General features: G+C 61.6%; 52 protein-coding genes and 1 pseudogene (2 of these 53 running past the window's edge). 28 read left to right on the plus strand and 25 right to left on the minus strand.

Annotated elements, in window-relative coordinates; all coding sequences use genetic code 11:
• Both C6558_RS17410 and C6558_RS17415 read right to left on the minus strand, forming a co-directional pair.
• Nucleotides 1-288, minus strand: partial view of a hypothetical protein gene (locus C6558_RS17410; RefSeq protein ID WP_025426488.1) — the 5' portion only. 159 nt of this gene lie to the left of the window's left edge; the window shows 288 of its 447 coding nt (coding positions 1-288); its start codon is at nt 286-288; its stop codon lies off the left edge, out of view.
• Nucleotides 289-335: 47 nt separating this feature from the next.
• Nucleotides 336-1208, minus strand: coding sequence for a 23S rRNA (adenine(2030)-N(6))-methyltransferase RlmJ (locus C6558_RS17415; protein WP_025426489.1), 873 nt, complete (start codon nt 1206-1208; stop codon nt 336-338).
• A gap of 69 nt (nt 1209-1277) precedes the next feature.
• Here C6558_RS17415 and C6558_RS17420 point away from each other — a divergent pair, with 69 nt between their 5' ends.
• The 5 genes from C6558_RS17420 to C6558_RS17440 all read left to right on the plus strand — a co-directional run bounded on the left by C6558_RS17420 (nt 1278) and on the right by C6558_RS17440 (nt 9068).
• Nucleotides 1278-3413, plus strand: a complete 2136-nt coding sequence (locus C6558_RS17420; RefSeq protein ID WP_107027579.1) for a molybdopterin-dependent oxidoreductase — start codon at nt 1278-1280, stop codon at nt 3411-3413.
• A 21-nt stretch (nt 3414-3434) separates the two neighbouring features.
• Nucleotides 3435-4328, plus strand: coding sequence for a cation diffusion facilitator family transporter (locus tag C6558_RS17425; protein WP_025426491.1), 894 nt, complete (start codon nt 3435-3437; stop codon nt 4326-4328).
• A gap of 48 nt (nt 4329-4376) precedes the next feature.
• A complete protein-coding gene (locus C6558_RS17430; RefSeq protein ID WP_084814303.1) occupies nt 4377-4973 on the plus strand; it encodes an NUDIX domain-containing protein in 597 nt (198 codons plus the stop codon).
• Nucleotides 4974-5076: 103 nt separating this feature from the next.
• Complete coding sequence (mprF, locus tag C6558_RS17435; protein WP_057211446.1) at nt 5077-7686, plus strand: bifunctional lysylphosphatidylglycerol flippase/synthetase MprF; 2610 nt, start codon at nt 5077-5079, stop codon at nt 7684-7686.
• On the plus strand, nt 7683-9068 hold the full coding sequence (locus C6558_RS17440; RefSeq protein WP_084814302.1) for a virulence factor family protein: 1386 nt from the start codon (nt 7683-7685) through the stop codon (nt 9066-9068). Before mprF ends, C6558_RS17440 begins: the two co-directional genes overlap by 4 nt.
• Nucleotides 9069-9075: 7 nt before the next feature.
• Here C6558_RS17440 and purN read toward each other — a convergent pair whose 3' ends face one another.
• Together purN and purM are read right to left on the minus strand one after the other, a co-directional pair.
• A complete protein-coding gene (purN, locus tag C6558_RS17445) occupies nt 9076-9747 on the minus strand; it encodes a phosphoribosylglycinamide formyltransferase (protein WP_025426495.1) in 672 nt (223 codons plus the stop codon).
• The gene (gene purM, locus C6558_RS17450; RefSeq protein WP_025426496.1) at nt 9747-10817 is read right to left on the minus strand and encodes a phosphoribosylformylglycinamidine cyclo-ligase; all 1071 of its coding nucleotides are present in this window, start codon (nt 10815-10817) and stop codon (nt 9747-9749) included. Before purM ends, purN begins: the two co-directional genes overlap by 1 nt.
• Nucleotides 10818-11077: 260 nt before the next feature.
• Between purM and C6558_RS17455 the strand changes: the two genes are divergently transcribed.
• The 4 genes from C6558_RS17455 to ppx all read left to right on the plus strand — a co-directional run bounded on the left by C6558_RS17455 (nt 11078) and on the right by ppx (nt 16703).
• The gene (locus C6558_RS17455; protein WP_038575993.1) at nt 11078-12199 is read left to right on the plus strand and encodes an AI-2E family transporter; all 1122 of its coding nucleotides are present in this window, start codon (nt 11078-11080) and stop codon (nt 12197-12199) included.
• Between the two features lie 27 nt (nt 12200-12226).
• Nucleotides 12227-12916: a DnaA regulatory inactivator HdaA gene (gene hdaA / locus C6558_RS17460; protein ID WP_025426497.1), complete on the plus strand. Its 690-nt coding sequence runs from the start codon at nt 12227-12229 to the stop codon at nt 12914-12916.
• A 65-nt stretch (nt 12917-12981) separates the two neighbouring features.
• The gene (locus C6558_RS17465) at nt 12982-15168 is read left to right on the plus strand and encodes an RNA degradosome polyphosphate kinase (RefSeq protein WP_025426498.1); all 2187 of its coding nucleotides are present in this window, start codon (nt 12982-12984) and stop codon (nt 15166-15168) included.
• Nucleotides 15169-15179: 11 nt separating this feature from the next.
• On the plus strand, nt 15180-16703 hold the full coding sequence (ppx, locus tag C6558_RS17470; protein ID WP_025426499.1) for an exopolyphosphatase: 1524 nt from the start codon (nt 15180-15182) through the stop codon (nt 16701-16703).
• A 59-nt stretch (nt 16704-16762) separates the two neighbouring features.
• Here ppx and C6558_RS17475 read toward each other — a convergent pair whose 3' ends face one another.
• From C6558_RS17475 to C6558_RS40840, 3 genes and pseudogenes are all read right to left on the minus strand, one after another.
• Nucleotides 16763-18121 carry an esterase-like activity of phytase family protein gene (locus C6558_RS17475; RefSeq protein ID WP_025426500.1) on the minus strand — a complete coding sequence of 453 codons (1359 nt, stop codon included), beginning with the start codon at nt 18119-18121 and terminating at the stop codon, nt 16763-16765.
• A gap of 206 nt (nt 18122-18327) precedes the next feature.
• Nucleotides 18328-18693, minus strand: a complete 366-nt coding sequence (locus tag C6558_RS40835; protein ID WP_244497544.1) for a helix-turn-helix domain-containing protein — start codon at nt 18691-18693, stop codon at nt 18328-18330.
• Nucleotides 18694-18767: 74 nt separating this feature from the next.
• Nucleotides 18768-19310 (minus strand): annotated as a pseudogene (locus C6558_RS40840) (AraC family ligand binding domain-containing protein); the annotation flags it as partial.
• On the opposite strand from C6558_RS40840, the gene C6558_RS17485 reads away from it, so the two are divergent.
• Nucleotides 19222-19629, plus strand: a complete 408-nt coding sequence (locus C6558_RS17485; protein ID WP_057211443.1) for a DUF2000 family protein — start codon at nt 19222-19224, stop codon at nt 19627-19629. The pseudogene C6558_RS40840 and the gene C6558_RS17485 sit on opposite strands and share 89 nt — an antisense overlap.
• Nucleotides 19630-19632: 3 nt before the next feature.
• Here the strand turns inward: C6558_RS17485 and C6558_RS17490 are convergent, their stop codons facing one another.
• From C6558_RS17490 to C6558_RS17505, 4 genes are all read right to left on the minus strand, one after another.
• Complete coding sequence (locus C6558_RS17490; RefSeq protein WP_025426502.1) at nt 19633-20679, minus strand: adenylate/guanylate cyclase domain-containing protein; 1047 nt, start codon at nt 20677-20679, stop codon at nt 19633-19635.
• A gap of 172 nt (nt 20680-20851) precedes the next feature.
• Nucleotides 20852-22003, minus strand: a complete 1152-nt coding sequence (rnd, locus tag C6558_RS17495; protein ID WP_038575996.1) for a ribonuclease D — start codon at nt 22001-22003, stop codon at nt 20852-20854.
• A 78-nt stretch (nt 22004-22081) separates the two neighbouring features.
• The gene (locus C6558_RS17500) at nt 22082-23482 is read right to left on the minus strand and encodes a multicopper oxidase family protein (RefSeq protein WP_025426503.1); all 1401 of its coding nucleotides are present in this window, start codon (nt 23480-23482) and stop codon (nt 22082-22084) included.
• Nucleotides 23483-23585: 103 nt separating this feature from the next.
• The gene (locus C6558_RS17505; protein WP_057226524.1) at nt 23586-24824 is read right to left on the minus strand and encodes an MFS transporter; all 1239 of its coding nucleotides are present in this window, start codon (nt 24822-24824) and stop codon (nt 23586-23588) included.
• A 316-nt stretch (nt 24825-25140) separates the two neighbouring features.
• Here C6558_RS17505 and aspS point away from each other — a divergent pair, with 316 nt between their 5' ends.
• Nucleotides 25141-26928 (plus strand): aspartate--tRNA ligase, encoded by a 1788-nt coding sequence (gene aspS, locus C6558_RS17510; RefSeq protein ID WP_057212547.1) that lies wholly within the window; start codon nt 25141-25143, stop codon nt 26926-26928.
• A gap of 186 nt (nt 26929-27114) precedes the next feature.
• On the opposite strand, the gene groL is transcribed toward aspS, so the two are convergent.
• The 5 genes from groL to C6558_RS17535 all read right to left on the minus strand — a co-directional run bounded on the left by groL (nt 27115) and on the right by C6558_RS17535 (nt 33396).
• Nucleotides 27115-28743 (minus strand): chaperonin GroEL, encoded by a 1629-nt coding sequence (gene groL / locus C6558_RS17515; RefSeq protein ID WP_057211442.1) that lies wholly within the window; start codon nt 28741-28743, stop codon nt 27115-27117.
• 115 nt (nt 28744-28858) lie between these two features.
• Entirely contained in the window at nt 28859-29077 is a 219-nt protein-coding gene (locus tag C6558_RS17520; protein ID WP_025426507.1) for a hypothetical protein, read from the minus strand.
• Between the two features lie 171 nt (nt 29078-29248).
• A complete protein-coding gene (locus tag C6558_RS17525; RefSeq protein WP_025426508.1) occupies nt 29249-30256 on the minus strand; it encodes a lysophospholipid acyltransferase family protein in 1008 nt (335 codons plus the stop codon).
• Entirely contained in the window at nt 30246-31676 is a 1431-nt protein-coding gene (locus tag C6558_RS17530; RefSeq protein ID WP_025426509.1) for a cytochrome P450, read from the minus strand. The genes C6558_RS17525 and C6558_RS17530 overlap by 11 nt, the downstream gene beginning before the upstream one ends.
• Before the next feature lie 526 nt (nt 31677-32202).
• Nucleotides 32203-33396, minus strand: coding sequence for a hypothetical protein (locus tag C6558_RS17535; protein ID WP_057211441.1), 1194 nt, complete (start codon nt 33394-33396; stop codon nt 32203-32205).
• A gap of 451 nt (nt 33397-33847) precedes the next feature.
• Between C6558_RS17535 and parC the strand changes: the two genes are divergently transcribed.
• Together parC and C6558_RS17545 are read left to right on the plus strand one after the other, a co-directional pair.
• Nucleotides 33848-36124: a DNA topoisomerase IV subunit A gene (gene parC / locus C6558_RS17540; RefSeq protein WP_025426511.1), complete on the plus strand. Its 2277-nt coding sequence runs from the start codon at nt 33848-33850 to the stop codon at nt 36122-36124.
• A gap of 145 nt (nt 36125-36269) precedes the next feature.
• Nucleotides 36270-36599, plus strand: coding sequence for a helix-turn-helix domain-containing protein (locus C6558_RS17545; RefSeq protein ID WP_371412276.1), 330 nt, complete (start codon nt 36270-36272; stop codon nt 36597-36599).
• A gap of 50 nt (nt 36600-36649) precedes the next feature.
• On the opposite strand, the gene C6558_RS17550 is transcribed toward C6558_RS17545, so the two are convergent.
• From C6558_RS17550 to hemB, 4 genes are all read right to left on the minus strand, one after another.
• On the minus strand, nt 36650-37546 hold the full coding sequence (locus C6558_RS17550; RefSeq protein WP_025426513.1) for a DMT family transporter: 897 nt from the start codon (nt 37544-37546) through the stop codon (nt 36650-36652).
• A 3-nt stretch (nt 37547-37549) separates the two neighbouring features.
• Nucleotides 37550-38338: an arginyltransferase gene (locus tag C6558_RS17555; protein ID WP_025426514.1), complete on the minus strand. Its 789-nt coding sequence runs from the start codon at nt 38336-38338 to the stop codon at nt 37550-37552.
• A 134-nt stretch (nt 38339-38472) separates the two neighbouring features.
• Nucleotides 38473-38937: an RDD family protein gene (locus C6558_RS17560; RefSeq protein ID WP_025426515.1), complete on the minus strand. Its 465-nt coding sequence runs from the start codon at nt 38935-38937 to the stop codon at nt 38473-38475.
• Nucleotides 38938-39040: 103 nt separating this feature from the next.
• Nucleotides 39041-40057, minus strand: coding sequence for a porphobilinogen synthase (gene hemB / locus C6558_RS17565; RefSeq protein WP_025426516.1), 1017 nt, complete (start codon nt 40055-40057; stop codon nt 39041-39043).
• Between the two features lie 62 nt (nt 40058-40119).
• Between hemB and C6558_RS41420 the strand changes: the two genes are divergently transcribed.
• The 8 genes from C6558_RS41420 to C6558_RS17600 all read left to right on the plus strand — a co-directional run bounded on the left by C6558_RS41420 (nt 40120) and on the right by C6558_RS17600 (nt 46747).
• A complete protein-coding gene (locus tag C6558_RS41420) occupies nt 40120-40251 on the plus strand; it encodes a hypothetical protein (RefSeq protein ID WP_256371976.1) in 132 nt (43 codons plus the stop codon).
• Nucleotides 40241-40678: a DUF6163 family protein gene (locus tag C6558_RS17570; protein WP_025426517.1), complete on the plus strand. Its 438-nt coding sequence runs from the start codon at nt 40241-40243 to the stop codon at nt 40676-40678. The genes C6558_RS41420 and C6558_RS17570 overlap by 11 nt, the downstream gene beginning before the upstream one ends.
• A gap of 130 nt (nt 40679-40808) precedes the next feature.
• Nucleotides 40809-41321, plus strand: coding sequence for a transcriptional regulator LdtR (gene ldtR, locus C6558_RS17575; protein ID WP_025426518.1), 513 nt, complete (start codon nt 40809-40811; stop codon nt 41319-41321).
• 389 nt (nt 41322-41710) lie between these two features.
• Entirely contained in the window at nt 41711-43036 is a 1326-nt protein-coding gene (locus C6558_RS17580) for a murein L,D-transpeptidase (protein WP_084814300.1), read from the plus strand.
• Nucleotides 43037-43219: 183 nt separating this feature from the next.
• Nucleotides 43220-44515 (plus strand): serine hydroxymethyltransferase, encoded by a 1296-nt coding sequence (gene glyA, locus C6558_RS17585; protein ID WP_025426520.1) that lies wholly within the window; start codon nt 43220-43222, stop codon nt 44513-44515.
• Between the two features lie 10 nt (nt 44516-44525).
• Complete coding sequence (gene nrdR / locus C6558_RS17590; protein ID WP_003529310.1) at nt 44526-44999, plus strand: transcriptional regulator NrdR; 474 nt, start codon at nt 44526-44528, stop codon at nt 44997-44999.
• Between the two features lie 18 nt (nt 45000-45017).
• Nucleotides 45018-46127 carry a bifunctional diaminohydroxyphosphoribosylaminopyrimidine deaminase/5-amino-6-(5-phosphoribosylamino)uracil reductase RibD gene (ribD, locus tag C6558_RS17595; RefSeq protein ID WP_025426521.1) on the plus strand — a complete coding sequence of 370 codons (1110 nt, stop codon included), beginning with the start codon at nt 45018-45020 and terminating at the stop codon, nt 46125-46127.
• Nucleotides 46127-46747 carry a riboflavin synthase gene (locus C6558_RS17600; protein ID WP_025426522.1) on the plus strand — a complete coding sequence of 207 codons (621 nt, stop codon included), beginning with the start codon at nt 46127-46129 and terminating at the stop codon, nt 46745-46747. Before ribD ends, C6558_RS17600 begins: the two co-directional genes overlap by 1 nt.
• Before the next feature lie 83 nt (nt 46748-46830).
• On the opposite strand, the gene C6558_RS17605 is transcribed toward C6558_RS17600, so the two are convergent.
• The 4 genes from C6558_RS17605 to C6558_RS17620 all read right to left on the minus strand — a co-directional run bounded on the left by C6558_RS17605 (nt 46831) and on the right by C6558_RS17620 (nt 49435).
• Entirely contained in the window at nt 46831-47181 is a 351-nt protein-coding gene (locus C6558_RS17605) for a hypothetical protein (protein WP_025426523.1), read from the minus strand.
• A gap of 256 nt (nt 47182-47437) precedes the next feature.
• Nucleotides 47438-48016, minus strand: a complete 579-nt coding sequence (locus C6558_RS17610; protein ID WP_025426524.1) for a GNAT family N-acetyltransferase — start codon at nt 48014-48016, stop codon at nt 47438-47440.
• A gap of 33 nt (nt 48017-48049) precedes the next feature.
• The gene (locus C6558_RS17615) at nt 48050-48550 is read right to left on the minus strand and encodes a cupin domain-containing protein (protein ID WP_025426525.1); all 501 of its coding nucleotides are present in this window, start codon (nt 48548-48550) and stop codon (nt 48050-48052) included.
• Between the two features lie 171 nt (nt 48551-48721).
• On the minus strand, nt 48722-49435 hold the full coding sequence (locus tag C6558_RS17620; protein WP_057211439.1) for an HAD family phosphatase: 714 nt from the start codon (nt 49433-49435) through the stop codon (nt 48722-48724).
• 278 nt (nt 49436-49713) lie between these two features.
• On the opposite strand from C6558_RS17620, the gene ribH reads away from it, so the two are divergent.
• The 4 genes from ribH (at nt 49714) to C6558_RS17640 (ending at nt 54226) form a co-directional block, all read left to right on the plus strand.
• Nucleotides 49714-50175 (plus strand): 6,7-dimethyl-8-ribityllumazine synthase, encoded by a 462-nt coding sequence (ribH, locus tag C6558_RS17625; protein WP_025426527.1) that lies wholly within the window; start codon nt 49714-49716, stop codon nt 50173-50175.
• Entirely contained in the window at nt 50172-50654 is a 483-nt protein-coding gene (gene nusB, locus C6558_RS17630) for a transcription antitermination factor NusB (protein WP_025426528.1), read from the plus strand. The genes ribH and nusB overlap by 4 nt, the downstream gene beginning before the upstream one ends.
• A 31-nt stretch (nt 50655-50685) precedes the next feature.
• Entirely contained in the window at nt 50686-51891 is a 1206-nt protein-coding gene (locus C6558_RS17635; protein ID WP_038576864.1) for an MFS transporter, read from the plus strand.
• Nucleotides 51892-52090: 199 nt separating this feature from the next.
• Nucleotides 52091-54226, plus strand: coding sequence for a sodium-translocating pyrophosphatase (locus C6558_RS17640; protein WP_107027580.1), 2136 nt, complete (start codon nt 52091-52093; stop codon nt 54224-54226).
• Nucleotides 54227-54296: 70 nt separating this feature from the next.
• Here C6558_RS17640 and C6558_RS17645 read toward each other — a convergent pair whose 3' ends face one another.
• On the minus strand, nt 54297-54803 hold the full coding sequence (locus C6558_RS17645) for an outer membrane protein assembly factor BamE (protein ID WP_025426531.1): 507 nt from the start codon (nt 54801-54803) through the stop codon (nt 54297-54299).
• 138 nt (nt 54804-54941) lie between these two features.
• Between C6558_RS17645 and C6558_RS17650 the strand changes: the two genes are divergently transcribed.
• The 3 genes from C6558_RS17650 to plsX form a co-directional block, all read left to right on the plus strand.
• Nucleotides 54942-55481, plus strand: coding sequence for a ubiquinol-cytochrome C chaperone family protein (locus tag C6558_RS17650; protein ID WP_025426532.1), 540 nt, complete (start codon nt 54942-54944; stop codon nt 55479-55481).
• Nucleotides 55482-55579: 98 nt separating this feature from the next.
• Complete coding sequence (locus C6558_RS17655) at nt 55580-56131, plus strand: DUF177 domain-containing protein (RefSeq protein ID WP_084814311.1); 552 nt, start codon at nt 55580-55582, stop codon at nt 56129-56131.
• 201 nt (nt 56132-56332) lie between these two features.
• Nucleotides 56333-57039, plus strand: partial view of a phosphate acyltransferase PlsX gene (gene plsX, locus C6558_RS17660; RefSeq protein ID WP_025426534.1) — the 5' portion only. It continues 352 nt past the right edge of the window; the window shows 707 of its 1059 coding nt (coding positions 1-707); it begins with the start codon at nt 56333-56335; its stop codon lies beyond the right edge, outside the window.

A 57039-nucleotide genomic window follows, 5' to 3' on the forward strand; every position in this document is an offset into this window, starting at 1 on the left:
GCAATACTCGCGCTCGACGCGGTGCGTGTAGTCGCGTAGTTCCAGCCGGTTCTGGCCCATGTTGCGGATCTCGGCGATCGAGAGATTGGCGTGCAGATAGTTCGCCGCCTTGTATTCGAACCGCGAGGTGATGAAGCCGAGAACCGAGGCGTCGCCACAGACGCCCGCGCTATAGGACGTCGGCTGGTCGCGGTAGGTCCCGAGATAGTCGGCCGCCGAAGCGGCGGGCGCTGTCGTGGCGGCGAAGGAAAGCGAGGCCAGAAGCGTTGCGGCGAGCTTGCGAGTCATGGGCGTCTCCCTGGATCGTCTCGCAAGATTGCGGCTTTAAGAGCCTTTCAGTCAAGGCCCCGAGTTGCTGCTTCTTCCCCACGCAGCCAGAAGCAGCGTGCCGAAGCGAAACGGTCTTGTCCGAGCCGGGTTTTCAAGAAGGGCAACAGCACGTCGAGTTCACTCTTGAGCGTGAAGGGTGGGTTGACGATGATCAGGCCCGAACCCGACAATCCCGTGGTGTCGCGGTCGCTGCGCACGGCAAGCTCGGCGCAGAGCATTTTCGGGATGTTGAGCGCCTTGAGTGCCTCATGGAAGGCCTTGATCGGCGCATTCTTCTTCAGGGGGTACCACAGGCAGAAGGTGCCGCCGGCAAAGCGTCGATAACCCCTGGCGAGGCCGTCGGCGAGCCGTTCGTATTCTCCCTCGATCTCGAAGGGCGGGTCGACCAGGATGAGGCCGCGCTTTTCCTTGGGCGGCAGGTGAGCGCCAAGCGCCAGCCAGCCGTCAAGCTCGGTGATCCGGCTCTGGAAGTCGCCGTCGAAGAGCCGGTGCAGCGTCTCGTAGTCATCAGGGTGCAATTCCATCGCCGACAGACGGTCCTGCGGGCGAAAAAGCATGCGAACCAGCTTCGGAGAGCCGGGATAACGCGTCAGCTCCGAACCGGTGTTGAGCTCGCGAACGGTCGCCAGATAGGGTTCGAGAATAGCTGCGACCGGCGCTGGCAGATCACCCTCGAGCAGCCGGCCGATGCCGTCGCGCCACTCGCCGGTCTTCTGCGCTTCTTCGCTCGACAGATCGTAGAGACCGATGCCGGCATGGGTGTCGAGAACCCGGAACGCCTTCTCCTTTTGCTGGAGATAGGTGACGAGCCGTGCCAGCACCGCATGCTTGAGAACATCGGCGAAATTGCCCGCGTGATAGATATGCCGATAGTTCATGAGGGCCGCCGATGGCTGTGATCAATTGTTTCGATGGATGCGCGTTTGGCTCTTTGAGCCCGATTGTCGATGCCATATAGAAAAGCCATGAACGTTGCGACCCCCATCAAAGCAGAAAAGTCGATCGGCCACTCCGTCTGTCCGCACGACTGTCCCTCGGCTTGCGCGCTGGAAGTGGACCTGACGGCCGAAGGCCGCATCGGCCGCGTGCGCGGTGCCGCCGCCAACACATACACCGCTGGCGTCATCTGCGCCAAGGTCGCGCGCTATTCCGAGCGCATCTATCATCCTGACCGGCTGATGGTGCCACAGCGGCGCGCCGGAGCGAAGGGCAGCGGCAACTGGCAGGAGATTTCCTGGGAGGCGGCACTCGACGAGATCGCCGACCAGTTCGTCAGGGCCGAGCAGAAGCATGGGGCCGAAGCCATCTGGCCCTATTTCTACGCCGGTACCATGGGGCAAGTGCAACGCGATTCCATCGACAGGTTGCGCCACGTCAAGCGCTATTCCGGCTTCTTCGGCTCGATCTGCACCAATATGGCCTGGACCGGTTTCTCGATGGCAACCGGCTCGCTGCGCGGCCCCGACCCGCGCGAGATGGCGAAGTCCGACTGCGTGGTGATCTGGGGGACAAACGCGGTCGCCACCCAGGTCAACGTCATGACCCACGCGGTGAAGGCCCGCAAGGATCGCGGCGCCAAGATCGTCGTCATCGACATCTACGACAATCCCACGGTCAAGCAGGCCGATATGGGCCTGGTGCTGAGACCGGGCACGGATGCGGCGCTCGCCTGCGCGGTGATGCATGTCGCCTTCCGCGACGGTTATGCCGACCGCGCCTACATGGCCGAATTCGCCGATGACCCGACCGGGCTCGAAACGCATCTGAAGTCGCGCAGCCCCGAATGGGCGTCGGCGATCACCGGTCTGTCCGTCCAGGAGATCGAGGCGTTCGCGAAACTCGTCGGCACGACGCCGAAGAGCTTTTTCCGCCTCGGTTACGGCTTTACCCGCCAGCGCAACGGATCGGTGGCGATCCATGCAGCCGCCTCCGTTGCCACGGTTCTTGGATCGTGGAAGCACGAAGGCGGCGGGGCGTTTCATTCCAACAACGACATCTTCAAGCTCGACAAGCGTGAGCTTGTCGGCACCGCATTCCACGATCCTGATGTGCGCATGCTCGACCAGTCGCAGATCGGGCGGGTGCTGACCGGCGATGCCGAGGCGCTGCGCCATGGCGGCCCGGTGACGGCGATGTTGATCCAGAACACCAATCCGGTGAACGTCGCCCCGGAACAAAGGCTGGTGAAACGCGGGTTCCTGCGGGACGACCTGTTTGTCGCGGTGCACGAACAGTTCATGACCGACACGGCGCAGCTTGCGGATGTCGTGCTGCCGGCGACGATGTTCCTGGAACATGACGACCTTTATCGCGGCGGCGGCCATCAACACATCCTGATTGGGCCGAAGGTGGTGGAGCCGCCATCGACCGTGCGCACCAATCTCTTCGTCATTGAGGAACTGGCGAGGCGCCTCGGCGTCGCCGATCATGCCGGCTTTGGGTTGAGCGAGCGCCAGCATATCGACCGGCTGCTTGCCAACTACGGCATCGGCTATGACGAGATGAAGCGCGAGAAGTGGCTCGACTGTCAGCCGGCGTTCGAGGACGCGCATTATCTCAAGGGCTTCGGTCATCCCGACGGCAAATTCCGCTTCAAGGCGGACTGGACCGGCACGCCGGCGCCGAACCGTCCCCCGAAGTCGATGGGTCTGCAGGGGCCGCATGCGGCACTGCCTGAGTTCCCTGATCATGTCGACCTGATCGAGGTCACGGATGCGAAACACCCCTTCCGTCTCGCTACCTCGCCGGCGCGCTCTTTCCTCAATTCGACCTTCGCCGAGACCCCGTCGTCGATCCAGAAGGAAGTCCGCCCGATGGTAATGATGCATGCGGATGACGCCGCCTCACTTGGCGTCGGCGACGGTGATATCGTCAAGCTCGGCAACCAACGCGGCGAAGTGCGCCTGCATGTGGTGGTCGGCGGCGGCGCGCGGCGCGGCGTGGTGATCGCTGAAGGCCTGTGGCCGAACGGCGCCCATCTCGACGGGGAGGGCATCAATGTGCTTACTGGCGCCGATGCAGTTGCGCCCTATGGCGGCGCGGCTTTCCATGACAACAGGGTCTGGGTGAAACCGGCACCCTGACTCTAGCCACCGGATGCCTTCATGAGCGGCGACCATCAACATGCGGATGTCAGCAACACGCCAGTCTCGCGTCTCTGGGGTGCGCTCGGGCTGACGGGCGGCTTCATGCTGGCCGAGGTCGTCGGCGGCATTCTGACCGGCAGCCTGGCGCTGATCTCGGATGCGATGCATATGCTGACCGACGCGGCGGCATTGGCCATCGCGCTGGTCGCCATCCATGTCGGCCGCCGGCCGTCGGATCTGCTGCGCACCTACGGCTATGCCCGCTTCGAGATTCTCGCGGCGGCCTTCAACGCCCTGCTGCTGCTCGCCGTCGCCTTTTACATTCTCTACGAGGCCTGGCAGCGCCTGTCGCTGCCGCAGGAAATCCAGTCGGGCGGCATGCTGCTGATTGCCGTCATCGGTCTTGTCGTCAACCTGATCTCCATGCGGCTTCTGACCAGCCACAAGGACGAGAGCCTCAACGTCAAGGGCGCCTATCTCGAGGTCTGGTCGGACATGCTCGGGTCGCTGGCGGTGATAACAGGCGCGGCGATCATCTGGTTTACCGGCTGGCAATGGGTCGATTCGTTGCTCGCCGTTGGTATCGGCTTCATGGTTTTTCCGCGCACCTGGGTGCTGCTGAAGGACTGCGTCAACATTCTGCTGGAAGGCGTGCCGCCTGGCATGCGCCTGGCCGATATCCATGCGGCAATCACGACCGTGCCCGACGTTGCCTCGGTGCATGATCTGCATCTCTGGGCGATCACCCAGAGCCAGCCGTCGCTGACGGCGCATGTCGTTCTGGCGGAAGAGGCCGACGGCGAGACGGTGCGGCGTGCGATCGAACAACGGTTGCGCGACGAGTTCGACCTGCACCACACGACCTTGCAGATGGAACGCGAAAGCTGCGCCCCTTCGGAACACATTCACTGACGGTCGACTGCGACCACATCCTTTCCTCTCCCGACCAAGGACCCCGCCATGACGAACCACCACGATCCCCGTGTCAGGATCATCGAGCGGCGCACGCTCTCGGACGGTTTCATTCATCTGGAAGAAATCACCCTTGAGCAGGACATGTCAGGCGGCGGCACGGCGACGCTCACGCGTGAAGTGCATGATCACGGCAGCGCCGCGACCATCCTGCTGTTCGATCCGAGGCGTGAGAGCGTCGTGCTCGTCCGCCAGCTGCGCGTGCCGGTGCTGCTGCAGGGCGATCCCGCCTATATGATCGAAGCGCCGGCCGGCCTGCTCGACGACGATACGCCTGAAGTCGCGATCTGCCGTGAGGTGCTGGAGGAGACCGGCCACCATGTCGACAAGGCCACTCACCTCTTCGATGCCTATATGAGCCCCGGCGCGCTCACCGAGCGCACCAGCTTCTTCGTTGGGCTTGTTGATGTCACAGAAAAGGCCGGTGATGGCGGCGGCCTGGCGCATGAGGGCGAGGATATCGAGGTTCTCGAAATTCCCTTTGATGAAGCGGTCGCCATGATCGCGACCGGCGAGATCTGCGATGCCAAAACCATCATGCTGCTGCAGTGGGCCCAGCTGAACCGCGGCAAGCTCACGGCATAAGACCTTGTTTTATAAGAGAACAATACATTACGGATATTTCACTTTTTGATCGTTCTCGGGTAGGCTACAGCGCTGATGTCTTCATCAATGACATGGGCAACCCATGACGTCCTCCCTTACGGAACGTGCAGCCAACGACGATCAGCAGATCGAGGTAGGATGGAGACCCTTTCTGCGCCGTAACCGGCGCTATCTGCAGGCACTTGCGACATTGCTGGTGATCGCCCTCTTCGGGTTGGCGATCTTTCATCTGACCTCCGAAGTGCAGTACGGCGACGTGGTCCAGGCGCTTGCAGATACCAGCTGGACCTCTGTCGCCGCGGCGGTGTTCTTCACCGCCTTGAGCTTTTTCGCGCTCACCTTCTACGATGTCGGCGCGCTTGATTACGTCAGGCGCAAGCTGCCCTATGCCGATGTCGCGTTGACGGCGGCCTGCGCCTATGCGGTCGGCAACACGGCCGGCTTTGGCGCCTTGAGTGGCGGCGCCATCCGCTACCGGTCCTATTCGCGGCTGGGCATCGAGCCGGAAAACATCGCCCGGATCATCGCCTTCGTGACGCTCGCCTTCGGCCTTGGGCTTTTGACGGTCACGTGCCTGAGCCTGCTCGCCGTCGGCGAATATGTGGCGCCCTTGACGGGTCTTAACCCCTTCTGGCTGCGGATGATCGCGGTTGCCATTCTCGGCGTCGTGCTCGCTGTCTTCGTCAAGGCGCGTGACGGTCATGAGGTCAGCCTCGGGCGCTTCACACTGCGCCTGCCGGATTCGCGCACCTCCTCGCGCCAGTTCCTCGTCACGGCGCTGGATCTGGCGGCATCGGCGACGGTGCTCTACGTGCTGCTTCCGGCGGGCACAATCGGTTGGCCCGCCTTCCTGGCGATCTATTCGCTTGCCGTCGGTATCGGCGTTCTCAGCCATGTTCCGGCCGGGCTCGGCGTCTTCGAGACGATCATCATCGCCACGCTCGGTCACAGCGCCGATGTCGACACGATCCTCGGTGCGCTGGTTCTCTACCGTGTCATTTATCACGTGCTGCCGCTGCTGATCGCGATCGCGGTTGTCATCGGCACCGAGCTTCGTCAGCTTTCCGGCCATCCCGTCGCCTCCAGCGTGCGCCGTATCGGCGGCCGTATCACGCCGCTTCTCCTGGCAACACTCGGCATCGTGCTGGCGATCATGCTGGTGCTGTCGAGCGTCACGCCGACGCCGGATGAGAATCTCGCCTTCCTCGAGGGTCTGCTGCCGCTGCCGATCGTCGAGGGCGCGCACTTTCTGGCAAGCTTGCTCGGCCTTGCGCTCGTCATCGTCTCGCGCGGGCTCGCACAGCGGCTCGATGGCGCCTGGTGGGCGTCGGTCGCAATCGCCGTTGCCGCACTGCTGCTTTCGCTGATCAAGGCGATCGCGCTGGTCGAGGCCGGCATGCTTGCCTTCTTTCTCGTCGGTCTCCTCGCCAGCCGCCGTCTGTTTGTTCGGCCGGCTTCGCTCTTCGGCCAGGCGCTGACGCTGCCGTGGTTGACGGCACTCGGGGTGATCTGCCTGGGTGGGCTGGTCGTCCTGCTGTTCGTCTATCGCGACGTCGAATACAGCCATGAACTCTGGTGGCAGTTCGAATTCTCTGCCGAGGCGCCGCGCGGCCTGCGTGCGCTTCTGGGTGTGACGATCGGCGCCAGCGCTGTTGCCATCTGGAGCCTGATGCGCCCGGCGGCCTCAGGCGCGGAGCCGGCAACCGACGATGCCATGGAGCGGGCATTGGCGATCGTCGAGGCGCAGGACATGTCCGATGCCAATCTGGTGCGCATGGGAGACAAGAGCCTGATGTTTTCCGCCGATGGTCGCGCCTTCATCATGTATGGCCAGCGCGCCCGCTCGTGGATCGCGCTGTTCGACCCGGTGGGGCCGGTCGATGCCTGGCCGGAACTGATCTGGCAGTTCTTCGAGAGGGCCCGCGCCAGCGGCTGCCGCGCGGTGTTCTATCAGGTTTCGCCACTTGGGCTCGCCTACTATGCCGATGCGGGACTTCGCGCCTTCAGGCTCGGCGAGCTCGCCCATGTCGATCTCGCCCGTTTCGAGATGAAGGGCGGCAAGTGGGCCAATCTGCGCCAGCAGGTCAGCCGCGCCCAGCGCGACGGGCTGGAGTTCAAAATGGTGGCTCCAGCAGACGTTCCGGCGATCATGGGCGAATTGACGGCGATTTCCGATGCATGGCTTGCCCATCACAATGCCAAGGAAAAGGGTTTTTCGCTTGGGGCTTTCGATCCTGAGTATCTGGCCGAACAGCCGGTCGCGATCCTCACCTACGAGGGACGGATCGTCGCCTTCGCCAATATCCTGGTGACGGCAACCAAGCAGGAAGGCACCGTCGATCTCATGCGCTTCTCGCCGGATGCCCCCAAGGGATCGATGGATTTCCTGTTCGCGAAGGTGATGGAATATCTGAAGGCCGAGGGGTACCGGACCTTCAATCTTGGCATGGCGCCGCTGTCTGGTATGTCCTCGCGCCAGATCGCGCCGGTCTGGGATCGGGCAGGGCGAACCTTCTTCGAGCACGGCGAACGCTTCTACAATTTCAAGGGACTTCGCGCCTTCAAGTCGAAGTTCCACCCCCATTGGCAGCCGCGCTATCTCGTGGCGAGCGGCGGCATCAATCCGATCCTTGCCTTGATGGATGTAACATTCCTGATCGGCGGCGGCCTCAAGGGAGTGATGAAGAAATGATGCGGATCCCGATGATCTGGAAGCCTCTGGCAGGTGCCGCCCTTCTCGCCATCGCGACGGTTGCACCGGCTTTAGGGCAGGAGACGGCGGCGACCTACGACACCGGCATGATCCCGGCACCCCATATCCTCGTCCCGAAGGACAAGGCATCCGCCCTTGTTGTTCTGCTGTCCAATGCGGATGGCTGGAGCGACAAGGAAGATGCGGTCGCTCGCGCCCTTGTCGACGACAAGGCGGTCGTCATCGGTATCGACCTCAAGGCCTATCTTGCCTCGCTCGCCAAGGACGACGGCGACTGCATCTACACGGTGTCGGATATCGAAGCGTTGAGCCAGCAGGTCCAGCGCGTCCTCAAGAGCGATGCCTACCTCCCGCCGATTGTGGCCGGGGTCGGAGCGGGCGGGGCCATGGCGCTGGCCATCGCCGCACAGACGCCGGCTGCGACCATCGGCCAGACGCTTGCGGTCGATCCGGAGGAAGGCGTTGCGCTGACGAAGCAGCTCTGCACGCCGGCGGAGAAGACCTTGAAGGCCGATCGCATGGTGTACGGCCTGACGGACGGTGCCCTGCCGGACCCGATCTCCGTCGTCTTTACGCCGACGGCATCCGACGACGGCCGAAGCCATGTGGCTAAACTCATCGAAAAACACCCTGATATCACGCAGGAAGACAGCGACGACGAAGCCTATGCGGCGCTATCAGGTCATCTGACGGATCTGATCGACAGCGAGAGCGCGGCAGACAATCCATTCGGCTTGCCCCTGACGGTGCTCGATACCAAGCCGACACGCGACACCATGGCGGTGATCTATTCCGGCGATGGCGGCTGGCGCGATATCGACAAGCAGGTCGGAGACGTCCTGCAGCAGCAAGGTGTCCCTGTCGTCGGCATCGATTCTCTGCGTTATTTCTGGTCCGAGCGCGAACCGCAGGCGACGGCCGACGATCTCGCCAAGGTGATGAGCTACTATCGCAAGCGCTGGAACGTCCGCAATGTTCTCTTGATCGGTTACTCCTTCGGTGCCGATATCCTGCCACGCACTTTCAATCTGCTCCCGCCCGCAGAGCGCGCCCATGTGCGGCAGGTCACGCTGATGGCGCTATCGCATCAGGTCGACTACAAGATTTCGGTGCTTGGCTGGCTCGGCGCGGCCGGGCAGGGCGATGGCGGCGATCCGCTCGACGATATCAAGCACATCGACCCCTCTTTGGTGCAGTGCATTCACGGCACCGAGGAAGAAGACGACGCCTGCCCTGACCTGAAGGGCGCGGGCGTCGATGTCGTCGCGATCGAAGGCGGTCACCATTTCGACGAGGACTATCCCGCCGTGACCCGGCGTGTGCTCGACGCGCTCGACCGGCGGTTGGCTTCGGCAAAGTAGTGGTGGTTTATACGGCCGGCGAAATCAGAGTTGAAGACGCGGGCACGGGACTGATGCCCTGCGTGACGACCCGTCCGTCTTCCATCCAGGCTTTGCCTTCCGCCAGCAGCCTGAGCGCCATCGGATAGGTGCGGTGCTCGACCGTCAGCACGCGAGCGGCAAGGGTGTCGGCCGTGTCGCCGTCGACAACCGGTACGACCGCCTGCGCGACGATCGGACCCTCATCCATGCCCTCGGTGACGAAATGCACCGTACATCCCGCCACTTTCACGCCGGCGTCAATGGCGCGCTGATGGGTGTGGAGACCCGGAAAGAGCGGCAGAAGCGACGGATGAATGTTGATGATCCGGCCTTCGTGGCGCTGGATGAAGTTCGCCGACAACAGCCGCATATAGCCGGCAAGGCAGATAATATCGGGAGACAGCCGCTCGAGTTCGGCAAGGACCGCCGCCTCGTGCGCATCCTTGCTGTCGAAATCCTTGCGAAGGAACGCATAGGTTGGGATGCCGAGCGCTGCAGCCTTGGCAAGGCCTCCGGCATCGGCCTTGTCGGCAATCACTGCGACGATCTCGGCCGGAAAACCAGGCTCGGCGGCAGCTTTGGCCAGCGAAAGCATGTTGGAGCCGCCGCCCGAGATCAAGACGACGACTTTTTTCCTGCCTGCCGTCACGTCGTTCATCATAGGGCGAGGCTGCCCTTGTAGATCGTGCCATGCGCGCCTTCGGCGCGGGCAACCATGCGGCCGAGCGTGAAGACGGTTTCGCCCTCGGCTTCCAGCACGGCTGCAACGTCCTGCGCCTTTTCCGCCGGAACGACGGCGATCATGCCGACGCCGCAGTTGAACGTGCGCAGCATTTCGTTGGCCGCGACGCCGCCGGTCTGGGCAAGCCAGGAGAAGACCTTCGGCGCCTTGATGGCGTCGAGATCGATCTCGGCTGCAAGATGCTTCGGCAGCACGCGCGGAATGTTCTCGGGGAACCCGCCGCCGGTGATATGCGCCAGCGCCTTGATCGAGCCGGTTTCGCGGATCGCCTTCAGGAGCGGCTTCACATAGATGCGCGTCGGCGTCATCAGGAGATCGGCAAGCGTGCCTTCACCAAACGGGGCAGGTGCATCCCAGGCAAGACCCGACAGCGCGACGATCTTGCGAACGAGAGAGTAACCGTTGGAGTGAACGCCTGACGATGCAAGGCCGAGGATGACGTCGCCTTCACCAATGTCACCCGCTGGAAGCAGCTGGCCGCGTTCGGCCGCACCGACAGCGAAGCCGGCAAGGTCATAGTCGCCTCCGGAATACATGCCCGGCATTTCCGCGGTCTCGCCACCGATCAATGCGCAACCGGATTGGCGGCACCCGGCGGCAATGCCGGCAACGATTGCGGCACCCTGATCGGGATCGAGCTTGCCCGTGGCGAAATAGTCGAGGAAGAACAGCGGCTCGGCACCCTGGACCACCAGGTCGTTGACGCACATGGCAACGAGGTCGATGCCAACGGTGTCGTGCTTGTTGGCGTCGATGGCAATCTTGAGCTTGGTGCCGACACCGTCATTGGCGGCAACGAGCACCGGGTCGGTGAAACCGGCGGCCTTCAGGTCGAACAGGCCGCCGAAGCCGCCGATCTCGCCGTCGGCACCCGGGCGCCGGGTCGAGCGCACATGCGGCTTGATTTTCTCCACCATCAGATTGCCGGCATCGATATCCACGCCTGCGTCACTGTAGGTGAGGCCGTTCTTTCCCGACTGGCTCATGCTGGTTCTCCAAGGCTGGTCGCGCGACAGGTATTTTGCGGATGCGATTGGCACGATGGGCAAGGGAGTGCAAGCCGACAGCCTGCCTTCTCGGCCTTTTTTCAACATTTTGCCCATATCCCACCGGCAAGAACGGTATGGAGGGTTCAATTTACCGGGCTGAGAAGCACGCGGACTTGACCGGTGCGCGCCACGCCACCTATCTCCTCATACAGAATATGATGCGGTAAAGGCATGCTTGGCGTGTTACGGGGAACACCATGGACATAAAAGTCAGCGGTTCGGGACTACAGCGCCAGGTTATCTTCTGGCTGCTGGTGCTCGCCGCCTTCATCGCCTTCCTGATGGTTTTCAGCTCGATCCTGCTGCCGTTCCTCGCGGGCATGGCACTGGCCTATTTCCTCGACCCGGTCGCCGACCGCCTTGAGCGCCTCGGCCTCAGTCGGCTGATGGCGACGGTGGTGATCCTCATCGGCTTCGTGGTGATCTTCGCCCTGTCGCTGATGATCATCATCCCGGTGATCTTCACCCAGGCCGCCGACTTCATTCAGAAGATGCCCGGTTACATCTCCAAGCTGCAGGCGCTGTTGACCGACAGCCAGTCGACGCTGCTGCCACAATGGCTGGCGGACCAGATGACGGCGATCAAGCAGAATTCAGCCAAGCTTTTGGAGCAGGGCGCGAGCTTCCTCGGCACGTTGTTCCAGCAGCTCTGGAACTCTGGCATGGCGCTGCTCGACATTCTGTCGCTGTTCGTGATCACGCCGGTCGTCGCCTTCTATCTGCTGCTCGACTGGGACCGGATGGTCAACCGGGTCGATAGCTGGGTTCCGCGCGACTATGTCAGCGTCGTCCGCCAGATCGCCCGGGACATGAACACGACGATCGCCGGCTTCGTTCGCGGCCAGGGCTCGCTCTGCATCATCCTCGGCCTTTACTATGGCATCGGCCTGTCGCTCGTCGGTCTCAATTTCGGCCTGCTGATCGGCCTCTTTGCCGGCATGATCAGCTTTATCCCCTATGTCGGATCGATGGTCGGTCTGGTGCTGGCCGTCGGCGTCGCGCTTGTACAGTTCTGGCCCGATTATCTCTGGATCGGGCTTGTCGCTGCCATCTTCTTCAGCGGCCAGTTCCTCGAAGGCAACATCCTGCAGCCCAAGCTGGTGGGCAAGAGCGTCGGCCTGCATCCGGTCTGGCTGATGTTCGCGCTTCTTGCCTTCGGTGCCCTCTTCGGTTTCGTCGGGCTTCTGGTTGCGGTTCCCGCGGCCGCCGCCATCGGCGTGCTTGTTCGCTTCGGCATCCAGCGATACCTTGATAGCGATCTCTACCATGGGCATGGAAAGGTCGCGGCGAAGAAGGCAAAGGGCAGTCAGCCCGGCTGATAGTCCCATCCTTGTCCCGAGTACAGCATGACAAAACGTCCCTTCGAACAACTGCCTCTGGCATTCGACCACGACCCGGCAACGGGTCGTGAGGATCTGCTCGTTTCCGATCGGTTGAGCGCGGCGATCGCGATCGTCGATCACTGGCCAGACTGGCCGTCGCCGGTTGTCATCATCGCCGGCCCGATCGGTTCCGGAAAATCGCATCTCGCCAGCATCTGGAAGGAGAGGGCGGGCGCGCGGGCGATCCACCCGGTTGCGGACTCGGATGTGGCGTTGATCGCCGCCAACGGTCCTGTGCTGTTCGAGGATGCCGACCGTCAGGGGTTCGACGACACCACCCTGTTTCATGTCATCAACAGCGTTCGCCAGCATGGCACGGGCCTCTTGATGACCTCGCGCCTGTGGCCGATGTCCTGGCCGGTCGTTCTTCCGGACCTGCGCTCGCGCCTGAAAGCAGCAACCGTCGTCGAGATCGGCGAGCCCGACGATGAGTTGTTGACGCAGGTATTGATCAAGCTCTTTGCCGATCGCCAGCTTTTCATCGACGAAAGGCTCGTCGGCTATATCGTCCAGCGCATGGAACGCTCGCTCGAGGCTGCCCAGACGATCGTCGAACGCATCGACAGGCTGGCACTCGCCCGCGGCGTCAAGCTGACCCGATCGCTTGCCGCCGAAGTCCTGGAAGAGCTTGGAAATCAACGCCATTCCGATTGATTGTCACAGTTCCGTCGTCAAACTGTTATAGTTCCTGCATGCGAAGAAATGGGGTCTGACCGGTAATGGATAATGCGACGTCTGCGGTGAATGAGAACAAACAGGCCGCGGAGGAGCTAGACCTGCTCTCCAGCCCGGAACGGTTCATCAATCGCGAATTTTCGTGGCTGCAATTCAATCGCCGCGTGCTTGAGGAGACCCTGAACACGGCGCATCCGCTCCTGGAGCGTGTCCGCTTTCTGTCGATTTCGGCCGCCAACCTTGATGAGTTCTTCATGGTGCGCGTCGCCGGCCTCGAGGGCCAGGTGCGGCAGGGGCTCGCCATGCGGTCGCCTGATGGCAAGACGCCGGCCGAACAGCTCGAAGACATCCTCAAGGAAATCGACAACCTGCAGATGGAGCAGCAGGCGTCGCTCGCCGTCCTGCAGCAGTATCTGGCCAAGGAAGATATCCTCATCGTCCGCCCGGCGTCCTTATCGGCGCAGGACAAAAGCTGGCTTGCCAACGAATTCGACCAGGCGATCTTTCCGGTGCTGACGCCGCTGTCGATCGACCCGGCGCATCCGTTCCCGTTCATCCCGAACCTCGGGTTCTCGATGGGCCTGCAGCTCGTCAGCAAGACCGGCCGTGAGCCAATGACGGCGCTCTTGCGCCTGCCGGTGGCGCTCGACCGCTTCATCCGCCTGCCCGATTTCAAGAACGTCATCCGCTACATCACGCTCGAAGACATGGTCAGTCAGTTCATCGAACGGCTGTTCCCAGGCTACGAGGTCAAGGGCTCGGGCACGTTCCGCATCATCAGAGACAGCGATATCGAAGTCGAAGAAGAGGCCGAAGATCTGGTGCGCTTCTTCGAAACGGCGCTGAAGCGTCGTCGTCGCGGATCGGTGATCCGCATCGAGCTCGATTCGGAAATGCCCGCTTCGCTGCGCCAGTTCGTCGTTCAAGAACTCAGCGTTCCGGAAAACCGCGTCGCCGTTTTGCCGGGGCTTCTGGCGCTGAACACGCTGTCGGAAATCACCAAGGCGCCGCGCGACGATCTGCGCTTTGAACCTTACAATCCGCGCTTCCCCGAGCGCGTGCGCGAACACGCCGGCGATTGTTTTGCCGCGATCCGCGAAAAGGACATGGTGGTCCACCACCCCTATGAGTCCTTCGACGTCGTGGTGCAGTTCCTGCTGCAAGCGGCGCGCGATCCGGAAGTGGTCGCCATCAAGCAGACGCTCTACCGTACCTCGAACGACAGTCCGATTGTGCGCGCGCTTGTCGACGCTGCCGAAGCCGGAAAGTCCGTGACGGCGCTGGTCGAACTGAAGGCCCGCTTCGATGAGGAAGCCAACATCCGCTGGGCGCGCGACCTGGAGCGCGCCGGCGTGCAGGTGGTCTTCGGGTTCATCGAACTCAAGACCCATGCCAAGATGTCGATGGTGGTGCGTCGCGAAGAGGGCCGGTTGCGCACCTATTGCCACCTCGGCACCGGCAACTACCATCCGGTCACGGCGAAGATCTACACTGACCTGTCATTCTTCACCTGCAACCCGGTCATCGCCCATGACATGGCGAACATCTTCAACTTCATCACCGGTTACGGCGAGCCGGAAGCCGGCATGAAGCTGGCGGTTTCGCCGCACACGCTTCGCCCCCGCATCCTCAAGCATATCGAGGAGGAGATCGAGCACGCCAAGGCCGGCCGGCCTGCGGCGATCTGGATGAAGATGAACTCGCTCGTCGATCCGGAAATCATAGACGCGCTCTACAAGGCAAGCCGTGCCGGGGCTGAAGTCGACCTGGTGGTACGCGGCATCTGCTGCCTGAGGCCGCAGGTGCCGGGGCTGTCCGACAATATTCGTGTCAAGTCCATCGTCGGCAGATTCCTTGAACATTCCCGCATATTCTGCTTCGGCAACGGTCACGGCCTTCCATCGGAGAATGCGCTTGTCTATATCGGCTCGGCGGATATGATGCCGCGAAATCTGGACCGGCGGGTTGAGACGCTTGTGCCTCTTATCAACCGGACTGTGCACGAACAGGTACTTTCGCAGATCATGCTGGGCAATCTCATCGATAACCAGCAGAGCTACGAAATTCTTCCCGACGGTACGTCTCGCCGGATGGAAGTCGGCAAGGACGCCGAACCTTTCAACGCGCAGCACTATTTCATGACCAATCCCAGCCTCTCCGGCCGGGGTGAAGCCCTGAAGTCCAGTGCACCGAAGCTGATTGCCGGCTGGAAGAGCAGCTGGCACAAGTAAAACGGAATTGCATGGTCGAATCTGAAGCGCAGGGGCGTCTGCCCGGCATCCGCCCGGTTTCCGTTGTGGATATCGGCTCCAACTCCATTCGCCTTGTCGTCTACGAAGGCCTGAGCCGCGCTCCGGCCATGCTGTTCAACGAGAAGGTCATGTGCGGTCTGGGCAAGGGCATCGATGCCACCGGACGCATGGACGAGGAGAGCGTCGAGCGCGCTCTCCGGGCGCTGCATCGCTTTCATGCGCTGTCGCAGCAGGCGCGTGCGACCTCCATGTATGTTCTGGCCACCGCAGCCGCTCGCGAGGCGAGCAACGGACCTGCCTTCATCGAGAAGGCCGAGGCGATCCTCGGCCACAAGGTGCGCATCCTCACCGGCGAAGAGGAAGCCTATTTCTCCGCCATGGGCATCGTCAGCGGCTATCACGACCCTGATGGAGTGGTCGGTGACCTTGGCGGTGGCTCGCTGGAACTTGTCGAGGTCAGCGGCACAAAGATCGGCAAGGGCATCACCCTGCCGCTCGGGGGTATCCGCCTCTTCGAGCATAGCGGCGGCTCGCTGCCGAAGGCTCGCACCTGGGTGCGCAAATTCATGAAAAGCTCGCCGGTGCTGAAGACCGGCACCGGCCGCACCTTTTATGCCGTCGGCGGCACCTGGCGCTCGATCGCCAAGCTGCACATGGAAATCCGAAACTATCCGCTGCATATGATGCAAGGCTACGAGATCTCCTACGACGAGGCGATGGCGCTGCTGCCGGAGGTGATCGAGCCGAGGAACATCAAGCCATCGGCCTATGCGACGATCTCCAAAAGCCGCCGCAGCCTGCTTCCCTTTGGCGCGATCGCGATGCAGGAAGCACTGTCGATCATGAAGCCGGAGCGGATTTCGTTCTCGGCGCTCGGCGTGCGCGAAGGCTATCTCTTCTCTCTGCTGAACGAGAGCGAGCGTGCGCAGGATCCGCTGCTGACCGCCGCCGGCGAAATCGCCATCCTGCGGGCGCGTTCCCCCGAGCATGCCCGCGAACTTGCCGACTGGACCGGCCGCATGGTGCCGTTCTTCGGCGTCGAGGAAACCGAAGAGGAAAGCCGCTATCGCCAGGCTGCCTGCCTGCTCGCCGATATCAGCTGGCGCGCCCATCCGGACTATCGCGGTCTGCAGGCGCTGAACATCATCGCCCACTCGACCTTCTCCGGCATCACCCATGCGGGGCGGGCCTATATCGCGCTCGCCAACTACTATCGCTTCGAAGGCCTGAACGACGATGGCGCGACCGGCGCACTGACCGGCATTACCACGCCGCGACTGCTGGAACTGGCGAAACTGCTCGGCGGCCTGCTGCGCGTCGCCTATCTGTTCTCGGCGTCGATGCCGGGCGTGGCGAGGAATCTGACCTTCCGCAAATCGTCCCTGCCGGATGTCGATCTGGAGATCGTCGTGCCTGCGGCCTATTCGGAATTTGCCGGCGAGCGCCTCGACGGACGGCTGCAGCAGCTCGGCAAGCTGACCGGCAGAAGATTGGCGTTCCAGTTCGAGAGCTGAACGCACTCAGATCTTTGACGAAGGGGCGCGCGGACGCAAATCCGCGCGCCCTTTTTTGATTATTCGGCTTTCAAGAATTCGCCGACTTCGAGCAGAACGAACTCGTTGTCGTCGGCCTTATCAAGCGCCCGGCCGGCCGAGAACGGCAGGTTGTTGTCATTGCCGACGATGATGTGCGTGTCATCGACGCGATCGACGTTTTCGATCGTCACGAACGGCATGTCGTAATAGCCGTCACCACCGCCCTGGCGCTTCTTGTTGTCGGGGTCGGCGATCTTCAGGAGGTCGATGTAACCGATCTTGCGGACGGCCTTGCCGACATTGCTGTCATCGAAGGCAATCTTGTAGACACGTTTCACCTTCGAGCCGACGGCAAAGCAATCCGGCTTCGGATCCTTCGGATCGGCGCAGGCCTTGTCGAGCGTGCCCGCGCCGTTGTCGCGTTCGATCACCAGTGCCGTCTTGTCGTCGAGCATGTTGAAGTCGCCGATTGCCTCGCCGCCTTCGGCCAGCGGATAGAGCCAGCTGCGGCCCGTCCAGGCCTTGGCTGCGACATCGAGTTCGATGACGCGTAGTGTCGGACGGCCATCGGCCTGTTCCACGGTTTCGCTGTCGGTCCAGATCGGCCCTTCGAGCAGACCGTAGAGCTTGGAGCCGTCCTTCGACAGTGCCATGCCTTCATAGCCGCCGGAGCGCTTCAGGTTGAAGGCGGGTGTCTTCTTCGACGGATCGCCCTGCAGTGTCAGGGTCGGATTGTCGGGCGACATAACCGGCTTGCCGTCAACTGTTGTCGCGATGACGTCGGTCAGCTTGCCGTCGACATCGAATTTCAGGATATAGGGACCGAATTCTTCCCCGACCCAGAAGCCGTCGGCGACCGGCTGGATCGACTCAACGTCGAAGTCAGCGCCGGTCAGGTAGCGCTTGTCGGAACCTTCCATGACGATCGGGAAGGGGGCCTTGCGGTCCGGGTCGGTGAGGAACAGTGTTTTCAGCGCCTCGACCTTGCCGGCGTCCCAGTCCATCTTCACGTGGTGCAGCATCAGCATGGCATCGGTTGAGTTCAGCTTGTTGCCGAAGCCGTTGTCGGAAAGGCTCCAGAAGGTGCCGTCTTCCATGGCCCTGATGCCGGAGAAGCCCTGCATCGGCTGGCCGTTGAACGGCAGTGAAAGGCCGGTCGGGCGCACGCCATCCTTGCCGGGCACGGTGCCGAGCGCGTCAGCGCGCTTGCGGTCCGCCGTGGTGAATTTGCCCGATGTCTTCAGGTATTCCGGTGCGTCGGACGGTGCTGCCAGGATCGTGTTTGCCGGTAGGATCGCATGTGCCTTCAGGGTTGCGGGAAAGGCCTTTTCCTCGGCCAGGACGGTCGTCGTCATCAAAAGTGTGAGCGCCGCAGCGGCGAGAAGCGTTTTGGTCATGAAAGTCACCGTGGGTTGGATGCCAAAGTACGGGAACCCGATAGGCGGCTTTGATGACGGTTGGGTGATGCTTGGCTTACAGGCTGGTGAAGCTTTGATGACAGACGAAAGGCGCTGCGCCCGAGGGGAGAAACTCGCCGAGTTCGAATTGTTGCGCGTGACCGGACACTGGTTCCGGGCCGCAACGACCCAGCGGCGCCGGTGCTTCAGCCGGCGAGCGCCAGGCTCGCCCAGCGCCCGGGCGTTACACCGTAGGCACGTTTGAAATGGCGGGTGAAATGGGCCTGGTCGGCAAAGCCGGTTTCGAGCGCGGCACCTGCCAGGCTGTGACCGGCGGCAATCATCCGGCGCGCCTGCTCCAGCCGCCGCATCAGAAGGTAGCGGTGCGGGCTGGTGCCGAGAACCTTGCGGAACTGGCGGGCGAGGGTGAAGCGATCAAGGCCGCTGACGGCCTCGAGTTCCTGCGAGTCGACCGGGCGATCGAGGTTGGCTTTGAGATAGTCCGTCGCCTCGAAACCGCCCGCTTGGCCGACCTGCCGGCAGCCTTGCTTGTCGTGCCGGCATGGCGGCACAAGCCTTCTGCAATGCGTGTAAGAATGTCGTCGAGCGCGAGTTCGTCAATACCGCCGTCGAGATCCATGACGGCCTCGCCGATCGCCTGGCGCAGGGCCACGTCACCAACAACCGGGGCGGCTATGATGGGCAAGGCGCCGCCACTGTCGCCAAGCGCCGCGATCAATCGCTCCGGCTGCAGATACATCATCCTGTAGCGAAGCGTCGCTTCCGTGCCCGCGCCGCCATCGTGCAGTTCGTCGGGGTGAATGATGATGATGCTTCCAGGCGTGCTGTAGCGGCTCTCGCCACGATACTGGAAGGTCTGGATGCCGCCAAGCGTCACGCCAAGCGCATAGGTGTCGTGGCGATGCGGCTCGAAGACCTTGCCGTGCAGCCGGGCCTCGATGCGCTCTATGCCGTCCACCGGTGCCGCGACGCGGATGCCATCGCCCGGCGATCCGCACAATCGTTCAAGATTGATCGCTGCGTCCTCGGTTAAGGCCTCCTTGGGCACGCCCTGATGTCCTGAAATGGAGATACCCGTCATGTTCGACACCAAGTTTGCGATCGTTTTGCGCGACGATCTGGCCACCTGGCAGAAGCTGAACGTCACCGCGTTTCTGGCAACCGGCATCGCCGGGCAGAAACCGGCGATTATCGGCGAACCCTATCGCGACGGCGCCGGCCACATCTACAACGCTCTGAGCGTTCAGCCGATCATCGTGTTATCGGCAGATGGTGCGACGCTTGGCAATATTCAACGCCGTGCGATCGAAAGGGAAATACAAACCTCTGTTTATGTCGATGCGATGTTTTCGACCGGCCACGACAGTGCCAACCGCGCGGTCTTCGCCGAAACGCGACCCGACGGCGCGAAGGTCGCCGGCATCGCCATTCATGCCGACAAGAAGCTGGTCGACAAGATCACCAAGGGTGCAAAACTGCACGGTTGACGGCTAATTGACAGCCACTGGCGGTGCAGGCGTGCCCCCGGCCCGAAGCGCCAGGACGCCGAGCTTCTGCCCGCGTCCCTTCACGGCGTGCTCGCCAAGATCTTCCACGCGGACATAGTGCGGCAGCCGCATCTTGCGGGCGAGGTCGGTGGAAATCAGCACCTGATGGTTCAGTGACTTGCACAGGCCTTCGAGGCGAGCGGTGGTGTTCACCGTGTCGCCGAAATAGGTGATCTTGTGTTTGTCGACGCCAATTTCCGCGGCGACGATGGTGCCGCCATGAAGCGCTGCCCGTAGGCGCGGAACCTCGCCGAACTCCTTGCGCCAACGGTGGGCGCCGGCTTCGATCTCTTCGAGAATGTCGAAAACGCAGTGCACGCAGGCGGCGTTTTTGACAGCACGGTCGAAGGGCCAGGTAATCACGGCCGCGTCGCCGACATAGTCGTCGATCGCGCCGCGATAGCGCAGTACGGGGTCGGCAAGTGTTGCAAACAGCTTGCTGAGATATTCCTGCATCCTGAGATCGCCGTATCGCTCGGCATAGGCGGTGGAGCCGGCAAGATCGATGAAGAGGAAGACGCGCTCCTCCTGCATCGGCTTGCGATAGCGCCCGGTCAAAAGGCTCAGAAACACGTCACGGCCCAACAGTTCGCGCACGCGAAGCGCGAAAACGATCGAGCCCGAGACCGCCAGGGCGAACAGAAGCGCCGTGCTTGAGGGGACGACCGCGTCCTTCCAATCCGCGTCTATTTGCCCGCTCATCTGCATCAGGAAGCCGGCGACGCCGTAGCCCAGCTCGATAAACACCAGATAGACGGCGATCGAAGCGAGGAAGAAAGCGGGCGTCGAATAGGAATGGATCTTGCGGTTGAGACGCCGGAGAATGATGCGCCGTTCAAAGGCGAGGATCGGGACGCAGACGCACAATGCGTACGTGGCGCCGATCAATCCGCCGCCACCGTCGAAGGCGATCGTCGCATAGATGGCGCCGGCGCTACTGACGATCAACAGCAGCAAAATTCCCTCGAACATGGAGAAACGCCAGCGCATGCGGAAGAGCCTCGAACCCGGACAACGAAGAAAAAACGCGTCGGACACCCTGGTTGTCGCGTCACGCGTCAGCGCTCTGATGTCTGCTCGACGCGATTGCGAATCAGTCCCGCTGCAGGGCCTTGGCTAGAGCCGGATTCGGGCGGAAAGTTGTTGTCCGCCCGTCCGTTTTTCAGTCACCGATTTCCATCGCTTCGATCTTCTTGTCGACGAAGCGCAGAGCCACTTCACCATTGATCAATTTCAGTGCCGTATCGCCGAACAGCTCGCGCCGCCACCCCTTGAGCGCGCCGACATCGGCGTTCTCGCCCTCGGCGGCGATCTTGTCGAGATCCTCGCTGTTGGCGATGATCTTGGCAGCCACGCCCTGCTTCTCGGCGATCAGCTTCAACAGCACCTTCAGCATTTCGGTGGCGGCGGCTGCGCCTTCAGGTGTATGGCTCTGCCGCGGCAGCCGTGGCAGGTCGGTCTTGGGGATGGCGAGCGCTTCGTTGACCGCCTCGATCAGCGCAGCCCCGGCGCTCGATCGTTCCCAGCCCTTCGGAATGGTTCGCAGCCGCGCCAGCGCCTCGGTGTCCTTCGGCTGCTGCTGCGCGACTTCATAGATCGCATCGTCCTTGATGATACGCCCGCGCGGAACGTTGCGGTTGCGTGCCTCGCGTTCACGCCAGGCTGCGACCTTCTGCAGCACGGCAAGCTCGATCGGCTTCTTGACGCGCATTTTCAGGCGCTGCCAGGCATCGTCCGGGTGCAGGTCGTAGGTATCGCGGGCTTCGAGGATCGCCATTTCCTCGGAAAGCCATAGCGAGCGGCTTTCGCGCTCGAGCTGCGCATTCAGGTACTGATAGATGTCGCGCAGATGCGTGACATCGGCCAGCGCGTAATCGAGCTGTTTCTCGGTCAGCGGCCGCCGGCTCCAATCGGTGAAGCGCGAGGACTTGTCGATCTGCTCGCCCTTGATGCGGTTGACGAGCTGGTCATAGGAGACGCTGTCGCCGAAGCCGCAGACCATGGCCGCAACCTGGGTGTCGAAGATCGGATGCGGAATCAGATTGCCGAGATGGAAAATGATCTCGATATCCTGGCGCGCGGCATGGAAGACCTTGATCACGTCGGGGTTGGCCATCAACGCGAAGAACGGCGTGAGATCGATGCCCTTGGCCATCGGGTCGACGATGACGGCCATATCCGGGTTTGCCATCTGGATCAGGCAAAGCTCTGGCCAGAAGGTGGTCTCACGCAGGAATTCCGTGTCTATCGTAATATAACTTGAGCGGGCCAGCTGCTGGCAGGCGGCCTCTAGATCTGCGGTTGTTTCAATCATCGGATTTAAATCACTGTGGCAAAAATGCGGCTAGGTTTTTCGTGTAGCCCTTCATGCCATCCGTCACAATCGAAAATCTCAAACCACCTTGAAATAACCGGTCATGCCGGTCTTCTGGTGCTCGATGATGTGGCAATGGAACACCCAATCGCCAAGATTGTCGGCGACGAGCGCGATTTCCGCCTGTTCGTCGGGCAAAAGCAGGATGGTGTCCGTCGGTGGTGGCAGGAAGGTCCGCTTGTTCGAATTGAGAATTCGGAAGCTCATGCCATGCAGGTGGATCGGATGGGCATGCGGCGTCCGATTGGCGATCTGCAGGACATAGCTCTTGCCGAGCTTCATCTCCTCGATCGGCGCGATCGGATCGGGCGTGTCGCCCGGCCACGGTACCTTGTTGATTGCCCAGAAGGTGTAGCCGAGCGAGCCGCAGATCGACGGCGTCGCCTTGTGTTCTGCCGTGGCCGTCAGATCGATCGGAACGCGAGTGGCAACCGACAGGTCCGCCTCGGCGATCGGATTGGCGGGAAGGGCAGCCACATCGCGGATATCGCGCTTCAAGGATTGGCCCGTTGCGCGGAAATTGGCGATCGTCCAGGGATGCGAGCCACGCAGATTGCCGAGCTTCACCGTCGCACCTTCGTTGTCGGGCATCCTGACGACGAGGTCGATGCGCTGGCCCGGGCCGACGTCGTAGCGGTCGAGCGGGAAGGGCTTGTCGACCGGATTTGCATCTAGCGCGACGACCATGGCCTCCGCCCCCTCCAGGCCGACCGTATATATCCGCGTGACATCCGTCGCCGCGATACGGACCCGCACGAGGCCGCCGGCCGGCGCGTCGTAGCTCGGCTCCTGCTGCCAGTTTGCGGTGCGAACCGTGCCGTAGGTGCCGCCGCGCGCAGCGTCCCTCGGTTTGAACGGGTCGATGAAAACGCCGCCTTTGCCGAGCCGCCAGTCGCGCAGGTTCAAGACGATCTCGGCGTCGAATACTGGATCATCCGGGTTCTCGACGACGATGACGCCGGTCAGCCCGCTTCCCATCTGCGTCAGCGTATTGCAGTGGGGGTGATACCAGAAGGTGCCGGCATCCGGCGGCGTGAAGATGTAGTCGAAGGGATCGCCCGGATAGACATAGGGCTGGGTCATCTCGGGCACGCCGTCCATGGCATTGGGTATGCGAAGTCCGTGCCAGTGGACAGTCGTCGGTTCGTCGAGCTTGTTGATCAGTCTTGCGGCATAGGGCTCGCCCATGCGCATCCGCAAGACAGGCGGCATGCCGTTAGTGGTCGCATCGCCCAGCCCGTAGGTCATCACCTTGGGTGTCACGCCATCTGAGGCGATCTGTGCCTGCGTCAGCTGTGCCGTCAGGACCTGCGGATCCGGTGCCGCACCGGCGCGTGCCGCCATGCCGGCTCCGAATGCGAAGGCGCCTCCCAAAGCGGCAGAGCCCTGGAGGAACGTACGGCGGCTGATCAGGGACATTTTGGCAATCTCGGCAACTGGATAGGACGACCGCTCGGTTTTTAAACCTGATCGCCGCAATCAGCAATTCTTTGCCGCAGGCACATCTTGCCGCAGGTTGGTATCAGTCGTCTTTGCGGGCGTGGTTGCCGCCGGCGAGCTTGTTGAAGAACGATGAGGTCCGCAGCAGGTTGCGGAAAGGCATGACGCGCGCTTCCGCGGGAACGCCGCTGCGCGCTGTCATGCGCCTGACCGTGTAGAGCATGAAGAGGAAGAGGATCGCGGCGGTATAGATGAACAGCGCCTGCGGACCGAAAATTTCGAGCAGGAAAGAGGCAAACAGCGGGCCGATGATGGCGCCGAGCGACCAGAAGAACAGCATGCCCGCCGATACCAGCGCATGCTGACCTTCCGCCGCATGGTCGTTGGCATGGGCCGAACAGAGCGAATAGAGCGGCATGGCGAAGGCGCCGAAGAGGAAGATACCGGCGAAATTGAGCCACTCATCATTGCCGGCGCCAAACGCAAGGAAAAGTCCGGCGAGCAATGATCCGAGGGTGGCGATCAGGATGATCAGGCGCCGATCGATCTGGTCCGAGTAATGGCCGAGCGGATATTGCAGCACCACGCCGCCGATGATGCCGGCGCTCATGAAAGTGGCGATTGCCGTCACCGAGAGGCCGATCCCCTGCGCGTAGATGGGGCCTAGCGAGCGGAAGGCGGCGTTGGTGAGGCCGACGACGATGCAGCCGACGGTCGCGAGCGGCGAGATGTTCCAGAGCGCCTTGACGTCGAAGCGGTTCGCTTCCGGCGCCACCGGGCTCGACCGGTCGGCAAAGGAAATCGGCACGAGCGACAAAGTCAATGCCATCGAGATGATCGCGAAGAGTTCGAAGCCGCCGATACCGACGCCGGGAATGATATATTGGGCCGCGGTGACCGAGCCGAGATCGACCAGACGATAGACGGAAAGCGTGCGCGCGCGGTTAGTATTGGTGACGCTGGCATTCAGCCAGCTTTCGACGGTCGCAAAAAGACAGGCGAAAGCGATACCGGCGACGAGCCGCATCAGGAACCACATGAACGGATTGATGATCAGCACCATGGCGATCGCCGCCGCCGACGCGATCGCTGCCATCGCCGAGAACGTGCGGATATGGCCGATCGAGCGCAGGATGCGCGTGACATAGACGCAGCCGAGCGCGAAGCCGATGTTGTAGCCGGCGCCGATGACACCGATCAGCGAGGTCGAAAAGCCTTCTTCCAGCGCCCGCAGCGAAATGAAGGTGCCTTGTAGTCCGTTGCCACCGATGAGGATGCCTGCGGTGACGAGAAGCGGAATGAGCGGACGAATTTGCGACATGGGGCAGGCGACTTCCGAATGGTGCTCGCGAGTCGGATAAGGCGGACCCATTATGTGTAGCGGCGCATTCCCGTGGCGCACAGTCGCGAATTGTGACGATATCCGTTCTTTTCGCGCCGTTTGGGCGAATGCACTTGTCTCAAGCCCATGAATAGGGTCGAACTTGTCCCGGTTGAGCGGCGCTTCCCTCGGGGAGCGCGGAGGTCTCGGCTTGACAAAGCCGGCGCATCATGCGCTTTTCCGCCCGATTTTGATCATGTTGCCGCGCGCCGTTCCGGCGAGCCTGCGCGGCGCTTTGCAATTCCGGGATAACACCATGCACCGCTACCGCAGCCACACCTGTGCCGCCCTCCGCAAGTCGGATGTCGGCTCCACCGTTCGCCTTTCCGGCTGGGTCCACCGCGTCCGCGACCATGGCGGCCTGCTCTTCATCGACCTGCGCGATCATTACGGCATCACCCAGGTCGTCGCCGATCCCGATAGCCCTGCCTTCAAGGCCGCCGAGACCGTCCGCGGCGAATGGGTTGTCCGTATTGATGGCCTCGTCAAGGCCCGTATGGACGACACCGTCAACAAGGGCATGCCAACAGGTGAAATCGAGCTCTACGCCCAGGAGATCGAGGTTCTCTCGGCCGCCAAGGAACTGCCGCTGCCGGTGTTCGGCGAGCCGGACTATCCGGAAGACGTGCGCCTGAAGTACCGCTTCCTCGACCTGCGCCGCGACACGCTGCACAAGAACATCGTCAAGCGCACCCAGATCATCTCGTCGATGCGCCGCCACATGGGCGACGTCGGCTTCACCGAATACACGACCCCGATCCTGACGGCGTCGTCGCCGGAAGGCGCACGCGACTTCCTCGTGCCGTCGCGCATCCATCCCGGCAGCTTCTACGCGCTGCCGCAGGCGCCGCAGCAGTACAAGCAGCTGCTGATGGTCGCCGGTTTCGACCGCTACTTCCAGATCGCGCCGTGCTTCCGCGATGAAGACCCGCGCGCCGACCGCCTGCCGGGCGAATTCTACCAGCTCGACCTCGAAATGAGCTTCGTCGAGCAGGAAGACGTCTGGACGACGATGGAGCCGGTGATCCGCGACATCTTCGTCGAGTTTGCCGACGGCAAGCCGGTGACGGAAAAGTTCCCGCGCATTCCTTACGACACGGCGATCCGCAAATACGGTTCCGACAAGCCGGACCTGCGCAACCCGATCGAGATGCAGGCCGTTACCGAGCACTTTGCCGGTTCAGGCTTCAAGGTCTTCGCCAACATGATCGCCTCGAACCCGAAGGTCGAAGTCTGGGCCATCCCGGCCAAGACCGGTGGTTCGCGCGCGTTTTGCGACCGCATGAACGCCTGGGCCCAGAGCCAGGGCCAGCCGGGTCTCGGCTACATCTTCTGGCGCAAGGAAGGCGAGAAGCTCGAAGGCGCCGGTCCGCTTGCCAAGAACATCGGCGAGGAGCGCACCGATGCGATCCGCACCCAACTCGGCCTCGATGATGGCGATGCCTGCTTCTTCGTCGCCGGCGACCCGTCGAAATTCTACAAGTTTGCAGGCGAAGCCCGCACGCGGGCAGGCGAGGAACTGAACCTCGTAGACCGTGACCGCTTTGAATTCTGCTGGATCGTCGACTTTCCGTTCTACGAATGGCTGGAAGACGAAAAGAAGATCGACTTCGCCCACAACCCCTTCTCGATGCCGCAGGGTGGCCTCGAGGCGCTGAACAGCGAAGATCCGCTGTCGCTCAAGGCCTACCAGTACGACATGGTCTGCAACGGCTTCGAGATCGCGTCCGGCTCGATCCGTAACCAGCTGCCGGAAGTCATGGTCAAGGCGTTCGAGCTGACCGGCAAGTCGCAGCAGGAAGTGGAAGAGCAGTTCGGTGGTCTCTACCGAGCGTTCCAGTACGGCGCGCCTCCGCATGGTGGCATGGCCTTCGGCATCGACCGCGTCGTCATGCTGCTGGTCGGCGCCAAGAACCTGCGCGAGATCTCGATCTTCCCGATGAACCAGCAGGCTGTCGATCTGCTGATGGGCGCGCCGTCCGAGGCGACATCAGCCCAACTGCGCGAACTGGCGCTTCGCCCGATCCCGCAGAAGAAGGACTAAGGTCCGAAGCGATCAAAGAAGCAACGGACCCGGCAGCGCTCGCTGCCGGGTTTTTTCATTTCGGCAATCCAAGGGCTTACGGCTGGGCATAGAGCGCGTCGCGAACGCCCCGGGTGAACTCGGTGCCGTCCGATTCCTCGGTCTGACCCACGCCAACTCGCAGCCGATGGCGCTAGCCCGTTGATCCTAGAAATCCATTCCGGGTCCGCCCGGCAGTTGCGCGGCGCCATCCTTTTTCGGCTTTTCGGCGATCATCGCCTCGGTTGTGACCAGGAGCCCGGCGACTGACGCTGCGTCCTGCAGAGCGGCGCGCACGACCTTGGCCGGATCGATGACGCCCATTTTGAACAGATCGCCGTATTCGCCGGTCTGAGCATTCCAGCCGTAAGCGAAATCGGTTTTCTCACGCAGCTTGCCGACGATGATAGAGCCTTCGGCGCCGGCATTCTCGGCAATCTGGCGCACGGGCGTCTCGATTGCACGCCTGACGATCTCGACGCCGACGCGCTGTTCCGCATTGGCAGTCTTGATATTGTCGAGCGCGTTGACGACCCGAAGCAGGGCGACGCCGCCGCCCGGCAAGATGCCTTCCTCGACGGCCGCGCGCGTCGCATGCAGCGCGTCATCGACACGGTCCTTCTTTTCCTTCACTTCGACCTCGGTCGAGCCGCCGACGCGGATCACGGCAACACCGCCCGAGAGCTTAGCAAGCCGTTCCTGCAGCTTCTCCCGGTCGTAGTCGGAGGTACTCTCCTCGATCTGCGCCTTGAGCTGGCTGATGCGGCCACCGATGTCGGCCTTGGTGCCGGCGCCATCGACGATGGTGGTGTTTTCCTTCTCGATCATCACGCGTTTGGCGCGGCCGAGCGTTTCCAGCGTGACATTCTCAAGCTTGATGCCGACGTCGTCGGAAACCACCGTCCCGCCCGTCAGCACCGCGATATCCTCAAGGATCGCCTTGCGCCGGTCGCCGAAACCCGGTGCCTTGACGGCGGCGATCTTGAGCCCGCCACGCAGCTTGTTGACGACCAGCGTCGCCAATGCCTCGCCTTCGACGTCTTCGGCGATAATGAGCAGCGGGCGGCTCGCCTGGATGACCGATTCGAGGATCGGGATCATCGCCTGCAGGTTGGAGAGCTTCTTTTCGTGGATGAGGATGTAGGGATCTTCGAACTCGACCCGCATCTTCTCCTGGTCGGTGATGAAGTAGGGCGAAAGGTAGCCCCGGTCGAATTGCATGCCCTCTACGACTTCGAGTTCGATCTCGGCGGTCTTGGCTTCCTCAACGGTGATCACGCCTTCGTTGCCGACTTTGGCCATCGCCTCGGCGAGATATCGGCCGATCTCCGTATCGCCGTTGGCGGAGATGGTGCCGACCTGGGCGATCTCCTCATTATTGGCGATCTTGCGGGCGCGGACCTTAAGTTCGGCGACGATGGCGTCGACGGCGAGATCTATGCCGCGCTTGAGGTCCATGGGGTTCATGCCGGAGGCAATCGCCTTGACGCCTTCTTTCACGATCGCCTGCGCGAGCACGGTTGCCGTCGTTGTCCCATCGCCGGCAACATCGCTGGTGCGTGACGCCACCATGCGCAGCATTTGCGCGCCCATGTTCTCGAACTTGTCTTCGAGCTCGATCTCCTTGGCGACGGACACGCCGTCCTTGGTGATGCGCGGGGCGCCAAAGGACTTTTCGATGACGACATTTCGTCCCTTTGGCCCGAGCGTCACTTTCACGGCATTGGCAAGAATATCGACACCGCGCAGCATGCGATCGCGGGCATCGCTACTGAACTTGACTTCCTTGGCTGTCATAGTCGGCCTCCCTCAACACGAAACTCGCAGTCACGTGGCCAGCCATCACGAGATGGCTCCTGACGTCTTGGTCATTACATCTGCCTCGTCGGGCGTCTCCTCAGCGCCCCAAAGTTCATTCCTCGCCGTCATCCGGCGTCAGGATGTCGATCAAAGCCGCAACGCGCCCGGCCGGCAGATGTCGTCCTTCGCCGATCAGCGCTTCGTCGTTGTTGACCCAGGCGATCGCTTCGGCGAGTTCGGCCGCACTGGCCCCGGTAGCCAGCAGCTCTGCCATCAGCGTTTCGTCGACCGGGCCAAGAATGGCGGTGATATCCGCGTGTTTCAGTCCCATGGCGTTCTCCTTCCGTGTGATCGGTCAGGAATGCGGGATGGAGTCTTGTCTTCAGACAGATGTAGATAGGCGACTGCTCGCGGGCATCAAGCAGATACGATCATAACATGGAACGCACGCGCGCGAAAAAGCCCGGCGGAAGTCGCTATACTTGCCATGGCCCGGTTCGGGTCACTCCGGTCGGAGCGAATTGTCGAGAAAGTACCACTGGTCGAGATTTGCCCGGATAACCGGCTCGATGGCGTTGTTCAGCATCAGGATATCGTCAAGCTGGCGTGCCCCGGGGCGCTCTTCGGGCGGGAGCCGGATAGGCGCCAGCGCGCGGCATTCGAAGCGGAAACCCTCGGTGCGCAGATTGTACCACGGGCAAATGGTGGCGCCGGTCATGCGTGCCAGACGAATGGCAATGGCAAAGTTTCCTTCGAGATGCGGCTTGCGGTCGAAGAATGGTCCGCGAATGAAGCCGCCAAAACCTTCGTCGCAGAACGTGCTGACGACGCCGCCATTCTTCAGGATCTTGATCGCCGGCCGAATGCCCTCGGCGCCCGGCGGCAGGAACCGCAAGCCCGCCTTGCTGCGGACGCGCTCGGCGATCCAGGCTTTGGCGCGGCCCTTGGGCGGGAGGTAGAAGGCATGGGGGTGGACATTGATGCTCTGCAGTACAGTCGGACCAACTTCCCAGTTGCCAAGATGCATACCGACGATGATGACCGGGCCGGCCTTGGCCGCTTCGCCGATAATGTCGAGGCCGTGCAATGTCAGGCGGTCACGGTTGTTTTGCAACCGGTTCACGACGGAGAATTCGGTCATCAGCCGACCCTGTGCCCGGCAGTTCTCGCGAAAGAGCGCCGCCTGCTCGGCCTCGTTGAGATCGGGTCGCAGTGCGCGGATCGTTTCTTGCGCACGCCGTGATGCCACCTTGTGGAAACGCGGCACGGCAAACAGACCAAGGGCTGCACCAAGGTTGGAGCAGGCGTCCATCGGCAGGAGTTTCATCCCGAAATGCCCGGAGAGGTGCGCGAGGTTCCAGAGATTGTCCGTCACCCAATAGCGCCAGAAGGCGCGGAAGCCTTCGCGGCCGGAAAGGGCATCCACAAAGGAGGGCCGCCCTTCGCTGGCGAATGTCCACGCCTTTCGCTTGGCGATTCTTTCGGCCTGGCTCGGCTCTTCAGTGGTCATGGGATGCTTTCTGCCGTCGATGAAGGGTCACCGGAAGCCCGCCCTTTGGCCGCAGCGTCAGGCGGCAGATGGGCTCGACCTTGTGGCCGTCGACGACGGTCACCCGGAACTGCTGTGCAATGATCGCCAGGCACAGGATTGCTTCGGTCAGGCCGAAATGCAAGCCCGGGCACACGCGTGGTCCGCTTGCAAACGGAATGTAACTATAGGGCGTCGGGCGACGTCCGCCCATGAAGCGGTCCGGGCGGAAATGGTGCGGGTCCTCAAACAGGCTTTCCGTTCGGTGGAGAAGCCACGGGACGATCAGAACGAGCGATCCGCGTTCAGCGGCGATATCGCCGATCATTTCGGCTTGGCGCGTTTGGCGCGCGAGAATGGGGACGGGCGGATAGAGGCGAAGGGTCTCTTCAATGATGGCCTTGCACCATTCGAGTTGCGGTACGTCGTCGATCGTCGGAACGCGATCGCCGCAGACACGGCCAATCTCTTCATGGAGCGCCTTTTCCACCCATTTGGCGCGAGACAGCAGATACCAGGCCCAGGTCAGCGTGGCGGCTGTCGTTTCATGGCCCGCCATGAAGATGGTCGCCGCTTCGTTGCGCAGGGCAACCAGGTCGAGTTTCAACTCCGGGTTTCGTTGTTGTCGACGGATCAGCAGCTCAACCATCGAATTGTGATCGCCGCGACCTTCCAGGTGATCCTCGACCACCTTGTCGATGATCTGATGGATACGCTTGACCGAGCGGCGAAGCGTCGGCGTTCGCAAGATCGGTAGCCCGTCGTCGAAACCGAGGAAGTAGCCGAGGTTGATCGAATCGACCAGCGATTGGTAGCTCGTGAAGCTGTCGGTGACCGCCGCAGCACTGTCGTCGCCGAGCTGGTTTCCAAAAACGCTGCGGGCAATGATTTCGGCGGTCAGTCCAGCCATTTCGTGCAGGGCGTTGACTTGCGTGCCGTCCGGCATCCCGTTCCAGCGCTCGACCAATTCGGTGGTCGTGCGCTCCATCACCGGACCGAAGGCCGGCACTCTTTTGGCATGCACGATGTCGGCGACCAGGGGACGCCGCTGTTTCCAGGTTTCGCCGTCCGAGATGAAGAGGCCGTCGCCCAAAAGGAACTCGAGCGCCCGGCGCATCTGCGGGCTCTTGCGCTCGAAGTTCTCATGACGCTTGACGACGACCTGACGGATGAGGTCGGGCGAGTTGACCAGAATGACCTGCCGGCCGATCAGCCGGATCTGGGAAACCTTCTCGGTAAAGTCGTTGTTTCGCCAGATGGATAGGAAATCTGTTCTCGCCTGAAGCAGAAGTCTGAGGGGCTTGCCTGGTGGGCCTGCATAATATTCGGCGCGCGCAGGCTCAAATTTTTCTTCCGACAGCTCTTCCCTGAACTTTACCGGTTGATGGAACCACCCAGCCATTGACGTCCGATCTGTCGAAAAAAGAGAGATGATTACTTCTGCGTTCGGCGTTCAGTTCAGCTGGTTGTTCGCAAGAAAACGGCTCTCCAAACAGGAAATCCGCCGCTTGTATTCTTAGCTGTTCTTCCTTGGATCGAAGTCGTCAGCGTGGATTTGTTTGGCTGTCGGTATCGGTATGCGGTCGAAAAAGTCGCGCAGAAAGAGGTGTCAGGCAAAGCGCCATTCAGGTCTTACGCTTGCAAGTCATGCTGAAAAAAGATGCAGTCGCCCGCGAGAGGCGCGCCAGTAATAGTGGCTGCGCGGACATGGGGAAGCAAGGCAGGCGAAATAAAACGGCGCACGGAAATGCGGGTTTTCAACCGAAAAGCGCGGGGCAACAGCTATTCCAGTACGCGCCGGCCGGCTTGATCGTCCGTTTAACCGGCAGCGCCGGCACCGGGCGCCGATGCTAAAACGCCGGCGACTTCGATGACAACAGTGTCTTGCGAAGTCGCCGGCGGCGATTGTCAGACTATGACTTTAGCGATCAATCGTTCGCCGTCACCTTGACGCCCAGCACCGAAGGGATGGTGTTCGGCGCGCCCATTGCCGCACCCATGATCATGGGGAACGGCACCGGCTTTTCCGGTGCGGCGCTGATCGTCAGGCTCTTCGGGCCGTCGAGATAGGTGTTGACCGCGGACGATACCTGATTCTGCAGTTCCGGCACGTTGAGCTGCGCCATCATCAATGGAACGAGGCCCTTCAGCGATTGGGCCAGCTGATCGCCGGTAACGCCCTGCTGCGAACCCGCATAGTCGAGCGCCTTCTTGGTGATGGAGGCGTCGTCGAAGCGGACCTCGGCGCTGTTGAAGGTCAACTGCTGCATCAGCCCCATCATAGCAAGGCCCATGGCCTGATTGGCCTCTTCCTTGTTCGGGTTGGCTTCTGCGGTCTTCATGGCTTCCTGGAGCGACTTCATGAAGGCAAGCGTGTAGCCCGAGATGTCGACGGCGAGGTTCAGCCGCCCGACATTCTTGAAGTCGAAGGCATATTCTTCCAGCGCGACGTTGCCGCTTTCGATTTCCCAGCTGCCCTTCATGGTCACGGCGCCATCAAGCTTGGTCAGGCCGAGCTTCTCGATGGCGTCCTTGGTCTTGGGGTCTTCGACTTCGGAAAGGTCGGCCTTGAGGCCGGCAGCCGTTGCGTCGAAGTCAAAGCCGGCATCGTTTTCCTGGCGGGCGAGGTTTGCTTCGCTGCTTTCGAGCGAGAAAACTTCCTTGCCTTTGGCGCTGACCGTGATCGGGCCGGTGCTGGCGCTCTCGTAGAGCAGGATATCGTTGATCGTGCCGCCGGCCGGGTTGGCGGGGATCGACAGACCCGAAACGAGAATATCCTTGACGGCGAAGCTGCCCGCGTCCTGCGTGACATTGACGTCGGGGAAGGAGACGGTCTCGGCATAGTAGCCGCCGCCTTCGGTTTCTTCGACGCCTTCAAAAGTGATGTCGCCGATCTTCAGCGCGTCGCCGGGCTGGCCCGCGAGTTTGACCTGGACGCCCGAGGCCGTGACGGTGTCGCCGCTGACTTCGGCCTTGTCGAAGGTGAGCGTGGTGCCGTTCGAGTTCGTCGCCGCATCGAGCTTCTTCATCATGTCCGCACCATCAAGCGCGAAGGCCGGGCCGGTCAGGGTCAGGAGTGCGGCGCTGGCCATCATCAGGCGGATCTTGCGCGTATGCATCATTGTGGAGTTCCTTCGTGAAAATATTTGATTGTTTAGCTGTGTTGAAGAAGCGGTGTCGCTAATCTGGTTCATATCGGCAAGCTGCGTCAACTGAGGTGGACAGCCGTGTCGGCCGACGAAATATGCCGTGCCTATGGCTCCATCTCCCCTCAGTTCGCGTCCCGCAATGTCCCCCTCGCAAATCATCCAAATCAACAGCAGCCGAACCTAATACGAAACAGGGCGAAATTATATTCGCTTGATGAAATCACACAGCTTCCGCGCCCGGATGCTTTCCAGGGCGTTACTGGTGGCGATCGCTCATCCATGGCATAACCGTCTAAGCGTTGCATGAACATTGCAGCGCCCGGTCTGCGCCGTTCAATAGCGCGCCGGCGGCGACTTGTGGTTCTCCACAGCGCGATCCCCTGAAATCCTTGATGTTCCGGGTTTGTTGCGCTAGCAAGAACATATGGGACAAAGCCTTACTCCCCCGTCTGGCGGGGATGATCATATTCAGCCGGTTGACCTGAAGGCGGCGCTGGAAGAGCGTTACCTCGCCTATGCCTTGTCGACCATCATGCATCGCGCGCTTCCTGATGTCCGCGACGGCTTGAAGCCGGTGCATCGACGCATCGTTCATGCCATGAGCGAGATGGGGCTCAGGCCGAACACCTCGTTCAAGAAATGCGCCCGCATCGTCGGCGACGTCATGGGTAAGTTCCACCCCCATGGCGACGCCTCGATCTACGACGCACTGGTGCGCCTGTCCCAGGAATTCGCGATCCGGTATCCGCTGGTGGACGGGCAGGGCAACTTCGGCAATATCGACGGCGATAACGCCGCTGCCATGCGTTACACCGAAGCGAAGATGACCGACGTCGCCTCGCTTCTGCTTGAGGGCATCGATCAGGACGCGGTGGATTTTCGTCCCACCTACAACGAGGAAGACCAGGAGCCGGCGGTGCTTCCCGGCGCCTTCCCGAACCTGCTTGCCAATGGTGCGACCGGCATTGCCGTCGGCATGGCGACATCGATCCCGCCGCACAACGCCCATGAACTGTGCGACGCAGCGCTGCATCTGATCCGCCATCCCGAGGCGACCGTCGAGGATCTGCTCTACGATCCTGCCAATCCGCAGCGGGGCGGGATCGAAGGGCCGGATTTCCCGACCGGCGGCATCATCGTCGAAAGCCGTGCGAGCATGGCGGAGTCCTATCGCACCGGTCGCGGTGGCTTTCGCGTGCGGGCGCGCTGGGTTTCGGAAGAGCTCGGTCGCGGCGGCTACCAGATCGTCATCACCGAGATCCCCTATCAGGTCCAGAAGTCGCGGCTGATCGAGAAGATCGCCGAACTGCTCGTTGCGCGCAAACTGCCGCTGCTGGAGGATATCCGGGACGAATCGGCGGAAGATATCCGCATTGTGCTGGTGCCGAAGAGCCGTTCCGTCGATGCCGGCATCCTGATGGAATCGCTCTTCAAGCTGACAGAGCTTGAAAGCCGCATCCCGCTCAACATGAACGTGCTGTCGATGGGACGCGTGCCGCGCGTCATGGCGCTCAACGAAGTGTTGACGGAGTGGCTTGCTCACCGCCGCGACGTCCTGCAGCGTCGTTCGCGCCACCGCCTGGCTGCGATCGAGCGGCGCCTCGAGATTCTTGGCGGTTATCTCGTCGCCTATCTCAATATCGACGAGGTTATTCGCATCATCCGCGAGGAGGATGAGCCGAAGGCCGTGATGATGGAGCGGTTTTCGCTCACCGACCTCCAGGCCGAGTCGATCCTCAACATGCGGCTGCGCTCTTTGCGCAAGCTGGAAGAATTCGAGATTCGCACGGAGTTCGACGCGTTGTCGAACGAAAAGGCCGAGATCGAGGCGCTGCTCGCTTCCGAGGAGAAGCAGTGGCAGACTGTCGCCTGGGAAATCGGCGAGGTGAAGAAAAAGTTTGCCAAGGCGACCGAGATCGGCAAGCGGCGCAGCACCTTTGCGGATGCGCCGGACGCCGACATCGAAGCCATCCAGCAGGCGATGATCGAGAAGGAACCGATCACCGTCGTCATCTCTGAAAAGGGCTGGATCAGGGCGCTGAAGGGCCACATCTCCGATACCTCGACGTTGCAATTCAAGGAGGGGGATGCGCTCAAGGTGGCGTTCCCAGCGCAGACGACCGACAAGATCCTCGTCTTCACCACGGGCGGCAAGGTTTATACGCTCGGCGGCGACAAGCTGCCCGGCGGTCGCGGTCATGGCGAACCCTTGCGCATCATCGTCGATATGGAAAATGACCAGGACGTGCTGACGGCATTCGTGCACGACCCGGCGAGAAAGCTCATCGTGGCCTCTGTTGCCGGTAACGGCTTTGTCGTGACGGAAAGCGATATCGTCGCCAATACCCGCAAGGGCAAGCAGGTGATGAATGTCGCCAACAACGATGAGGCGAAGTTGGTTGTTTCCGTCAAGGGCGACCATGTCGCCGTTGTCGGCGAAAACCGCAAGATGCTCGTTTTCCCGCTGGCGCAGATTCCGGAAATGGCGCGGGGCAAGGGCGTCCGGCTGCAGCGCTACAAGGATGGCGGCATCTCCGATATCCGCTGCTTTGCAATCGCAGACGGCCTCGTCTGGGAAGACAGCGCCGGCCGCGTCTTCACCAAGGGCAAGGACGAACTGATTGAGTGGCTGGCCGATCGCGCCTCTGCCGGTCGCGTCGTGCCCAAGGGCTTCCCGCGCAGCGGCAAGTTCAGCGGCTGATCCATCGCTGCCTGCGCGGCTTGGCTGCGCAGGCCGATACCCATCTGCTTCTAAAGCAATCTGAAATTTAGTAGAATGCCCCGTTTTCGGCGCTTGAAAGCAACGTGCGGTCGTGGATCAATAATCGTCCAACAGGATGAAGACCATGCCAAATTCTGCTGCCCTTGACGACATTCTGCTCGCACTCGCGAATCCGGTTCGCCGGCGGATATTCGAGATATTGCTCGGCGGAGAAACGCGGGTTGTCGAGGTGGCCGCCGCCGTCGCCGTGACGCCGGATGCACTCGAGCAGCACCTGCGCATCCTTGAGGAAGCCAGCCTGGTTTCGCGTCTACCTGCCCGTGATGGCGAGGCCGTGTGCGGCAATCCCGCACCTCTTGATGTCGCTGCCGCCTGGATCGACATGAACCGTGCGCTTTGGTCGATGCACAGCCAAGTGGCGTACTCTTTGGAGGGCGGTAGAACGTCAGCCTGACGAACCTTCGCTGACAATCGTTATTTCGCCGCCTTGCGGACGGCCGCTACCTATTCGGGGCAGGGCAGAGCCGCGCGGACGGGGCGGCTGCGCATCTGCCAGAGAGAGTGGCCGATAAGCGCAAGGATAAGGACGGCGCCGCCGGCAAGCGTCTGCGTCGTCGGGCTTTCGGCGAAGACAAGCCAGACCCAGATCGGTGCCAGGATGGTTTCGAGCAGATAGAACATACCCACTTCCGGTGCCGACAGGAACCGCGGCCCTGTTGCCAGACAGAAGAAGGCAAGCGGGATCATCACCAGGCCGTTGAACAGGATGTATTGCGGAGCCGCGATCGCGAAGCCGCCGGCAGGCAAGAGCAGAAGCGCGACTGCGGCCGGAAAGATGGCGGTCACCAGCGGCACCAAAGCCATGTCGCGGCCGCTTGCCCGGCTGATGGTGATGGCGCTGGCGAGCAGGAAGGCGGAACTTGCCGCCATCGCGTCGCCGAAGATATGGCCACTTTCAAGCCCGTCCTGCACGATCAGCCCCACGCCGATCACCATGGCTGCCATCGTCACGAGCGTTGCGTTGGAAGGGCGTTCCTTCAGGAAGATCCAGGAAAGCAGTGCCGCGAACATCGACGTGAAGGCAAGAATGAAGACGACGTTTGCCGTTGACGTGTTGAAGACGGCCAGCAGGAACGTGCACGAGTTGATGCCGTAAAACAGACCGACGACCAGCCCGGTCTTGCCCGGAATGAGTGAGATCTTGCGGCGAAGCAGCCGATTGAGCACGAACCATGCCAGGAGGCCGATGAAGAAAGTCGAAAGGCTGCGCACCGCGAGCAGCGACCAGACCTCGCCGCCGGCGGATCGGATGAGCGGAATGTCGAAGGAGAGAGCAAGGCCGCCAAGGCCGGTGATCGCAAGTCCGCGCCGGTGCAGCGCGGCATCAGTGGAAGGGTTCAATTTTCAATCCGTTTCCGTCGAGGGCATTTCTGAAGGAGCGTCAGGACCATCGTAGCGCTCCCAGCCGCGCGGCATAAGATGCTCCTGCGGCAAAAATTTCGTCTTGTATCCCATCTTGCGCGACCCCTTGACCCAATAGCCGAGATAGACATGCGGGAGGCCGCGCTCCTTGGCGCGCCGGATATGATCGAGAATCATGAAGGTGCCGAGCGAGCGCTCCTCATGCGCAGGGTCGAAGAAGGAATAGACCATCGAAAGCCCGTCACCCATGCGGTCGGTCAGCGCTGTCGCGATCAGCGGTCCGCGCGCTCTCTCGCTGATGCCGTCGCCTTCGGTCCTTAAGCGATACTCGATGATCTTGGTGTGCACATGGGTGTCTTCGACCATCATCGCATAGTCGAGAACCGACATGTCGGACATGCCACCCTTCTGGTGTCGTCGGTCGAGATAGCGGCGGAAGAGGTTGTACTGTTCGCTCGACGGCTCGGCCGGATATTCCGATGAGATCACGTCGCTGTTGGTCGCGAGCACGCGGCGCATCGACCGGCTCGGCGAAAATTCGTTGGCGAGAATTCGAACGGAAATGCAGGCGCGACAGGTTTCGCAGGCGGGCCGATAGGCGATGTTCTGCGAGCGGCGGAAGCCGCCCTGGGTCAGGAGGTCGTTGAGCTCCGGTGCGCGCTCGCCCACCATGTGGGTAAACACCTTTCGCTCCATCTCATTCGGCAGATAAGGGCAGGCTGCCGGTGCAGTGAGATAGAATTGCGGAGACGGTGTGGTCTGTGTGTTCATCGAGTGCGGCGGTCACTCTTCGCGCGGTTGTTCATGACAGTAGCATGGCGGAAGAATGGAAAACGTCAACTCACACGTTTGGGGCGGTCGCCCCTTGCGCGCGGATTGTTCGTCGTCGATTGCTTCGGCAGGGTTCAGTAGGTGTCGCGACGGACCGTTACGGTGCCAATCAGCAGATCGTGCAGCAGGCGGCTGCGATCTGTAAACAGTCCGATCAGCAGAATCAGCGGCGTCAACAGCGCGTTGGCGATCCAGAAGATGACGAGATGCACGATCGCCGTCAGGAAGTCCATTGGTCGTCCGTCAGTGCGCGCAATCGCCAGTCCCATCATCCGCATGCCGGGCGATGCCTGCTCGCGGCCGCCCACGGTCACGCCGAAATAGAGCATCGCTACCAGCGCAAAAAGCACGGGATAGAGCAGGAAGCCGAGGCCGAGCGTCAGGATGCCGAGGAAGAACACAACGACGGCGGCCGGGATCCACAAGAGCGCGATGATGACATAGTCGAGAATGAAGGCGAACACCCGCCGCGACAGCACACCCTGATAGGCGCGCCAGTCATTGCTCGGCAGCCGCAGTTCTTCGTTGTGCATCGTCATCTCTATAGGCCCCGCATAGTTGTAAGCTCGATATGGGTTGGCATTGCGTGCAAAACAAGGATTGCCCGCCACGCGCCGCCTGCAGTTTGCAAAGGTGAGGGCGTTACCGCCCCTTGGCCAGGATCCTTGCGACCTCGATGGCGAAGTAGCTGAGGATGCCGTCGCAGCCGGCGCGCTTGAAGGCGAGCAGCGTTTCGAGCATCACCTTCTCGCCGTCGATCCAGCCATTGGCGGCCGCCGCCTTGACTTGAGAGTATTCGCCCGACACCTGGTAGGCGAAAACCGGAAGGCCGAAGGCCTCCTTCATGCGCCAGCAGATGTCGAGGTAGGGCAGGCCGGGCTTGACCATCAGCATGTCGGCGCCTTCCTCGACGTCGAGTGCGGCGTCGCGGATCGCCTCGGTGCCGTTGGCCGGGTCGATATAATAGGTCTTCTTGTCGCCCTTGAGCAGACCGCCGGTGCCGATCGCCTCGCGATAGGGACCGTAGAAGCCGGAAGCGAATTTCGTCGCATAGGCCATGATGCCGACATTCTGGTGGCCCGCCGCGTCGAGCGCCTGGCGGATCGCACCGATGCGACCGTCCATCATGTCGGAAGGCGCGATGATATCGGCGCCGGCGTCGGCCTGGCCGACAGCGGCCCTGGCGATCGTCTCCACCGTCTCGTCGTTGACGATTTCGCCATCGCGCAGGATGCCGTCGTGGCCGTGGCTGGTGAACGGGTCGAGCGCCACGTCGGTTATGACGCCGATCTCGGGCACGGCCTTCTTGAAGGCGCGCGTCGCCTGGTTGATGAGATTGTCGGCGGCAAGGCTGTTGGAGCCGGTCTCGTCGCGCAGCGACAGATCTATATTGGGAAAGGTGGCGATTGCCGGGATGCCGAGATCGGCGGCTTCTTTCACCGCTTCCACCGCCGTGTCGATGCTCATGCGGTTGACGCCAGGCATGGCATCGATCGGCTGCACGATGTTGCTGCCCGGCACGATGAAGATCGGCCAGATCAGGTCGTCGACCGTCAGGCGGTTTTCCTGCACCAGCCGGCGCGTCCAATCGGCCTTGCGGTTGCGGCGCATGCGGCGGTGTCCGGTAATCCTGTCCACAAGATTCGTCCTGTCGTTCATCGCGCCGCGCCTTTCCTTGGAAACTGTGAGGTGGCATGCGCTTTATCATGTGGGGGCCACGCTTGGAAACCGCGCCGCGCACGACCGGCCTGCGGCATTTCTTCCCCGTCGCCAATCGACAAAGGGGGGGAGGGGCTTCCTTCGTGCTGGCGGATGGCGTCGACCCGCCCTATCTTGCCGCCCATGCTTCATGATTCTGCCCATGTGCCGAAACCATCGCTGACCGAGATCCTTTTCGGTCTGTTCCTGCGGCTGGTGTCGGCCTCGTGCTTCTGGTTCGCGCTGAACTATTGGGCCATGCTGATCGGCTTCTCCCATGGCGGTGCCGGCCGTTTCGATCTATTGACGCCGGAGTGGCGGGCAGCGGCTACCGCGCTTGCCGTGGTCTACCCCGTGGCTGCCCTCGGGCTGTGGCTGCTGGTCTCCTGGGGACCGGTGGTCTGGGTGGTAGCGGCAGCGATCGAAATCGCGATGTACGAGTTCTATCCCGTCAGTTTCGGCGCCCGTCCGTTGCTGATTGCGCTGCACGGGGCCGTCGCCGTTACCTTCATCCTTTTCAGGGCCGCGCTGTTCTATCAACGCTACCGGCAGGCGAGACAGGTAAGAGTTGATTCACCCTGAGACAGACTCGCCGAATGGTAAGCTCATGTTAAGGCTGCGGTTTAAGTAGAATTTTAGACGTATTCGATAGGGTCTCACTCAAGGCGGGAAGACAAACAGACACCGCCAAACAAAACAGTGAGGCAGTCAAATGAACACGAAGATGAAGCCGCAGGTCGCTGCGCCCCGAGACCCTCAGGAAGAAACCATCCGCGGTCTCTACATGGAATCCCTCCACCTCGTCGAGCGTCTGCACCGCCGTCTGCTCGACGTTATCAAGGACGAGTTCGACCGTCAGGGTCGCGACGATGTCAACGCCGTCCAGGCTCTGTTGCTGTTCAACATCGGCAACTCCGAGCTGACCGCCGGCGAGCTTCGCTCCCGCGGCTACTACCTCGGCTCGAACGTCTCCTACAACGTCAAGAAGCTCGTCGACCTCGGTCTCATCAACCACCAGCGCTCACGGGTCGACCGTCGTTCGGTCCGCATCAGCCTGACGGAAGACGGTCAGGAAATCGCCGAAACCGTCGCCAAGCTCTACGAGCGTCACATCGGCTCGATCCAGAAGGTTGGCGGCATCGGTTCAGATGAGTTCACCCAGATGAACAAGCTGCTGCAGCGCCTCGATCGCTTCTGGAACGACTCGATCATGTACCGCCTGTAATCGGCGTCGCTTACCTCCAGTTCAATGGCCGGACGCAATCCTTGCGTGTCCGGCCTTTGCCGTTTTTCGGTCCCGGCGATGTTGCCGAAAGGCCGCAGTGGGCCCAAGCAAGAGGCGTGCCACATGCCTTCGGCCGCCGCCCGAGACACGAATTGGCCATATTGGTGTGACAGCGACGAGAGCATGCGGTAGGTGCGCCCACGTGTTTTCATCGATGTGGTTTCGTTTCGCGTACGCCTGCCGGATGAGGGACCTCGCTCGCGGTATCGTGAAATGCGAGGGCAGGGTGGCTCGTTGGTTGACCTTTGTTAACCACGATCGTGTTAGGGCTCCGGCAACATGCGTGCCTGCGCATAGGGCGCGTGCCAACGCATTGGGATGGTAGGAATATGTCGAAAAAGAATGGAATTGATGCATTCTCGCGCCGTGCATTTCTGCGCTCGGCCGCAACCTTCGGTGCCGTCGCTTGCGCGGGAGCCGCGGGCGCACAGGACGCCCTGAACGAGATCATCAATTCGCCACGCCGCGGCTCCTGGGACGACCAGTACGACGCCAAGGCATCGCGCACGGCGACCACGGTCGTGTCCAATACGCCGGTCTTCGGCCCGGAGACGATCAGCCATGTCCAGCAGGCGATCTTCGACTATCAGAACATCGTTTCGTCACGCGGTTGGCCGATGGTGGCAACCAGCCTCAAGCTCGAGATCGGCGTTACCGATCCTTCGGTGCAGCAACTGCGCCAGCGCCTGATGGTTTCCGGCGACCTGCCGCGTTCGGCCGGCATTTCGTCGCAGTTCGATTCCTACGTCGACGGCGCCGTAAAGCGCTTCCAGGCCCGCCACGGCCTCCCGGCGGACGGCGTCATTGGCGAATACACGCTGAAGGCCATCAACGTTCCGGCGACCACCCGTCTCGGCCAGTTGCAGACCAATCTCGTGCGCCTGCAGTCGATGTCCGGTGACCTCGGCCGCCGCTACGTGATGGTCAACATCCCGGCTGCCTACATCGAAGCTGTGGAGAACGGCCGCGTCGCGCTGCGCCACACCGCCATCGTCGGCAAGATCGACCGCCAGTCGCCGATCCTCAATTCCAAGATCTACGAGGTCATTCTCAACCCCTATTGGACCGCGCCGCGCTCGATCATCCAGAAGGATATCATGCCGCTGATGCGCAAGGATCCGACCTACCTGAAGCGCAATGCCATCCGCCTGTTCGATGGCAGCGGTGGCGAAGTGTCGCCAGAAACGGTCGACTGGAATGCCGAGAAGGCGCCGAACCTGATGTTCCGTCAGGATCCGGGCAAGATCAACGCGATGTCGTCGACGAAGATCAACTTCCACAACGAGCATCAGGTCTACATGCACGATACGCCGCAGCAGGGCCTGTTCAACAAGCTGATGCGTTTCGAATCGTCCGGCTGCGTTCGCGTCCAGAACGTTCGCGACCTTTCGAGCTGGCTGTTGAAGGAAACACCCGGCTGGTCGCGCCAGCAGATGGAAGCCACGATCAAGACCGGCGTCAACACTCCGATCACGCTGGCCGAAGAAGTTCCGGTCTTTTTCACCTACATCACCGCCTGGTCGGCGACAGATGGCGTCGTCCAGTTCCGCGACGACATCTATCAGCGCGATGGCGCGACAGAACTTGCACTGCAGACGCCCTATGGCGTCGAGCAGTCCTCCGGCTCGGTCGAGCAGGACGCTCTGCCGCAATAAGCAAAGTCGGGACAATAATTTGAAAAAGCCGCGCTTGCCTTGGCAGTGCGGCTTTTTCGTTGGTCCATGGCTGCGATGTTTAGGCGCGGCAGATGGGGGAAATGACGCAAACCGCACAGCGGATATTGCTCTCGCCGTGCGAGGAAGCTAAAGAACTGCCACCTTTGAGAGGAGCCTCGCCCGATGCTTGCACAGAACAATGATGCCTTCTTCACCCGCTCTCTCGCCGACAGCGATCCGGAAATCTTCGGTGCGATCGAAAAGGAGCTGGGTCGCCAGCGCCACGAGATCGAACTGATCGCCTCCGAGAACATCGTTTCGCGCGCCGTGCTCGAGGCCCAGGGCTCGATCATGACCAACAAATATGCCGAGGGCTATCCGGGCAAGCGCTATTACGGCGGCTGCCAGTTCGTTGATATCGCCGAGGAATTGGCGATCGAGCGTGCCAAGAAGCTCTTCGGTGCCAAGTTCGTCAACGTGCAGCCGAACTCCGGCTCGCAGATGAATCAGGCCGTGTTCCTGGCACTCCTGCAGCCAGGCGACACCTTCATGGGTCTCGACCTCAATTCGGGCGGTCACCTGACGCACGGCTCGCCGGTCAACATGTCCGGCAAGTGGTTCAACGTGGTTTCCTACGGCGTTCGCGAGAGCGATCACCTGCTTGACATGGACGCCGTCGCCGAGAAAGCGCGCCAGCATAAGCCGAAGCTGATCATCGCCGGCGGCACCGCCTATTCCCGCATCTGGGACTGGAAGCGTTTCCGCGAGATCGCCGACGAAATCGGCGCCTATCTGATGGTCGACATGGCGCACATTGCCGGCCTCGTTGCCGGTGACCAGCATCCGTCGCCGGTTCCGCATTGCCACGTTGCAACGACGACCACACACAAGTCGCTGCGCGGCCCGCGCGGTGGCATGATCCTGACCAATGACGAGGATATCGCCAAGAAGATCAACTCGGCGGTCTTCCCGGGTCTCCAGGGTGGCCCGCTGATGCACGTCATCGCCGCCAAGGCCGTTGCCTTCGGCGAAGCGCTGCAGCCGTCCTTCAAGGACTATGCGGCCCAGGTCGTCAACAACGCCCGCACGCTTGCAGAGACGCTCAAGGCGAACGGCCTCGACATCGTTTCCGGCGGCACCGACAACCACCTGATGTTGGTTGACCTGCGCAAGAAGAACGCGACCGGCAAGCGCGCCGAGGCAGCCCTTGGCCGCGCCTATGTCACCTGCAACAAGAACGGCATCCCGTTCGATCCCGAAAAGCCGTTCGTCACGTCGGGTGTCCGTCTCGGCACTCCGGCCGGCACGACGCGTGGCTTCAAGGAAGCCGAATTCAAGGAAATCGGTGAACTGATCGTCGAAGTGCTCGACGGCCTCAAGGTCGCCAACTCCGACGAAGGCAATGCTGCCGTCGAAGCGGGTGTGCGCGAGAAGGTGATGAAGCTCACCGAACGCTTCCCGATGTACGGCTACATGTGATCGGCTCATCATGCGCTGCCCCTATTGCGGTTCCGAAGACAGCCAGGTGAAGGACAGCCGTCCGGCAGAGGACGGCAACGCCATTCGTCGTCGCCGTATCTGCCCGGATTGCGGTGGTCGCTTCACGACCTTCGAACGGGTGCAGCTGCGTGAGCTGATGATCATCAAGAAGACCGGTCGGAAGGTGCCTTTCGACCGGGACAAACTACTGCGGTCTTTCGAGATCGCACTGAGAAAGCGCCCTGTAGATCGCGACCGCATCGAGCGGGCAGTTTCCGGCATCGTGCGACGGCTCGAAAGCTCCGGCGAGACCGAGATCCCTTCGGAAGAGATCGGCCTGCAGGTGCTGGAAGCGCTGAAGAGCCTCGACGATGTCGCTTTCGTCCGCTACGCATCGGTCTATCGGGATTTCTCCCACGCCGAAGATTTCGAGAAGGTCATCGCCGAGATCAGCGCCAAGATTGCGCGCGACCCCGGCGAATAGGAAAGCGCCCGGATCGCCATGGCCAATCCCACCCGTGAGGACGAGAGGTTTATGGCGGCGGCGCTGCGGCTGGCACGCCATCATCTCGGACAGACATCCACAAACCCATCGGTCGCCTGCCTGATCGTGAAGGATGGCATTGTCGTCGGACGGGCGGTAACCGCCAGCAGCGGTCGTCCGCATGCGGAAGCCCAGGCGCTTGCCGAAGCCAGAGAACGGGCGCGGCGCGCGACCGCCTATGTCACCCTCGAACCGTGCTCGCATCACGGCAAGACGCCGCCCTGCGCCGATGCGCTTGTCGCCGCCGGCGTTGCCCGTGTCGTCATCTCGATCCTCGACCCCGATGAACGCGTTGCCGGCCGCGGCGTCGTGCGTTTGCGCGATGCTGGAATCACGGTCGATATCGGCCTACTGCCGGAGGAGGGGCATCGCGCGCTCGAAGCCTATCTCATGCGGCAGGTCAGCAAACGTCCGCATGTGACTCTCAAGCTTGCCATTTCTGCCGACGGCATGATCGGCCGCAAAGGGGCTGGACAGGTCCGTATTACCGGTCCGATTTCCAGGGCGCAGGTTCAGATCCTCAGGGCGCAAAGCGACGCGATCCTGGTGGGCATCGGTACGGCGACCGCCGACGATCCGGAATTGACCGTGCGTCTTCCCGGACTTGAAGACCGCTCGCCCGTCCGCATCGTTCTCGATCGACGCTTGGACCTTTCTCCCGGATCGAAGCTCGTGCGCTCAGCACGCGATGTCCCGCTGATTGTCGTCTCCGGCGAGCCGTCGGGGCAACCGGAACTGGAGCCGGCTGGCGACCGGGCTGGCCGCCGCGCGGCGTTGGAGGCCGCCGGTGTCGAGGTGCTGGAAACCGGATCGGTCGCCGATCTGCTGACAGCGCTCGGTTCTCGCGGCATTTCCTCGCTGCTCGTCGAGGGTGGTGCCGTTGCCGCTCGTGCTTTCCTGGAGAGTGGCCTCGTCGATCGCATCCAGATCTATACCGGTCCGCAACAGATTGGCGAAAACGGTATCGCGTCCCCATTTGATCGGAAGTCCGTTCCTGCCGGCTTCACGCTCGTCAATTCCGCACGATACGGCGACGACCTTTTCGAAGAATACGAAAGAGAGAACTGATGTTCACAGGCATTGTCACTGATATCGGTACCGTTGACGCCGTTACGCCGCTGAAGGAAGGCGTGAAGCTGCGCGTCGCCACCAATTACGATCCGAAGACCATCGACATGGGGGCGTCCATCGCCCATTCCGGCGTTTGCCTGACGGTCACGGCTTTGCCTGATGGTGGCAGCAACGAGCGCTGGTTCGAGGTCGAGGCATGGGAGGAGGCGTTGCGGCTGACGACCATAGCCGGCTGGAAGAAGGGCACACGCATCAATCTCGAGCGGTCACTGAAGATCGGCGATGAACTCGGCGGCCATCTCGTTTCCGGTCATATCGACGACAAGGCCGAGATTCTCTCGATCGAATCTGAAGGTGATGCTGTCCGGTTCCGGTTGCGTGCACCAGCGCATCTGGCCAAGTTCGTTGCGCCCAAGGGGTCCGTCGCACTGGACGGCACGTCGCTTACAGTCAACAAGGTCGATGGCGCCGAGTTCGACGTGCTGCTGATCCGGCATTCGCTTGAGGTGACGACCTGGGGCGAACGCCAGGCTGGCGATTTCGTCAATTTCGAAGTCGATACGATGGCGCGCTACGCCGCCCGCCTTGCGGAGTTTCCCGCGCCGAAGGCTGAATAGGCGATCGCAGCCGCCGAGACCCGACAAGGTGCACCACCTCGAATGTGGAGATGGTGCACCTTTTTAGGTTGACCGCGCGCGGTTCAACGCACGTATAGGGTGAGGCTTCCGTTGGCACTCTGCACAGCGCCCGCTATATTGCCCATTTCGACGTTCTTGGCCTTCAGCGCGGCGGCTAATCCAGCGTTGCTGTTGACCGCCGCTTGCAAGGCGGCGCGCTGTTCTGGCGTCGCATGCTCGATCCACATGCGTGTCTGATCTTGTTCGCTCAGCGTACCGACATCGACGATGGTGAAGTTGTCTCCCTTGAACTCTTGCACCGTCTTCTCGATTTCAGCCGGCCATTCCATTTTGGCGTCTTGAGCGTGGGGGATAGCTGCGAAGGCGAGGGAAGAGAAAGCAGCAATGATTGATAGCTTGGCAATGCGATTCATGGTCATGCTCCCTGGTTGTTTGCGGCGCAGTAACCGGTAACCTGATACCCGAACATATTACCCAGTGCGGGTTTCTGGCGGGCCTGCTGGGGATGCGCATGGCAGTCGCCAGCGGGCTGTATTACGGGTGACTTACCCGCAGCGAAATTTGTTGGACGTCGACTGATCAGGTGGTGTTGCCTAAGGTTATAATTCGCCTCCACCCGAGGCCCAGCAACCTTACTTGCGATCTAGGCGTTTGGCAATTCAGGATTGTTTACGTTGCCAAATTCGCAGGCATTTGCCCCAAATGGGCCGTGGCACCAGCAAGCGGTCGTTGCCGTTCAAACATGATCACATGGGTTCCGTGATAGGACGTGCGCCAGAATTCCTTAAAGCCATGCTTTTCTGCGACGCGGATCGAAGCATTGTTGCCGACATCGATGATGCAGGTCTTCCGCAACTTCGGAAACTGTCGGTCGGCCCATTCGAGCGCGGCGGTAACAGCCTCGGTTGCAAGCCCCTGGCCATGTGCCTTGGGCGAAAGCGCCCATCCGGTTTCCATGGTTCCTTCGAGCGATGGCGTGATCAGCCGATGAACGTCATGAAAACCCGCTTCTCCGAGAAAGGTGCCGGTCGCTCGATCCTGGATGGCGAAGAAGCCGAAGCCGAAATAGTGCCACATGCCGACCTGGCGCAGGAACCGCGTCCAGGACTGCTCTCGCGTGTAGGGAACGCCGCCGACGAAACGCGTTACCTCACTGTCGGCAAACAGGGCGGCATAGGCCGTGAAGTCGTCACGTCGATAGGGACGCAGGACCAGGCGTTCGGTCTCGATGATAGGAACACTGTGCATGTTTTATCCACTGCTATTGGTTTGGAAAGGGGATCAGATGCCGGGCTCGCCGTCCCAGTAGTCGACGGCACTTTCAGGCCTGCCGGTGAACTGGAACCGGCGTTCGCCGCCGGCCGTGCGCGTCCTGGCGTGAAACTTTCCGGAATCCGGGTATTCGCAGATCTCGGTTGCGGCCATCGTCGAGATGGAGAGATATTTGAGCGGCACGGTTCCGGTGTTGATCAGGTGGTGTGCCGTCTCGGGGCCGCCGGCAGGTGCGCCCAGGATGTCCCCAGGCCCGACAGCGTAGCGCTCGGCGCCGAACCGATAGGTGCCTTCGCCTTCGAGGATGACGAACAGTTCCTCTTCCACATGATGGTTGTGGAACGGGCAACCGGATTTGCCCGGTGGCACTTCGCCATAGCCGATGCCTAGGTCTTTCAGCCCCAGCCGGCCGCCGAAAGACGCGTCGCGTGACTCGAAAAACGTGCCTTCCGACCAATGGTCGAGGGCAAGATCCCTCGGGTTGATGATGGGTTTGTTGGTGTCCGCCATGTATTCCTCCCTGGCGCTATCGGCGTCGCACGGGGCGACCTTAGTGGCTCCTCCGTGTCGCGCTTGATTTTTGGTCTGCCGACAATCGGTCAGGTGTCCGGCGGCGGCCATTCGTTCTTACGGGAAAATTTGCATTCGAAACGTGAAGAAAGGCGCGTGGCAATTCTGTCTTCAGGCAGGGGCATGGGCGCCTCGCGAATGGTTGAGGAGCGCGTGGTGAACCTGGCCGAGGTGGGCGGCGACATTGACGCAAAGGCTGCGGATCTCTTCCGTTGCCGCCAGCAGATCCGGCACCATGATCGTCATCATGCCGGCCGATGATGCCGAGCGCACGCCGTTATGGCTGTCCTCAAGCGCAAGGCAAAGCTCGGGCGGGACATCGAGCCGCCGAGCAGCCGTCAGGAAAGGTTCGGGATGCGGCTTGCCCAGTTGGTAGTCGCCGTGAGCGACGACGACAGGGAAGCGGTCGAACAATCCATGAAGGCCGAGGTTTCGCTCGACATCGTGATGCTCTGACGATGTGGCGATCGCAAAGGGAATGCCGAGGTCTTCCAATAGGTCGATGAGTTCGACCACACCCGGCTTCAACCGCAGTTCGGTCGTTGTCAGGGTATGGAAGGTGGCGGACGCCTGCCGCCAAAACCCGTCGAGATCGAAGTCTGCTCCGAAATGTCTGCTGAGTGATTGTCGCGTCGCTTCGCCGGAAAGCCCTATGGTCGCGAGATAAAGCGACAGCGGCATGATCTGCCCGAGCGCCTGCGCAGTCGTAAGCATCGCGTCGCGATAGAGTGCCTCGGTATCGAAGAGCAGGCCGTCCATGTCGAAGACGACGGCCTGAGGCATACTGGGCAGACGAATAGATATCGACGGATCGACATCATGCATTAGGGACAACCTTCGCTCGACTTCCATTGTCCGGGCCGGCTTTCTCTCCGGCCAGGCGTTGTGTAAGGTTTGATTATTGTCATTGTCGGCAACGCCTGGCTACCCCCTCAAGCGTGACACAAGCGTACCGCCCCATCTGGAGCGGGCAGGGCGCTACCGGCGTGCGACGCGGCAAAAGGGCGCCGAGAGCGGAATTTGCTTGCCATTCGACGCCGGTCATGGTTTGACCGCCGCCTCAGCCGGTCGCACCGGCGCAGAAATCTCAAGACAGGTGACCCATGGCGAAGACCAAGGCTGCCCACATCCTGATTGTGGAAGCACGCTTCTATGACGATATGGCCGACGCGTTGCTCGATGGCGCCAAACATGCGCTGGATGCAGCCGGCGCGACCTATGATATCGTGACAGTTCCCGGCGCACTCGAAATCCCGCCGGCAATCGCCATGGCGCTCGATGGCGCGGACGACGGCGGCACGGGCTACGACGGCTTCGTCGCGCTCGGCATGGTCATTCGCGGCGAGACCTATCATTTCGATATCGTCGCGAACGAATCCTCGCGTGCGATCATGGACCTCGCCGTCAGCGAAAGCCTTGCCATCGGCAACGGCATCCTGACGGTCGAAAATGATGATCAGGCCTGGGCGCGGGCGCGCCGGTCGGAAGGCGACAAGGGCGGCTTTGCAGCGCGCGCTGCGTTGACGATGATTGAACTGAAGAACAAATTGGGCACGGAACAGTGACGAACACCCCCTCGGATCAGCCGTTGAAACAGGCTAACCAACGCGGCGCGGCGCGTCTCGCGGCCGTGCAGGCGCTCTACCAGATGGATATCGGCGGCACCGGCGTGCTCGAAGTCGTCGCTGAATACGAAATGCACCGCCTCGGCCAGGAACTGGACGGCGATACCTATCTGAAGGCTGATGCGTCCTGGTTCCGCTCGATCGTTGCAGGCGTCGTGCGCGATCAGCGCAAGCTCGACCCGCTGATCGGCTCGGCATTGCAGGACGACTGGGCGCTGTCGCGGCTCGATTCCACCGTTCGTGCCATCTTGCGCGCCGGGACATTCGAGATGCTGGAGCGCAAGGACGTGCCTGTTGCGGTGATCGTCACCGAATATGTCGAAATTGCCAAGGCTTTCTTCGGAGACGACGAGCCGAAGCTGGTGAACGCCGTTCTTGACCGAATTGCCCGGCAGGTTCGCGGCGAACCCAAGAAGTAGCGCGGCCATGGTTGCGGCTGCCGTCGATGATATGGGCTCTGCCCTTCGCGAAGCGCGCCGCAACGTTTTCCTTCTAACGGCGGCGCAGGCGATCCTTGGCGTCGTCGGCCCGATCTGTTTTGCCGTCGGCGGCGTTGCCGGCTATCAATTGCTGGCAGACGACAAGTCGCTGGCGACAGCACCTCTGACTGCCTACAACGTCGGCATGGCGCTCGGTGTCATTCTCGTGGCAACGCTCTCGCGCCTCATCGGCCGACGCTTCGCCTTCATGGTCGGCACCGGGATTGCGTCGGTAGGCGCCGCAATCGCCGCGGTTGCGCTGTTCCGCGAGAGCTTCTGGCTCTTTGCCTTCGGTCTTGCCATTCTCGGCTCCTCCAACGGGTTTACACAAAAGCTGCGCTTCGCGGCCGCCGATGCTGCGCCGTCCTTCTACAAACCGAAGGCGATATCGTGGATCCTGGGCGGCGGCATCGTTTCCGCGATTCTCGGCCCACAGATCGTCATTTTCGCCGGTGATCTCTTCGCGCCCGTTGCCTTTGTCGGGGCCTTCATCGCCTTGCTGCCGGTCTGCCTGCTGGCCGCATTCTTCTTCGCGCCATTGCGTCTGCCGGAGCAGGGGACCGTGGCTAGCGAGCATCATGGCCAGGCCGCCCGCTCGCTCAGTGAGATCGTTCGCAACCAACGCTTCATCACCGGCATGGTCTGCGGCATATCCAGCTACGCGCTGATGACATTCATGATGACCGGTGCACCGGTCGCCATGGTCGTCGGCTGCGGCTTTTCCACCGAGCTTGCCACGCTCGGCATCCAGTGGCACGTGCTCGCAATGTTTGCGCCCAGCTTCTTTACGGGGTGGCTGATCACACGCTTCGGCGCCGAGCGCATCGTCGCCTGCGGGCTGCTGCTGCTCATGGCCTGCGCGGCCGTCGCCCACATGGGTCTGGAACTCTGGAACTTCTGGGGCGCTCTGGTGCTTCTCGGTCTGGGCTGGAATTTCGGTTTCATCGGCTCGACCGCCATTGTTGCCGGCAGTTATCGCCCACAAGAGGCCGACAAGGTGCAGGCCTTCCACGACATCATCCTCTTTACCACCGTCGCGCTCTCGTCCTTTGCCTCTGGCAAGGTTCTCTCGGTCTATGGCTGGGATATGCTGAACGCCGTCGTCTGGCCGGTGACATCAGTCTGCCTTCTTCTGCTCTTCTTGCTGATGCGTACTCGTCCCAGCGTTGCGGCCTGAGCCACCGCTTTTCTCCAAAATCTTCCGTTCGCAAAGGTCCGCCGGTAGTTAGTTTTCCGGGGCTTGACGATCTTTCGTTGCAACCGCACTCTGGCCGCGCCGTGAGGGGTGCTGCTTGAGGAGGTGGTGCGTGATTCGCGGATTTGAGGGGCCTGCGGCCGGGAGTGAGTCCGCGGGTTGAAACGGAGGGTAATGCGAAATGACCATTTTGTTGGGCGTTATCGCATGCGGGTTGCTCGCGGTGGCTTATGCCATCTGGGCAACACGGTCGGTGCTTGCCGCCGACCAGGGGAACGCCCGCATGCAAGAAATCGCAGGCTACATTCGTGAGGGGGCGCAGGCCTATCTCACACGTCAGTACAGAACCATTGCCATCGTCGGCGTCGTCGTTTTCATCGGCGCCTGGGTTCTACTTTCTTCCGCAGCCGCGTTCGGCTTTCTCGTTGGGGCAGTGCTTTCGGGCGCTGCCGGTTTCATCGGCATGCACATTTCCGTTCGCGCAAACGTGCGCACCGCGCAGGCGGCTTCGGTCAGCCTCGCATCCGGCCTCGATATTGCCTTCAAATCCGGCGCGATCACCGGCCTTCTCGTCGCAGGCCTCGCCCTGCTCGGCGTATCGGTCTATTACCTCATCCTGACAGCAGGTCTGGGTCACGAGCCCGGTTCGCGTGAAGTGATCGACGCGCTGGTGGCGCTCGGGTTCGGCGCATCGCTGATCTCGATCTTTGCCCGTCTCGGCGGCGGCATCTTTACCAAGGGTGCTGATGTCGGCGGCGACCTCGTCGGTAAGGTGGAAGCCGGAATCCCGGAAGATGATCCGCGCAACCCTGCGACGATTGCCGACAACGTCGGCGATAATGTCGGCGACTGCGCGGGCATGGCGGCCGACCTGTTCGAAACCTACGCTGTCTCGGTGGTCGCAACCATGGTGCTGGCTTCAATCTTCTTTGCCGGCACGCCAGTGCTCTCGACCGTGATGGCTTACCCCCTGGCGATTTGCGCGACCTGCATCATCACCTCGATCATCGGCACCTTCTTCGTCAAGCTCGGCAGCAACAACTCGATCATGGGCGCTCTCTACCGCGGCCTGATCGTGACGGGTGCGCTGTCGATCGTCGGCCTGGGTGCGGCCACATCGCTGACGATCGGCTGGGGTTCGATCGGCACCGTCGCGGGCCAGGATATTACCGGCTGGAACCTGTTCCTGTGCGGTATCCTCGGCCTCGTGGTCACCGCATTAATCGTGGTCATCACCGAATACTACACTGGCACCAACAAGCGCCCGGTGAACTCCATCGCGCAGGCGTCGGTCACCGGTCACGGCACGAACGTCATCCAGGGCCTTGCAGTCTCGCTGGAATCGACGGCATTGCCGGCGATTGTCATTGTCGGGGGCATCATTTCGACCTACCAACTGGCCGGCCTGTTCGGCACCGGGATTGCCGTAACCGCGATGCTTGGCATTGCCGGTATGATCGTTGCACTCGACGCCTTCGGTCCGGTGACGGACAATGCGGGCGGCATCGCGGAGATGTCGCATCTGCCACCGGAAGTGCGCAAGTCTACCGACGCGCTCGATGCCGTCGGCAATACGACGAAGGCCGTAACCAAGGGCTATGCCATTGGCTCGGCCGGGCTCGGCGCGCTGGTTCTGTTTGCGGCCTACGCCAACGACCTCAGCTACTTTGCCGCCAATGGCGACAAATATCCGTACTTCGCTGATGTCGGTCAGATCTCCTTCGATCTCTCGAACCCCTATGTCGTTGCCGGACTGATCTTCGGCGGCCTCATTCCCTATCTCTTCGGCGGCATCGCGATGACGGCCGTCGGGCGTGCGGCAGGTTCGATCGTCGAGGAAGTGCGCCGCCAGTTCCGCGAAAAGCCGGGTATCATGGCCGGCACGGAAAAGCCGGACTATGGTCGCGCGGTCGACCTGCTCACCAAGGCGGCGATCCGCGAAATGATCGTTCCGTCGCTGCTGCCGGTTCTGGCGCCGCTCGTCGTCTATTTCGGCGTGCTGTTGCTGTCCGGCTCGAAGGCATCCGCTTTCGCGGCACTTGGCGCGTCGTTGCTTGGCGTGATCGTCAATGGCCTGTTCGTGGCGATCTCGATGACCTCGGGCGGCGGCGCCTGGGACAACGCCAAGAAGAGCTTTGAGGACGGTTTCGTCGACAAGAGCGGCACTCGGCACCTCAAGGGCTCCGAAGCGCACAAGGCGTCGGTGACCGGTGATACTGTCGGCGATCCCTACAAGGATACGGCAGGCCCCGCGGTGAACCCGGCAATCAAGATCACCAACATCGTGGCGTTGCTGCTTCTGGCAGTCCTTGCCTGATCCTATCCCCAAAACGCAAAAGGCCCGCGGAACATCGTTCCGCGGGCCTTTTCTTTGCGATCGGGTGAACTTAGTTGCCGAAGTCCTTGAACAGGCTTCGCGCTGCAGCCTGTCCGGCGCCGGGGCCGGTCAGCAACTGGCCGAGGAAGCTCGTTTCCTTGCCGCCGGTCGGCGTCGTACGCGTCAGCATGTCGAAGACCTTGCCGTCCTTGAGCGTGTAGTGCGCGAGCTGGCTGACCGTGCCTTCCTTGTCGAAATAGACGGCAAGAATCGACTGGTCGACGAGCTGCGGCTTCATGAACGCGACAGGCCGTTTGCGGGTCTGCGAGATGTAGTAGAATACCTCGTTGTCGAAGGTCGCGGTCGTCGACGGTGTGCCGAGCGAAAGCATGACCTGTTCACGGCTGGAACCGACCGGAACGAGATTTAGCGTTTCCTGGTCAACCACATAACCCTGGTGGAGAACTTCACCGACATTAGCGGACTGGCAGGCGGAGAGAGCAATGGTGCTAACAGTCGCTACGGCCGCAACTCGGCCTAGGACCTTCAAATTTGTTCTGAAAAACCGCTTCGTCAACGACAGCTCCCTTTGGAGTAACGATGGCATATCCGCCATTGCAATTCGTGCATGCTTCGGTAAACCAGCTTCGGCTATCATGCAACAACGTCATGGGCGCTTGCGCGCATTTCGAGAAAGCCAAAGCTGGGCTTTGTGATGATTTTTGGACTGTTCAAAAGAAAAAGCGGCAATATTGCGATTGTCGAACGGCAATATGCATTGTTGACCGCGGCGGCACGTCAGCCGCACCTCTATACGGACCTCGACGTGCCCGACACGGTGATGGGGCGTTTCGAGATGCTGTCGGCCGTGCTGATCCTTTATTTCCGGCGCACGCGCGGGTCGGCGCGCGCCGGCCAGGAGATCGCTCAGGAGATCGTCGACGCCTTCTTCGAGGATGTCGACCATTCGATCCGCGAGCTTGGCGTCGGTGATGCCGGCGTGCCGAAGAAGATGAAGAAGCTGGCCGGAATGTTCTATGGCCGGCTCGAATCCTATGCGGCGGCACTCGAAGGTCGAGATGCGTCCTCGCTTGCTGCGGCGCTGAAGCGTAACTTCTATCCGAAGGGCGATCAGGGTGAGCCGGGGATGGATGGCCTGGCTGCCTATCTCCTCTCTGTCGAGGAGCGGCTCGCGACTGAACCGGAAGAGCGCGTCGAAACCGGCCAGTTGCGCATCCCCACCGCCGGAGAGTAAGAGACGCCATCGATGCCCGTGCGCCCTTGAACCTGGCGTGCGGCACTATCCGCGAAGAGCGTGCCGGCAACGGCGCCCGCGCGAGGAAGGATCTGATCATGAAAGACGATAGCCGACCGGCATTCTCCTACGCGGTGAAGGTCGGGCATATCTCGGCCAATGCCGTGACCGTGCGGCTCTCGGCAAACGAGAGCGAACGGCAAGCGCTTGCCGAACTCTGGGATGTGCGCGAAGTCCTGTCGCTTTCAGCGGATCTGCAGATCGCGCGCTGGAAGAAGGACGGTGTCAAGATCAAGGGTGACGTTACCGCTCGGATCGTGCAGTCCTGCGTCGTGACCCTCGAGCCAGTCGAGGCCGATATCAAGGAATCCATCGATTCTATCCTCGTACCGGAAGGATCGAGGCTCGCCCGCCAGGCCAGCAATGATGGCGGTGAGATGATCCTCAGCCCCGACGGCCCCGATATCCCCGATACCTTTACCGGCGACACGATCGATGCCGGCGTCGTCGTCAGCGAGCATGTGGCGCTGGCGATCGAACCTTATCCGCGCAAACCGGGCGTGACTTTCGGTGCGCGCATCGAAAGCACGGCGGCCGACGACGAGAAGCCGAACCCGTTTGCAGCGCTGAAGGACTGGAAAAAGGACTGAGGCCGCCAAAGCCTCCCCTACAATTCGGTTGTCACGCGGGCGAAAAGCAGTATTTTGGCCCGACTCCGGCCAAATGAGCCGCCGCAGCGACCTGCCGCGTGCCTGGCTCAAGCGTCAGAAGCAATATGTATCGTCGTTGCGTTCGAAAGCGTGCGCCACGGCAGCACGTGTTGTGTGGCAGGAAAAAAGGATAAGACACGCGTGGTCAGAATTTCTCTTGACGTGATGGGCGGCGACTATGGTCCTGAAGTCGTCATCCCGGGCGCCGCACGGGCGCTTGAACGTCATCCGGACATAAGGTTTGTCCTGTTCGGCATAGAAGCGCAATGCGCTGATATCTTGGCCAAACACCCCAAGCTCAAGGCCAATAGCACCTTCCACGATTGCGAGATCGCAGTCGCCATGGATGAGAAGCCGAGCCAGGCGCTGAGGCGCGGCCGCGGCAAGTCGAGCATGTGGCGGGCGATCGATGCGATCAACGCCGGTGAGGCCGACGTCGTCGTCTCGGCCGGCAATACCGGCGCGCTGATGGCCATGTCGGTCTTCTGCCTGCGCACGATGCGGGGCATCCAGCGCCCGGCGATCGCCGCGATCTGGCCGACGCTCAAGGGCGAGAGCATCGTGCTCGACGTCGGCGCCACCATCGGTGCCGATGCGCAGCAGCTCATGGATTTCGCGCTGATGGGCGGCGCCATGGCACGAGCGTTGTTCGAGATAGAACGCCCGACCGTCGGCCTGCTCAATGTCGGCGTCGAAGAAATCAAGGGCCAGGAAGAAGTCAAGGAAGCCGGGCGCCTCATCCGTGACGCCAATATCGAAGGCTTCGATTATTACGGTTTCGTCGAAGGCGACGATATCGGACGCGGCACCGTCGACGTAGTTGTCACCGAGGGCTTCTCCGGCAATAT

It is taken from the genome of Ensifer sp. NM-2 (assembly GCF_003024455.1).
GTDB classification, from domain to species: domain Bacteria; phylum Pseudomonadota; class Alphaproteobacteria; order Rhizobiales; family Rhizobiaceae; genus Ensifer; species Ensifer canadensis.

Excerpts from the sequence above, each read along its gene's own strand:
- C6558_RS17415 (WP_025426489.1), bottom strand. The coding sequence starts at position 1,208 with ATGAACTATCGGCATATCTATCACGCGGGCAATTTCGCCGATGTTCTC.
- C6558_RS17420 (WP_107027579.1), top strand. The coding sequence starts at position 1,278 with ATGCCATATAGAAAAGCCATGAACGTTGCGACCCCCATCAAAGCAGAA.
- C6558_RS17425 (WP_025426491.1), top strand. The coding sequence starts at position 3,435 with ATGAGCGGCGACCATCAACATGCGGATGTCAGCAACACGCCAGTCTCG.
- C6558_RS17430 (WP_084814303.1), top strand. The coding sequence starts at position 4,377 with ATGACGAACCACCACGATCCCCGTGTCAGGATCATCGAGCGGCGCACG.
- mprF (WP_057211446.1), top strand. The coding sequence starts at position 5,077 with ATGACGTCCTCCCTTACGGAACGTGCAGCCAACGACGATCAGCAGATC.
- C6558_RS17440 (WP_084814302.1), top strand. The coding sequence starts at position 7,683 with ATGATGCGGATCCCGATGATCTGGAAGCCTCTGGCAGGTGCCGCCCTT.
- purN (WP_025426495.1), bottom strand. The coding sequence starts at position 9,747 with ATGAACGACGTGACGGCAGGCAGGAAAAAAGTCGTCGTCTTGATCTCG.
- purM (WP_025426496.1), bottom strand. The coding sequence starts at position 10,817 with ATGAGCCAGTCGGGAAAGAACGGCCTCACCTACAGTGACGCAGGCGTG.
- C6558_RS17455 (WP_038575993.1), top strand. The coding sequence starts at position 11,078 with ATGGACATAAAAGTCAGCGGTTCGGGACTACAGCGCCAGGTTATCTTC.
- hdaA (WP_025426497.1), top strand. The coding sequence starts at position 12,227 with ATGACAAAACGTCCCTTCGAACAACTGCCTCTGGCATTCGACCACGAC.
- C6558_RS17465 (WP_025426498.1), top strand. The coding sequence starts at position 12,982 with ATGGATAATGCGACGTCTGCGGTGAATGAGAACAAACAGGCCGCGGAG.
- ppx (WP_025426499.1), top strand. The coding sequence starts at position 15,180 with ATGGTCGAATCTGAAGCGCAGGGGCGTCTGCCCGGCATCCGCCCGGTT.
- C6558_RS17475 (WP_025426500.1), bottom strand. The coding sequence starts at position 18,121 with ATGACCAAAACGCTTCTCGCCGCTGCGGCGCTCACACTTTTGATGACG.
- C6558_RS17485 (WP_057211443.1), top strand. The coding sequence starts at position 19,222 with ATGTTCGACACCAAGTTTGCGATCGTTTTGCGCGACGATCTGGCCACC.
- C6558_RS17490 (WP_025426502.1), bottom strand. The coding sequence starts at position 20,679 with ATGCGCTGGCGTTTCTCCATGTTCGAGGGAATTTTGCTGCTGTTGATC.
- rnd (WP_038575996.1), bottom strand. The coding sequence starts at position 22,003 with ATGATTGAAACAACCGCAGATCTAGAGGCCGCCTGCCAGCAGCTGGCC.
- C6558_RS17500 (WP_025426503.1), bottom strand. The coding sequence starts at position 23,482 with ATGTCCCTGATCAGCCGCCGTACGTTCCTCCAGGGCTCTGCCGCTTTG.
- C6558_RS17505 (WP_057226524.1), bottom strand. The coding sequence starts at position 24,824 with ATGTCGCAAATTCGTCCGCTCATTCCGCTTCTCGTCACCGCAGGCATC.
- aspS (WP_057212547.1), top strand. The coding sequence starts at position 25,141 with ATGCACCGCTACCGCAGCCACACCTGTGCCGCCCTCCGCAAGTCGGAT.
- groL (WP_057211442.1), bottom strand. The coding sequence starts at position 28,743 with ATGACAGCCAAGGAAGTCAAGTTCAGTAGCGATGCCCGCGATCGCATG.
- C6558_RS17520 (WP_025426507.1), bottom strand. The coding sequence starts at position 29,077 with ATGGGACTGAAACACGCGGATATCACCGCCATTCTTGGCCCGGTCGAC.
- C6558_RS17525 (WP_025426508.1), bottom strand. The coding sequence starts at position 30,256 with ATGACCACTGAAGAGCCGAGCCAGGCCGAAAGAATCGCCAAGCGAAAG.
- C6558_RS17530 (WP_025426509.1), bottom strand. The coding sequence starts at position 31,676 with ATGGCTGGGTGGTTCCATCAACCGGTAAAGTTCAGGGAAGAGCTGTCG.
- C6558_RS17535 (WP_057211441.1), bottom strand. The coding sequence starts at position 33,396 with ATGATGCATACGCGCAAGATCCGCCTGATGATGGCCAGCGCCGCACTC.
- parC (WP_025426511.1), top strand. The coding sequence starts at position 33,848 with ATGGGACAAAGCCTTACTCCCCCGTCTGGCGGGGATGATCATATTCAG.
- C6558_RS17545 (WP_371412276.1), top strand. The coding sequence starts at position 36,270 with ATGCCAAATTCTGCTGCCCTTGACGACATTCTGCTCGCACTCGCGAAT.
- C6558_RS17555 (WP_025426514.1), bottom strand. The coding sequence starts at position 38,338 with ATGAACACACAGACCACACCGTCTCCGCAATTCTATCTCACTGCACCG.
- C6558_RS17560 (WP_025426515.1), bottom strand. The coding sequence starts at position 38,937 with ATGACGATGCACAACGAAGAACTGCGGCTGCCGAGCAATGACTGGCGC.
- hemB (WP_025426516.1), bottom strand. The coding sequence starts at position 40,057 with ATGAACGACAGGACGAATCTTGTGGACAGGATTACCGGACACCGCCGC.
- C6558_RS17570 (WP_025426517.1), top strand. The coding sequence starts at position 40,241 with ATGCTTCATGATTCTGCCCATGTGCCGAAACCATCGCTGACCGAGATC.
- ldtR (WP_025426518.1), top strand. The coding sequence starts at position 40,809 with ATGAACACGAAGATGAAGCCGCAGGTCGCTGCGCCCCGAGACCCTCAG.
- C6558_RS17580 (WP_084814300.1), top strand. The coding sequence starts at position 41,711 with ATGTCGAAAAAGAATGGAATTGATGCATTCTCGCGCCGTGCATTTCTG.
- glyA (WP_025426520.1), top strand. The coding sequence starts at position 43,220 with ATGCTTGCACAGAACAATGATGCCTTCTTCACCCGCTCTCTCGCCGAC.
- nrdR (WP_003529310.1), top strand. The coding sequence starts at position 44,526 with ATGCGCTGCCCCTATTGCGGTTCCGAAGACAGCCAGGTGAAGGACAGC.
- ribD (WP_025426521.1), top strand. The coding sequence starts at position 45,018 with ATGGCCAATCCCACCCGTGAGGACGAGAGGTTTATGGCGGCGGCGCTG.
- C6558_RS17600 (WP_025426522.1), top strand. The coding sequence starts at position 46,127 with ATGTTCACAGGCATTGTCACTGATATCGGTACCGTTGACGCCGTTACG.
- C6558_RS17605 (WP_025426523.1), bottom strand. The coding sequence starts at position 47,181 with ATGAATCGCATTGCCAAGCTATCAATCATTGCTGCTTTCTCTTCCCTC.
- C6558_RS17610 (WP_025426524.1), bottom strand. The coding sequence starts at position 48,016 with ATGCACAGTGTTCCTATCATCGAGACCGAACGCCTGGTCCTGCGTCCC.
- C6558_RS17615 (WP_025426525.1), bottom strand. The coding sequence starts at position 48,550 with ATGGCGGACACCAACAAACCCATCATCAACCCGAGGGATCTTGCCCTC.
- C6558_RS17620 (WP_057211439.1), bottom strand. The coding sequence starts at position 49,435 with ATGCATGATGTCGATCCGTCGATATCTATTCGTCTGCCCAGTATGCCT.
- ribH (WP_025426527.1), top strand. The coding sequence starts at position 49,714 with ATGGCGAAGACCAAGGCTGCCCACATCCTGATTGTGGAAGCACGCTTC.
- C6558_RS17635 (WP_038576864.1), top strand. The coding sequence starts at position 50,686 with ATGGGCTCTGCCCTTCGCGAAGCGCGCCGCAACGTTTTCCTTCTAACG.
- C6558_RS17640 (WP_107027580.1), top strand. The coding sequence starts at position 52,091 with ATGACCATTTTGTTGGGCGTTATCGCATGCGGGTTGCTCGCGGTGGCT.
- C6558_RS17650 (WP_025426532.1), top strand. The coding sequence starts at position 54,942 with ATGATTTTTGGACTGTTCAAAAGAAAAAGCGGCAATATTGCGATTGTC.
- C6558_RS17655 (WP_084814311.1), top strand. The coding sequence starts at position 55,580 with ATGAAAGACGATAGCCGACCGGCATTCTCCTACGCGGTGAAGGTCGGG.